Annotated in this window: 32 protein-coding genes (1 of these 32 only partly in view); 8 read left to right on the top strand and 24 right to left on the bottom strand. The window is 65.2% G+C overall.

Going from position 1 to position 41,874, the window contains the following annotated elements; all coding sequences use genetic code 11:
- The coding region (locus DSM100685_RS06760) for an IS3 family transposase (RefSeq protein WP_152350281.1) at positions 1–101 on the top strand (101 nt) is incomplete at its 5' end.
- Between the two features lie 389 nt (positions 102–490).
- Here the strand turns inward: DSM100685_RS06760 and DSM100685_RS06755 are convergent.
- The 12 genes from DSM100685_RS06755 to DSM100685_RS06700 all read right to left on the bottom strand — a co-directional run bounded on the left by DSM100685_RS06755 (position 491) and on the right by DSM100685_RS06700 (position 15,939).
- Positions 491–1,552 (bottom strand): LacI family DNA-binding transcriptional regulator, encoded by a 1,062-nt coding sequence (locus tag DSM100685_RS06755; RefSeq protein WP_239512683.1) that lies wholly within the window; start codon positions 1,550–1,552, stop codon positions 491–493.
- Positions 1,553–1,681: 129 nt separating this feature from the next.
- Positions 1,682–3,190 carry a glycosyl hydrolase family 28 protein gene (locus DSM100685_RS06750; protein ID WP_152350587.1) on the bottom strand — a complete coding sequence of 503 codons (1,509 nt, stop codon included), beginning with the start codon at positions 3,188–3,190 and terminating at the stop codon, positions 1,682–1,684.
- Between the two features lie 139 nt (positions 3,191–3,329).
- Positions 3,330–4,622, bottom strand: a complete 1,293-nt coding sequence (locus DSM100685_RS06745) for an MFS transporter (protein WP_163201007.1) — start codon at positions 4,620–4,622, stop codon at positions 3,330–3,332.
- Positions 4,623–4,960: 338 nt separating this feature from the next.
- The gene (locus DSM100685_RS06740; protein ID WP_152350585.1) at positions 4,961–5,650 is read right to left on the bottom strand and encodes a hypothetical protein; all 690 of its coding nucleotides are present in this window, start codon (positions 5,648–5,650) and stop codon (positions 4,961–4,963) included.
- A 411-nt stretch (positions 5,651–6,061) separates the two neighbouring features.
- Positions 6,062–6,952 (bottom strand): carbohydrate ABC transporter permease, encoded by an 891-nt coding sequence (locus DSM100685_RS06735; protein ID WP_204314316.1) that lies wholly within the window; start codon positions 6,950–6,952, stop codon positions 6,062–6,064.
- Entirely contained in the window at positions 6,949–7,914 is a 966-nt protein-coding gene (locus DSM100685_RS06730) for a carbohydrate ABC transporter permease (RefSeq protein ID WP_204314315.1), read from the bottom strand. The genes DSM100685_RS06735 and DSM100685_RS06730 overlap by 4 nt, the downstream gene beginning before the upstream one ends.
- Positions 7,915–8,017: 103 nt before the next feature.
- Entirely contained in the window at positions 8,018–9,358 is a 1,341-nt protein-coding gene (locus tag DSM100685_RS06725; protein WP_205730734.1) for an ABC transporter substrate-binding protein, read from the bottom strand.
- Positions 9,359–10,019: 661 nt separating this feature from the next.
- Positions 10,020–11,132, bottom strand: a complete 1,113-nt coding sequence (locus tag DSM100685_RS06720; RefSeq protein WP_152350584.1) for a LacI family DNA-binding transcriptional regulator — start codon at positions 11,130–11,132, stop codon at positions 10,020–10,022.
- A gap of 291 nt (positions 11,133–11,423) precedes the next feature.
- Positions 11,424–12,254 (bottom strand): alpha/beta fold hydrolase, encoded by an 831-nt coding sequence (locus DSM100685_RS06715; RefSeq protein WP_163201005.1) that lies wholly within the window; start codon positions 12,252–12,254, stop codon positions 11,424–11,426.
- 290 nt (positions 12,255–12,544) lie between these two features.
- The gene (locus tag DSM100685_RS06710; RefSeq protein ID WP_152350582.1) at positions 12,545–13,429 is read right to left on the bottom strand and encodes a carbohydrate ABC transporter permease; all 885 of its coding nucleotides are present in this window, start codon (positions 13,427–13,429) and stop codon (positions 12,545–12,547) included.
- 1 nt (position 13,430) lies between these two features.
- Complete coding sequence (locus tag DSM100685_RS06705; protein WP_204314314.1) at positions 13,431–14,390, bottom strand: carbohydrate ABC transporter permease; 960 nt, start codon at positions 14,388–14,390, stop codon at positions 13,431–13,433.
- Positions 14,391–14,604: 214 nt separating this feature from the next.
- Positions 14,605–15,939 (bottom strand): ABC transporter substrate-binding protein, encoded by a 1,335-nt coding sequence (locus DSM100685_RS06700; protein ID WP_152350581.1) that lies wholly within the window; start codon positions 15,937–15,939, stop codon positions 14,605–14,607.
- A gap of 401 nt (positions 15,940–16,340) precedes the next feature.
- Here DSM100685_RS06700 and DSM100685_RS06695 point away from each other — a divergent pair, with 401 nt between their 5' ends.
- The gene (locus tag DSM100685_RS06695; RefSeq protein WP_152350580.1) at positions 16,341–17,426 is read left to right on the top strand and encodes a nucleoside hydrolase; all 1,086 of its coding nucleotides are present in this window, start codon (positions 16,341–16,343) and stop codon (positions 17,424–17,426) included.
- 393 nt (positions 17,427–17,819) lie between these two features.
- Here the strand turns inward: DSM100685_RS06695 and DSM100685_RS06690 are convergent, their stop codons facing one another.
- The 5 genes from DSM100685_RS06690 to DSM100685_RS06670 form a co-directional block, all read right to left on the bottom strand.
- Positions 17,820–19,190, bottom strand: coding sequence for a glycoside hydrolase family 28 protein (locus DSM100685_RS06690; protein ID WP_152350579.1), 1,371 nt, complete (start codon positions 19,188–19,190; stop codon positions 17,820–17,822).
- Between the two features lie 5 nt (positions 19,191–19,195).
- Positions 19,196–20,350: a glycoside hydrolase family 88 protein gene (locus DSM100685_RS06685; protein ID WP_152350578.1), complete on the bottom strand. Its 1,155-nt coding sequence runs from the start codon at positions 20,348–20,350 to the stop codon at positions 19,196–19,198.
- Positions 20,351–20,859: 509 nt separating this feature from the next.
- Positions 20,860–22,128 carry an MFS transporter gene (locus tag DSM100685_RS06680; RefSeq protein WP_163201003.1) on the bottom strand — a complete coding sequence of 423 codons (1,269 nt, stop codon included), beginning with the start codon at positions 22,126–22,128 and terminating at the stop codon, positions 20,860–20,862.
- 320 nt (positions 22,129–22,448) lie between these two features.
- Positions 22,449–24,593: a glycoside hydrolase family 36 protein gene (locus DSM100685_RS06675; protein ID WP_152350576.1), complete on the bottom strand. Its 2,145-nt coding sequence runs from the start codon at positions 24,591–24,593 to the stop codon at positions 22,449–22,451.
- Positions 24,594–24,660: 67 nt separating this feature from the next.
- Positions 24,661–26,382, bottom strand: a complete 1,722-nt coding sequence (locus tag DSM100685_RS06670) for a glycoside hydrolase family 43 protein (RefSeq protein ID WP_204314313.1) — start codon at positions 26,380–26,382, stop codon at positions 24,661–24,663.
- 540 nt (positions 26,383–26,922) lie between these two features.
- On the opposite strand from DSM100685_RS06670, the gene DSM100685_RS06665 reads away from it, so the two are divergent.
- Positions 26,923–28,023, top strand: a complete 1,101-nt coding sequence (locus tag DSM100685_RS06665) for a PfkB family carbohydrate kinase (protein ID WP_152350575.1) — start codon at positions 26,923–26,925, stop codon at positions 28,021–28,023.
- Between the two features lie 25 nt (positions 28,024–28,048).
- Here the strand turns inward: DSM100685_RS06665 and DSM100685_RS06660 are convergent, their stop codons facing one another.
- From DSM100685_RS06660 to DSM100685_RS06650, 3 genes are read right to left on the bottom strand one after another with little or no spacing between them, the layout of a single operon-like run.
- A complete protein-coding gene (locus tag DSM100685_RS06660) occupies positions 28,049–29,479 on the bottom strand; it encodes a DEAD/DEAH box helicase (protein ID WP_152350574.1) in 1,431 nt (476 codons plus the stop codon).
- Between the two features lie 8 nt (positions 29,480–29,487).
- A complete protein-coding gene (locus tag DSM100685_RS06655; protein WP_152350573.1) occupies positions 29,488–30,552 on the bottom strand; it encodes a sensor histidine kinase in 1,065 nt (354 codons plus the stop codon).
- Between the two features lie 11 nt (positions 30,553–30,563).
- Positions 30,564–31,232 (bottom strand): response regulator transcription factor, encoded by a 669-nt coding sequence (locus tag DSM100685_RS06650; RefSeq protein WP_152350572.1) that lies wholly within the window; start codon positions 31,230–31,232, stop codon positions 30,564–30,566.
- Between the two features lie 148 nt (positions 31,233–31,380).
- Here DSM100685_RS06650 and DSM100685_RS06645 point away from each other — a divergent pair, with 148 nt between their 5' ends.
- Together DSM100685_RS06645 and DSM100685_RS06640 are read left to right on the top strand one after the other, a co-directional pair.
- Positions 31,381–32,436 carry an amidase domain-containing protein gene (locus DSM100685_RS06645; protein WP_152350571.1) on the top strand — a complete coding sequence of 352 codons (1,056 nt, stop codon included), beginning with the start codon at positions 31,381–31,383 and terminating at the stop codon, positions 32,434–32,436.
- A 70-nt stretch (positions 32,437–32,506) separates the two neighbouring features.
- The gene (locus DSM100685_RS06640; protein ID WP_152350570.1) at positions 32,507–33,184 is read left to right on the top strand and encodes a hypothetical protein; all 678 of its coding nucleotides are present in this window, start codon (positions 32,507–32,509) and stop codon (positions 33,182–33,184) included.
- A 37-nt stretch (positions 33,185–33,221) separates the two neighbouring features.
- On the opposite strand, the gene orn is transcribed toward DSM100685_RS06640, so the two are convergent.
- Positions 33,222–33,872: an oligoribonuclease gene (gene orn / locus DSM100685_RS06635; protein ID WP_152350569.1), complete on the bottom strand. Its 651-nt coding sequence runs from the start codon at positions 33,870–33,872 to the stop codon at positions 33,222–33,224.
- A gap of 211 nt (positions 33,873–34,083) precedes the next feature.
- Here orn and DSM100685_RS06630 point away from each other — a divergent pair, with 211 nt between their 5' ends.
- A complete protein-coding gene (locus DSM100685_RS06630) occupies positions 34,084–35,868 on the top strand; it encodes a glycoside hydrolase family 13 protein (protein WP_152350568.1) in 1,785 nt (594 codons plus the stop codon).
- Between the two features lie 1,300 nt (positions 35,869–37,168).
- On the opposite strand, the gene guaB is transcribed toward DSM100685_RS06630, so the two are convergent.
- From guaB to DSM100685_RS06615, 3 genes are all read right to left on the bottom strand, one after another.
- Complete coding sequence (guaB, locus tag DSM100685_RS06625; protein WP_152350567.1) at positions 37,169–38,716, bottom strand: IMP dehydrogenase; 1,548 nt, start codon at positions 38,714–38,716, stop codon at positions 37,169–37,171.
- A 100-nt stretch (positions 38,717–38,816) separates the two neighbouring features.
- A complete protein-coding gene (locus tag DSM100685_RS06620; RefSeq protein WP_152350566.1) occupies positions 38,817–39,977 on the bottom strand; it encodes an MraY family glycosyltransferase in 1,161 nt (386 codons plus the stop codon).
- Positions 39,974–40,633 (bottom strand): L-threonylcarbamoyladenylate synthase, encoded by a 660-nt coding sequence (locus tag DSM100685_RS06615; RefSeq protein ID WP_152350565.1) that lies wholly within the window; start codon positions 40,631–40,633, stop codon positions 39,974–39,976. Before DSM100685_RS06615 ends, DSM100685_RS06620 begins: the two co-directional genes overlap by 4 nt.
- Positions 40,634–40,927: 294 nt before the next feature.
- Here DSM100685_RS06615 and DSM100685_RS06610 point away from each other — a divergent pair, with 294 nt between their 5' ends.
- Positions 40,928–41,689 carry a hypothetical protein gene (locus tag DSM100685_RS06610; protein WP_152350564.1) on the top strand — a complete coding sequence of 254 codons (762 nt, stop codon included), beginning with the start codon at positions 40,928–40,930 and terminating at the stop codon, positions 41,687–41,689.
- Between the two features lie 73 nt (positions 41,690–41,762).
- A protein-coding gene (locus DSM100685_RS06605; protein WP_152350563.1) for a sugar O-acetyltransferase crosses the window boundary here: on the top strand, positions 41,763–41,874 show its beginning. Its footprint extends 566 nt past the window's final position; 112 of the gene's 678 nt are visible here — the first part of the coding sequence; its start codon is at positions 41,763–41,765; its stop codon lies off the right edge, out of view.

Here is a 41,874-nt window from a genome sequence, read left to right as displayed (position 1 = left end):
TGGCCGCCTACCTGTCCCATTACAATGGGACCCGTATCAAGAAGTCGCTGGGCTGGATGAGCCCGGTGCAATACCGCAGACACCTTGGGCTGGCGGTGTAGCCGTCCAAGAAAAAGTCCGCACCCCCTTTTCCGCGGCTCACGCACTGGATTCGCTCAATCCGCCGCAAACGGTCCATGGAATGAGCGGATTCAGTGCTTCAACGCGCGAACCGGTCCAAACAACCACGTGCGACCGCGTGACCGCGTGACCGTGTGATCACGCACCCATGCGTAATCACATGGCCATACGCCTACGCCCACGTCCAAGCCATGGTTACGAGAACACGGTCACGCGCCCACACGCCCACGCGTGGTCACGCACTCCGCGCGAACGCACGGTTACATGTCCCGCGGCCGCACACCCTACATGCGCCCACGCATCCACACGAGATGCGCTCACACCCGCACACGAGCACACGCCCCGCACGAGCGCCCACACGAACCCACGGCTAAGCGGCGTTCCTCGGCGCGGCGGTGGAGTCGCGCACCATGAGCCTGCCCTCGATCACCCTGCATTCCGGCGCGGGCGCGGGGTTGCCGGCGCGCTTGGCCTCGATCTGCGCGTACAGCATCTCGAAAGCGGCAGCGCCCAAGTCCACGAAGTTCTGGCTGTAGCTCGTCAGCGGCGGATCCCACATGCGGGAGAACAGCTGGTCGTTGTAGCCGGCCACGGACACGTCCTCGGGCACGTGCACGCCCTCGTCGCGCAGACCCTTGATGAGCGAGATGGCGGTTTCATCGTTGCCGGCGAAGATGGCGGTGAGGTTCGGATCGTGCGCGAGCTTGCGGCCGAGCTCCACGGATTCCTCCAGATCGGAGCCCACCTGATACGCCTCGACGGCCTGGATGCCCGCGTCGCGCATAGCGTCGCGCCAGCCGAGCGTTCGCGTGTTGTTGTTCGGGCCTTCGGGACGGTGCACGTGCACCACGTTGCGATGGCCGAGCCCCAGCAGATGTTCGGTGATCACGCGGCCGCCCTCGCGCTCGGACGGCATGACCTGATAGGGCGCGTCGCCGCGCGAGCCGCCGATGAGCACCAGGGGCGTGTCCTTCGGGATCTGGTGGAGCACCTGAATGGCGATCTCGTCGGATTCGCTCACGATCACGCCGGCCGGGTTCGCGGAGAGCACGCGGTTGATGGTGCTTTCGATCTCGTCGTCGGAGATGCCGTCCAGCGAGGTCACGCCGAAGAGGAACCCGCGGTCGCGCGCGGCGTGCTCGGCGCCGCTGTTGATCTCGGTGGTGGCCCAGTACCGGCTCAGCGACGTGAGCAGCGTGACCGAATCCATGACCTTGTTGGCGAGCGCGCGGGCGACGAAGCTGGGCTTGTAGTCGAGCAGCTTGATGGCCTGCGCGATCTTCTCGCGCTTCTCCTGACTGACCTTGGCCGTGCCGTTGAGGTAGCGCGACACCGTGGGCACGGACACGCCCGCGAGCTGCGCCACGTCCTTGATGACCGGCGTACTCCGGTTACCGCTGGGTGGCATTGCGATCACCTTGCCTTGTGCCATGGCACTGCTCCTTCGCGTGTTTCATAGCGTTCGTTCAACTCCTTACATCATAAGGCCTTTTGGCCGTGGTAACGATTTCATGTATCGATTGCTGTCGTGGGGCGCGTCCCTTACCGCCGCCCGTCCCGACTACGCCTCGATCCGCACGCCGTCCGCGTTCGGCCCGACGCGCACGTTCACGGCGGCCGCGTCGCCGCAGGGCACGCCGTCGCGCCTGAACCCGCGGATGGTCACGTCCCGCACGGGATGGCCGGCGTCGTATCCGGCGACGATCGACGTCTCCTCCCCCGAGCCGGACGCCACGTCCACGTCCTCGACGAGCACGCGTTCCACCAGCCGCCCGGGACGCGGGTTGTAGTCCCTGTTCCATTTGGTTTCGATGTCGATCACGCGACCGTGGCGGAAGCGCTCGACGCGGATGCGCCTCCACGTCACGTCGCGCACGGTGTTCGCGTCGCCCGCGTTGATCGCCATGACGCCCAAGTAATTGTCCTGGTACTCGTTGTGCTCGAGCACGTCGATGTTCTCGAAATGCAGCCGCTCGAGCACGTCGCCGTCGTGTTCGTGGTCGCCGTGCGTGCCGATCATCATGGGGTGCGCCACGTCGGACCACAATGCGCAGTCGCGCACGGTCACGTCGGACGATCCGCCGCGGTACTCCCAGCGCGAGCCGTAGACGGCGATGCAGTCGTCGGAGGTCCTCAGGAAGCAGCGTTCGACCGTCACGTCGCGGCAGGCCATCATGTCCACGCCGTCGCTCCACCCCTCGCAGCTGAACGACTTGACGTTGCGGATCGTCACGTCCGAGCTCGCGCCGAGCATGACGGTGTAGTGCGGCGGGTTGACGAACACGGGGCCGTCGACCGTGACGTGTTCGGACTGCGCGATGGTCACGCCGCTCAGGCCGCTGAACCGCTTGAAGTCGGCCTGGTAGAACATCCCACGGCCCCGGATGGCCACGTTGCGCCGCCCCCGGATGCGGAACGCACCGTCGAGCACCGCGCCGCCCTCGAGCACGATTTCCACGTCGTCCGGCAGGTCCATCACGCAGTCCTCGATGCAGTAATGCGCGCGGCGCACCAGCACGCGCACGGGACGGCCGGGCTTCCGCGCGGCCTCGACCCGCCACAGGGCGTCCCGCCCGAAGGTGTTCGGCCCGTTCGGATTGCCCTCGACCGTCACGTCGAAGCCGCGCCCGTTCGCATCGGGCCCCAGCAGCGCGTCCATCTCGGCAAGATCGCCCGCGAACAGATGCAGGTTGCCCATGCGGTTGCGATTGATCTCCACCGAGCAGTTCAGCGGGCGGTCGATGACGAACCGCACGGCCCGCGGCTCCACGGTCGGCTCGATGCCCAGGCTCAGCGGCCGCACCTCCGCCGTGTAGAAGGCGTTCCATCCGGCGGGCGTCACCTCCACCTCGACCGGGCCGGCGGCGAAATCGGCGTCGAAGTACGCCATCGACGCGGCGTGCACGTCGTGCATGTCTACCTTGACGCGGTAGACGGGCAGTTCGCGCCATGCGGATTCCCCATCACCGCCAGCAGCGCCGCCATCCGCAACGGCGACCGGCCTCACGCGCACGCGCCAGTCGCGCTGCAGCACGGCACCCACGGGCGCCGAATAGCATTCAATGCGCATCTCCGCATCCTTTCTCACGCTCGGCACCATCGCTCACCTCACTGGGAACGGGCCGGGACCGTTACGACGTTGTATCGCCTACAGTGTATGAAATCGATTTCACAAATTCAACTTCGACACGTGCGTAAAGTGCAGCCGATCATCGAATGCCCCGGAAGCACAGCACGCACGCCGCCGCCGCGGTCAGCACCGCGAACCCCATGGGAAACAGGCTCGCGTAGCCGAACGCCTTCACCAAAGCCCCGGCAAGCAGCGGCGCGCAGAGGTTGCCGAGCGCCCCGCAGGCATTGAGGAAGGCCAGATCGTGCGCGCGCGTGGTCGGATTCGGCAGCACGTCGACCATGATCGACTGGTCGAGCGCGGTGAAGATGCCGCCGCCGAACGAGGAGAGCACGAAATACACTGCATAGGCCATTGGCGTGGGCACGAAGAACGGCAGCCAGCACGGCAGGCCGACCGAGAAGATCGCGAGCGCCAGCGGGATCCTCACGCTGCTGAACCGATCGGCGATAGGCCCGGACACCGCGCAGAAGCCAATGGCCAGCACGAGCCCCGGAACGGACATGACGCCGATCCACCAGCCGGCCGCCTGATCCGACTGCCCCATGTAATCGGTGAGCGTGTACAGGCGGTACAGGCCGATGCCGCCGGGCAGCATCCACAGGAACAGCAGGACCGCCGCCAGCCAATAGTCGCGTCCGGCGTGCGCGGGAGGCAGGAACATGGCCAAGCGAGACCGCAGTCCCCCGTTCGTCCTCGCGGGACGCGGCGCGTCGCGGTTGGACCGCTCGCCGTTGATGGCCACGGCGGCCAGCGAAAGCACGTCGAACACGCACAGGGCCACGACCACGCCGAGGCTGATGTTCGTGACGAACATGGCCGCGACGATCTGCGCCCCCTGCAGGCCGAACTGCCGGCCCACGCCGTACATGGACGAGACCGTGCCGCGCCAGCGCGGGGCCACCTGGTCGGGCTGCCACGCGCATCCGGCGGACAACATCACGTTGTAGACGGCGCCGTATGCCCACCACACGGCGAGCACGACCGGCAGACTGTCGCAGAACGCGAACGCCGCGAGCAGCGCGGTGCCCAGCATCACGCCGCCGATGAGCCACGGCGAGCGGGAACCGATGCGGGTGCGCGTGCGGTCGGACAGCATGCCCCCGCCCATGCCCGCCAGCAGCGAGATGAGCATGGTGACGGTGGAGACCATGGCCACGATGGAGATTTTGTTGACCGGGTCGATGAGCTGGATCTTGGCCGGCAGCAGCACGGCGTGCAGAGACGTGAACGCCCACATCCAACCGGCGCCGCCCACCATGAGGCTCAGGCCCGACCGCCACGGGAACCGCCCGTCCCGCCCGGGAGCGTTCGGGGCCTCCGCATCCCCCGATGTTCGCACGCGCCCCGCCGTCGCCGATCGCCTATCCACGAATGACTCCTTTGCCCTCGGCATGAACTCGAAACGAAACCGATGTGAAACCGATTTCTCAACATGGTGAATCGTACAGCATGCGCCGTCATCGCACACAAGCCACCGCGCACAAGCCGCAATTTGCGGGCTGAAACGGACGAAATCCGGAATTCCAAGCGCCAAACCCCCGCATTTCCGTCCTTTTCGCGCTTGGAACAGCAGATTTCGTCCGTTTGGGCCCGCAATTCGGAATGGCGGACCGTCACACCCCGCACGGCAACCAGCCGGTCAGGGAGACCAACCTGCAACGGCGCGGCGTCAAGCCTTAAGCCAAGCCGCCAGCCTCCCCGCAGCGGTCACCGACCGAAGCGCCACATGCCGTTGACCAGCGCCACGCCCAGCCCCCACAGCGCGGGAACGAACAGGGCGACGGTGGGACCGAGCAGCGGGATGCGCGTGAGCAGCAGGCAGATTGCCAGCAGGAACAGCCATGTCAGCGGCAGCCAGACGCGCCGCGCCATGGCCGTCAGCGATGCGGTGACCAATTCGACCACGCTCCAACTGGGTTGCGCCAGCACGCCCGCCGCCGCGAGCAGCAACGCCATCAGCACGCCAAGCACGATCGCCGGAACCATGCGAGCCGCGGAGCCGGCGGCCAGGGCCACGTCATACGCGACGAACAGTCCGACCGGGAACGAGATCGCCCACAGCGCCCACAGCGCACGGGGCGCCTTGCGGATGGCGTCGAAGAAGCCGCGCGCCAGATGGCTCGGATACCCCTTCTCCGCAAGGATGGCCGTGGAGGCGGTCAGCAGACCGCGAAGCATGGGGCCGACCGTGATGAGGCTCAGCGTGCCGAGCCACAGGGCCAGATGCGTGGATTGCCAACCGACGAGCAGCTCGAAGGCGAGCTGGGGCAGCAGGAACAGCCAGGCGCACACGGCGGTCACGAACACGCCCCATACGGTGAGCACGGTCTGTGACACCGGCGAATCGTAGGCGACGAAACGGCGGATGGCCTGACCGGCCTTGGCGAAAATGTTCATAACGGCCCCTTTCGCGCATTAATGATAGAACTTCTTCGATGAAAAACTCTGCCTCCTCTGACGGGGAGGCAGAGTGGATGGCCTCTGGCGGGCGCTCAGGCCGAGGCCAGTCGGAAGCCCACTAGGATTCCTTGGCGGCTCGCCTTCGGCCCCGGCAATTACTGACTCGCCCTACGGGCGAGGCTCAATCCGACCTTCGCGCCCGTAGTGGGCGCTCAGGCTGAGGCCAGTCGGAAGCCCACCGGGCTTCCTTGATGGCCTCAGCCCTTCACGGCTCCACCTTCGGCCCTTGCAATTGCGGACTCGCCTACGGCGAGACTCAACGCCGCCCGGACGGCCGTAGTGGCCGTCCGGGTCGGAGCCTGCCGGAAGCCCACCGGGCTTCCGGCCCAGGGCTGGGCTCGCCAGAGCTCAGCCCTTGACGGCTCCGACCGCCATGCCCTTGATGAAGTAGCGCTGGAAGGCGGCGAAGATGATGATGGACGGGATGAGGGAGATGATCGCGCCGGTGTAGATGAGCTCCCACTGGGAGGTGAGCAGGCCCACCATGCGGTTGATGGCCACGTTGATCGTGCCGGCGGACGTGGAGTCGAGCATGACCAGCGGAATGAAGAAGTCGTTCCAGAAGGTCAGCGCGTTGGTGATGATGAACGCCGAGGTCACGGGCAGCAGCATCGGGAACACCACCTGCCAGAAGGTGCGGAGCTTGCCGGCGCCGTCGATGGACGCGGCCTCCTCGACCTCGATCGGCACGCCCTTGATGAACGAGCAGTACAGCAGGATGCCGAAGCCGGCGGCGCCGCCGAGGTGCACCAGGATCACGGCCGCGAGCGTGGAGTACAGGCCCATCATGTCGAACATGCGCACCAGCGGGATCATGCGCACCTGGAACGGGATCATGAGGCCGGCGATGAACAGCAGGTAGAAGAAGCCGGACAGCTTGCCTCCGATGCGCTCGACGCCGTACGCGGCCATGGGCAGGATGACGCACAGGATGGCCAGCGTGACCACGGTGATGATCACGGTGTTCATGGTGGCCGCGAGGAAGTCGGTCTCCTGGAACAGGCGCACGTAGTTGTCGAGGTTGTAGTGGGTGGGCATGCCCATCGGGTCGATGGTGATCTCCGAGTAGCTGCGGAACGACTGCAGGAACGCATAGAACACGGGGTAGGCGACGATGCAGAACAGGATGGCCGTAACGACCATGCAGACGATCTCGCTGACCTTCCAGGGTTCCTTCTGCTTCTTGGCCTTGGCGGGCTTGGAATTGACGGACTTGGCCGCCGCGATTGACGCGCTCATGCCTGGATCTCCCTTCCGCGCATGTACTTGTTGGTGATCACGGTGGTGATCATGACGATGATGAACAGCAGCACCGCCGCCGCGGAGCCGAAGCCGGCGCGGTATTCGCCGAAGCCGAGGCGGTAGATGAAGAACGCCATGGTCTCGGACACGAAGCCCGGACCGCCGCCGGTCAGCACCTGGATCTGGTCGAAGATGACCCAGCCGCCGATGAGCGACAGCGTGAAGTTCACGGTCACGGAACCCGCCAGCATGGGCCAGGTCACATGGCGGAACACCTGCCAGCCGGAGGCGCCGTCCACCTCGGCAGCCTCGACGAGCTCCTGCGGCACGGACTGCAGGTTGGACAGGTAGATCAGCGTGGTGTTGCCTCCCAGCGTGAAGCAGATGAGGAACAGCAGCACCCAGACCACGATGTGCGAGTCGCCGAGCCAGTCGTGCACCCAGCCTTCGAGGCCCGCCTTCTTGAGGATGGAGTTCACGGCGCCGAAGTTGTAGTTGAGCATGTACTTCCAGATGGTGGAGGCGATGAACGCGCTCACCAGCGAGGGCAGGTACACGATGGTGCGGAAGAAGCCGGAGAAGTGGTGGATGCGGTCGAGCAGGAGGGCCATCACCAGCGAGATGACGTTGATGATGAACGCCGAGCCGATGCCGAGGATCAGGGTGTTCTTCACGGCGTTCCAGAAGCGGCCGGAGGTGATGATCTCATGGTAGTTGTCGACGCCCACGTAGTTGTAGGTGGGGGAAATGCCGTCATAGTCGGTGAAGCTCAGCTGGATGGACTGCAGCGACGGGATGATGACGATCGCGAGGAACACGACCAGCATCGGGAGGATGAAGAAGAACATCATCCAGCGGTTGCGGCGCTGGACGGCGCTCATGGTGCTTGACTTGGCCGCGGAATCCGACTTGTGCGAAGTCTTCGACGGCGTCGCGGCGACGGAAAGTGACGTGCTCACGTCCTTGAATCCTTTCTGCTCACGGGGCTTCCATGGCTGCGGGCCCGGCCCGCGGTGGGCGCGGACCCGCAATCATGGTCGGCTCGTTCGGGGATCGTCCCGATCAGCCCTTGATGTCCTTGTCGAACTCGGCCTGCACCTTGGCGATGGTGTCGTCGATCGAGGACTGGTTGTCCTGCATGGCGATGCGGGACTGGCGGAAGAACGTGTTGAACGTGGAGAAGGTCTTCCACGGGGTCTCGTTCACGTACCACTTCAGCTTCGGGCTGTCGAGCAGCGCGTAGTAGTCGGTGGAGCCGGGGATCTCGGTGTTGCGGGTGACCTTGCTGGAGTCCTTGATCTGCGGGGACATGGTGCCGGACTTCTCGATCACGTTGGCGCCGTCAACCGAGTAGTAGTACTTGAGGAAGTCCACGGCGATGTCGTACTGCTTGCCGTTGTCCTTGGCCTGCTTGGAGATGGCGAGGCCCTGGCTGGAGTCGCCCACGGAGTTCTTGAGCACGTTGAAGTTGCCTTCGGAATCCGGGATCAGGAAGTAGCCGGCGTCGAAGTCGGGCTTGACCTTGTTGATGTCGCGCAGACGGCCGAGGCCGGAGGACGTGGTGGCCATGACGGCCTGGTTGTTGACGAGCAGCGTGGTGGTCTGGGCGTCGAGCGTGGACTGCCAGCCCTTGAGCGTGTAGTTGTCGATGATGTCCTTGAGCTTGGTCAGGTCGTCCTTGAGGTCGGCCACCTGGGCCTTGCCGTCCTTGACGTCGGCCCAGAAGCCGCCGTCCTTGGCGGAGTGCTTGGCGAAGGTCTCGGAGGCGATCGGCTTCCACAGCTGGCCGGACGGCCACACCTCGCCGGCGGCGGTGGCGAGCGGGGTCTGCCCCTTGGCCTTGATGGTCTGCATGAGCTTGATGAACTCGTCCCACGTGGTGGGCACGGACAGGTTGTTGTCCTTGAAGTACTGCTTGTTGTAGACGATGCCGAAGCCGAGCTCGCCGTTGTTGGCGGTGGACGGGGTCAGGTACACATTGCCGTCCTTGTAGGCGCTGTAGGCGTCGTCGTCCACCAGGGAGGTGACCTCCTGCGGAATCGGGGCGAGCTTGCCGGCCTCGATGTAGGTGACGGTGTCGCGCATGTCCACGATCGCGGGCCAGTTGCCGGTGGCGTCCATGGTCTTCATGGCGGTGGCGTAGTCGGAGCCGGACGGAATCGGCTCGGCCACCACGGTGCCCACCTTGTTGGGCAGCTTGTTGTAGGCGTCCACGATCGCCTTGACGGTGGCGTTCCAGGTCTCGTCGCCGGTGGCGTACAGGAAGCGGGCGCTGTCCTTGCCTCCGGCGGTCGCGGCGCGGGACGAGCCGCAGGCGGCCAGACCGACGGTGGAGGCCAGCGCGGCCACCACGGCCACACCCTTAGTTAGACGATTGAACGATTTGGTGGACAACATTGTCATTCCTCCCGTTTTCCTTTGCTTACCGCCCCGACAACCAACTGGAGCAATAATCCAAAGATCTTCCTTGAATCTTCTTGCCGGCCCTTCGTTGAACCGGATGACTTAATCATACCGCATGAAAGGGGTTTCAACCAGCTTTCACGCGACGCTCAGGTATTGGCACAGGACAATGCCGGGCACTTTATTCACATTCCAATATCGGCCGTATTTGATTGATAGTTAAAGGATGTAACCAATTACAGCACCCCTACTGTACAACGTTGTTCCAACATCCCGAATGTGATCTATTTTCATGAAATCGATTTCTTGCTTCGGCGTGTCGCATTCATTTGCCATGGAATTTGCGCGGTCGGCCGTTTCGGAACGGCCCCAACGCACCCGGCATCCACAAGCCGCCGCCCCATTATCCGGCACCACAGTTTCCACGCCGCGCATCCCATGATCCGCACCCCAACTTACGGGCCCAAAACGACGAAATCCGGGATTCCAAGCGCGAAAAGGACGCAAACGCGGGGGTTTGACGCTTGGAATTGCAGATTTTGTCGTTTTGAGCCCGTAAGTTGTCCGAACAATCCCGGCGATTCCGCTTCACTCGAGCGCCCATACACCAGTTGCGGCGGCCTCCCCAGCCATAGCAACCCGTCTCACTCCCGGCGGATCCTCACCGCTCAAGCACGGGCCCATCGGAAGGCAGAATCGACCGGCGGATCGCCAGACTGGTCGGCAGCACGCAGTCGTCGGGGCATTCCCCCAGCCCCATGCGCACGGCCGTGCGGCCCACTTCGGCGAACGGCACGTGCACGGTGCTCAGCGGCACGATGAGGTCCTCGGCATACGGCATGTCGTCGAAGCCGCCCACCGAGACCTGTTCCGGCACGGCGAGCCCCAAGGTGCGCAGGCCGTAAATCATGTCCAACGCCACGGCGTCGGTCGAGGCGACCACGGCGGTGAATCGGGCGCCGGCGGCGTATGCGGACACCAGCGCTTCCACGTTCGTCTTCCTGTCGTCGGTGCGCACGATGTCATACCGGGGGTCGTATGCGATTCCGGCCTCCTCAAGCGCGCGGCGGAACCCCTGGTAGCGGGCGTCGAACACGCTGGAGACGTCCGCCTTGCCGGCGAACAGGAAGCACCGGTGCCCCATGGAGACCATGTACGCGGTCAGGTCGTGCATGCCCTGCTCGTTGGCGTAGTCCACCACGCCGATGCCGGGGTTGAGCGTCAGTCGGGGGCGGCCGGCGAGCACGATCTTCGTGCCCACGCGGCCGAGCTGATCGAACGCATCGTTGAGCACTTCGTCCTGCTCGGCGTCGGTCCCGGCATCGGCCAGCATCACGGCCACCTTGGGGCGCTGGGACAGCAGATCGTCCACGACCCGCTGCAGGCCGCCCTCGCGCGTGCCGGTGGAGATGAGGCGAAACGTCATGTTGCGGCTGGAGACCTCGCGCTCCACGCCGGCCATGAGGTCCGAATAGGTGCCTCCGGTGATGGCCCGCACCACCATGGTCACGGAGTTGGGCGGCGTGGTGAGGGCCCGCGCGTGCGCGTTGGGCACGTAGCCGAGCTCGTCCACCACCTTCATCACCTTGGCGCGGGTGGCTTCGGAGATGCTGCCCTTGCCGCGCATCACGCGCGAGACGGTTGCGGTGGAGACGCCGGCGAGGCGCGCGATGTCGGAGATGTTCGACTGCCCGGTCTTGGCGGGGCCGCGTCTGGCGTGCCGCTCCTCGCTTTGCTGCGATTCGGGCGCCGTTGCGGCTTCGACATCGGACATGGGACACCTCGTTGGACCGTTGCGAACCCGCTCGGCACGGGCCGCTTCCCAGTAAAAACTTCCTGAAACTGATTACATCGTGAGCGGGACATCATGCCCGGTTCACGCAATGCGGATCCCGCCGTTCCGTGAACCGGGAACCGCACGGATCCGAACAATATACACCATTCGAAATGGCTTCATCGCCATGTCGAACGTTTGCTTTCGAACAGGGCCTCCGGCGCACGCAACGAAGCACCGTCATTGCGTGCGCCGCCGGTCGGGAGCGAGGCTTCCCGTCCAAGCCAACGCTCAGGCCAGAACGGCCTGACGCGCGGCCGGCACGAACTCCCCCGCCCATGCGACCACGCTGGAAACGAGCCTGTCCGGCTCCTCGAGCTGGAGATAATGCCCGTGCTCGCCGCCCCACGCCTCGGTGCGGCACGGCTGGACGCCCGCATTCAGGCTCTCCTCCATCTCGGCGCGGTCCGGAGTGCGGTAGATGCCCAGCACCGGGCGGCCGCGACGGACCGCGACCAGTTTGGTGGCCGGGTACAGGCCGATCTCATGGTCGGAGAGGTATTCGTCGTAGTAGTAGTCGGCCAGCGACTGCGGGTTCGTGCGGCCGGTGTCGATCAGGATCGCGTCGCGCGCCGCGTCCGGCAGGTACGGGGAGAACGCCCCCTGCAGGAAGCGCTGCATGGTCTCGTACGGGCGCTCGCGCAGCCCGGCCAAATCGGCGCGGTGCTGGGCGACCTCCTCGGGCGTGTCCGGGGCGCCGTACGCGGGGTCGATCACAACTTCGCCGTCGAGCAGTTCGGGATGCTCGGCGTTGAGCAGCAGCGAGAGCTGGCCGCCCATGGAGTGCGCCACCACGATCGTCGGCAGGCTGCGTTCGGCGGAGCCGGCGACCTTCGCGCGGATGAACTCGGCGAGCCCCTCGGTGGCGTGGCGGATGGTGAACGGCCCGTCGTTGCGGCGGGACGCGTGCCCCGGCAGCTCGTAGGCGAACGCATGCCAGCGCTCCGGCCAGCGCACGCCGTCCCAGGCGCGGGCGGATCCGCCCCAGCCGTGCACGAGCACCACGTTGGCCTCGTCGTCCGGCCCGAGCATGCGGCCGGCTGCTTCATTGAGACTGGACATTGTGTATTCCCCTCTTGAGAACAAACGGAATGGAAAGCCCATCGGGAACCTGCGGGCCCGGCGCCTCGCCTCCGCGGCTGCTGCCTCGCCGGGAGGCATCCGCGCCGGACGATCGTCTGGGTTCCGCGATGGGCCGGGAACCGGCGTCCGGCCGCACCGCCGTCAGGCGGAGGGCACGGTCGCCGGTCGTTTTTTGCTTGGCGGTGCAGCGCGGCCCGCTTGGGTCCGTCCGCCCCGAGGGTGAAGCGGGGCGAACGGGCCGCGGCCGAACTGCACCGGCGCGGAATCCCTCAGCCCTTGACGCCGCCGAGGGCCACGCCGGTCCTCCAGAAGCGCTGCATGGCGATCATCACCACGGCCAGAGGGATGATGGAGAGCACCGAGCCGGCGAGCGCGATGGTGGTCGGGTCGAACAGCGTGGACTGCTTGGTCTGCATGAAGCTGTAGAGGCCCAGCGACAGGGTCCACTTGTCGCTTCCGCGCAGCATGGTGATCGGCAAGTAGAAGTTGTTCCACTGCATCACGAACGTCAGGATGAAGATCGTGGCGGCCGGGGTGGGCAGCAGCGGCATGACGATCCTGCTGAAGATGCGCATCTCGCCGGCGCCGTCGATGCGGGCGGCCTCGAGGAGCTCGTCCGGCACCGAGCCGTCGATGTACTCCTTGGCGAGGTACACGTCGAACGCGTTGACGAACGACGGGATGAGCACGGCCCAGACGGTGTCCGTCAGGTGCATGCCGGCGAACAGCAGGTAGAGCGGCAGGGTGAGCAGGGCGGTCGGGATGAGGAAGGAGAACATCACGAGGCCCATTTCCAGTCCGCGGCCGCGGAACTCGAACTTGCTCAGCGCGTAGCCGGCCATGATGGAGATCACCATGCACACCAGCGAGCCGACGCCCGCGTAGAGGATGGAGTTGAGCATCCACTTGAAGAAGATGCCGTTCTCGTAGGTGAACAGCTGCTGGAAGTTCTCGAGGATGTGGTTCTCGGAGCCGAACCAGAGTCCGTTGGTGTTATAGAGTTCCACGCGGTTCTTGGTCACGGAGACCACGAGCCACCACAGCGGGGCGATGGAGTAGAACGTCAGCACCGCCAGGGCGATGAGGATGCCGGGGCGGCTCCACTTGGACTTGCGGGCCGGACGGGTCTTGGGTTGCATGATCGCGGTGCTCATCTCACTTGTCCTTCCTGTTGGAAACGCCGTAGACGATGGCGGAAATGATGCCGATCACGATGGCGAGGACCACCGAAAGCGCGGCCGCGTAGTTGTAGTCGCCGCCCGCGGTGAACGTGTAGTTGTAGATGGCCATGATCGGCGTGAAGTTGGCCGTCACGGTCTCGGGGGAAGCCGAGCGGAAGAGCAGCGGCTGGTCGAAGAGCTGGAGCATGCCGATCATCGACAGCAGGCAGGTCAGCACCAGCGTGCCGCGGATCATCGGGATCTTGATGGACCAGGCGATGCGGAACTCGCCGGCGCCGTCCACCTTGGCGCTCTCGTACAGGGACGGGTCGATGGCCGTGAGGGAGCCGTAGAGGATCAGCATGTTGAAGCCGATGTTGATCCACAGCAGCAGGTTGGCCATGGACACCCACACCATCTGCGGGCTGAAGAAGTTGACCTCAAGGCCGAAGATCTCGAAGAACTTCTTCAGGGGGCCGATGTCCGGCGAGTACATGTACACCCAGATCAGGGTGGCCACGATGGACGGGACCATGTACGGCACGAGGAGCAGGAAGCGGTAGATGCGCTTGGCCTTCTTGCGGGCGGAGTCGAGCAGCAAGGCCTCCACGAGGGCGAAGACCATGATCAGCGGCATGACCACGCAGGTGAAGATGGCCACGCGCAGCATGCCCTGCCAGAAGGACGGGTCGTGGAAGACGCGCACGTACTGGCCGAGGCCGGCGAAGGTGCGCTTGGCGCCGCCGATGCCCAGGCCGCTGGACTTCTTCTGGTAGAGGCTCTCCCACAGCGCGTAGAAGAACGGGATGATGAATGAGAACAGGAACAGCAGGAAGAACGGCAGGCTGAAGGCGAATCCCTTCAGGCCGATGAGCTTCTTCCATTTCGGCGTCTCGTTGGTGCGGACCTCGCCGCCGCGGACGGCCGATGATGCGGAATCGGTGACAGCACTCACGATTCACTCCAATCACTAGCGAATGGATGGTTTGCGGAGCAATTCGGGTATTCAGGCAGAGAAGAGGCCGCGCCCCGCGTGGTGCGCGACGCGGCCCCGGAAAAGGAGAGGAGGAAGGAAAGAATGTGAAGGTCGGGGTTCCGCCGCCGTCCGGCCTCCCCTCATCGGGAGGCTTCGGGCGGCGGAACCGGCTATGCCTTTCGGCTCATGGGGATCAGTTGGCGGACTTGACGTTGATGCCCTTCTGCGTCAGGTCGTTGACGGTCCACTGCTGGACGGTGTCGAGCATCTGCTCGCCGGTGACCTGCTTGTTGAGGAACTTGGCCCACTGGTCCTGCAGCTGCTTGAACATCTGGCTCCAGTTGGCGCCGGTCTTGTACGGGGCGACGGTGTCGGCGGCCTGCTGGACGACCTTGGCGGCCTCGGTGTTGTCGGCGAGGAGCTTGTCGGGCAGGGAGGCGGTCGGGTAGTCGCCGACGTCCTTGAGGGCCGGGAACGCGCCGGAGCCGGTCTGGGCGTTGGCGGCGATCTTCAGGGCCTCGTCGTTGGTGGCGAGCCAGGTCGCGAGCTCGGCGGCCTCCTTCGGGTGCTTGGCGCCGGTCGGGATGGCGTTGCCGGAGGCGTTCAGCGGGGAGACCACGTCGGAGGAAGCGGACTCCTTGGGCCACGCGTAGGCCTTCCAATCGCCGAGGGACTTCTGGAAGTTGGACTGGTAGGCGGACAGCTGCCAGGTGGAGGTGCCGATCAGGGCCAGATCACCGGACTGGAAGAACTGCATCAGGGCGTCCCACTCGATGTAGGTCTTCTGGCTGAACATGTCGTTGTCGACGATCTGCTGCAGGTAGTTCACGGCCTTCTTGGTCTCCGGTCCGTTGATGTCCACCACCCAGGTGTCGCCGTCGACGGAGTACCACTGGGCGCCGAACTGCTGGGCCAGCAGCACCAGCGTGGACGGATCCTCGCCCGGGAAGTTCATGATCTTGATGTCCGGGTTCTTGGCCTTGAGGTCCTTGCCGGCCTGGATGAGCTCGTCCCACGTGGTGGGCACCTTGACGCCGTTGTCGTCGAAGGTCTTCTGGTTGGCGATGATGAACTGCGGGCTGGACTGGGTCGGGATGACGGCCAGCTGGTCGCCGATCTTGAAGGAGTCGACCACGTTCTGGTTGAGCTTGGACAGGTCCGGGTTGTACTGGGCGATGTCCTGGATGGTGCCGTCCACGAGCAGGGACAGGGAGGAGTCCATGTCCGACTCGAAGAGGTCCGGCGCGTTGCCGGCCTTGACGGCGTTGACCACGCCTTCCTCGGTCTTGGCCTTGCTGGCCTGCTTCTTGAACTCGACCTTGATCTTGTTCTGGGACTTGTTGAAGGCGTCGGCCTGCTCCTGCAGGCCCTGGGTGGCGCCCCACCACTCGATGGTGACCGGGCCGTCCGAACTGGTGGACGCGGAGCCGCCGGCGGTGTCGGAGCCGCACGCGGCCATCGGGATGACCATGCCCATGGCGGCGACGGCGGTGATCGCGGTCTTCATCCAACGATTCGAAGCTTTCATAAAACCCTCCTTGGTTTTCTTGTAACTAGTTTCATCGCTGAAACTGATTGAACTATAACACCCTCATGAAATCGGTGTCAAATCAGCGTTGTAACTAATTTCATCAAGTCGCGAAACCGTTGCAATTGTTGACATTGTTTGCCTTGGGAAACGAACATCACGGCGTGTCGCTTTGGTTGGTCATGACGGAAGCGACGACCACCTCCCGGCGCACGGAGCGGATCCCCTCACCCGCATGGCGCGCATCCTTTCATCCGCATTGCGGCACGTCCATCCCCCACGGTCAGCGTGCGGGCCATTGCGGCCAAGGGGCCTATCATTGTCCATGAAAGCGTTTTCAACGGCAGTGTGGCACGCGTTCACCCCACCGGCCGAATCCCCTCGCAAGAAAGGTTCCGCCCATGAGCACAGTCAACCCCAATCCGGATCGCATCCGCCACCCGTGGCTGCCCGACCATCTCATCACTCCCGGGCAGCCGGTGCCGCGCGTCATCATCGACAACGACTTCGCCGGCGACCCCGACGACCTGTTCGCGCTGATCCATCATCTGCTCACTCCCGCAGCGGACATCCGCGCAATCGTCTGCTCCCATCTGCCCGCTGTCAATCAGCACGACCATTCCGGCAAATCCGCGCTGCACGGCATGGACCGCGTACGCACTCTGCTCGACGTCACGGGACTCGCCGACGACTACGCCCCGCTGCTCGTTCCCGGCGCGGAATGCCCCTTGACCGCCGATATGCCCGCATCGCATCCGAGCAAAGCCGTGCGGACGATCATCGAGGAAGCGACACGCAACGATACCGATACGCCACTCATTTACGCCGCCGGCGGCGGACTCACGGATCTCGCCACGGCATGGCTCATCGATCCGGGCATCGCCCGGCGCATGCGCGTGGTTTGGATCGGCGGACGGGAGTACCCGCAATGCTGCGACCCCGCCATGCGCATCGTCGCGCCGGAGTATAACGAGCGCATCGACCCGGTCGCCGCGCGTATCGTGGCGGGCACCGGCTTCGACTTCTGGCAGGTGCCCCGCAACGTCTACCGTCGATGCTGCATTTCGCTGGCCGAGCTGTGGGAGCGGCTATGTCGTCTGGACGACGCCGGCGCTTGGCTCTGGAGACAGCTCAACGGCATGCGCGACCGCGGGGAAACCGCGGGATTGCACGCTTCAGGCGTGTACTGCCTGGGAGACCAGCCTCTGGTGACGCTCAGCGCGCTGCTCACGCCATGGGATCCGGCTCCCGCGGGGTGCTCCTGGACGGATGTGACGTTCACGGACTATGCATCAGCCAATCCCATAGCCGCCGAAGCGGCGGCATGCATTCCGGGTGCTTCAACCAATCGGGGCATTCATGTGCTGACGGGCATCGATGCGGGGCCCACGTTTGCGGATCTCTTCGCCAACTACGCGTTGCTCGCCCGGTGGCGCCATGACACGGGACACAACGCCGGGCGATCATTCGCGACTGACGCAAAGTGACCGCTAATACCGGAATGCATGCGTCGCCATTGGTGCTTCCGAGGGCGGATTTCGGCCTTTGCGAACATCTACTTGCCCTTCCGAGGGCACTTGATCAAGCATGAATTTCCGCGCATCCGGAACCCCAGCCTGGAATTCCGCGGTTTTTCGCCCCTTCCGCCGCCCGTATCGCGACGGGCGCAGCGCATGAGGTGCCCTCGGAAGGCCGAGTGGATGTCCGCGGCATGCAAAATCCGCCCCGGGAAGGCCGAGTGGCACGTCAAAGGACGGGCGTTCACCCGGCACAACGGCAAATGGCCGTCGGGACGCCTTCGCAAGGCATTCCGACGGCCATAACCACGGGCGGCCATCCGCCGCGCCCGCAAGGAAACCCCGCGGGAGGGGGGCGCAACGCTAACCCAGCACGCGGTATTCCGGCTCGTCCACGGTCTCGCAGCCGTCGAGCAGCACGGCGGGCCGCTCGTCGGGGCGCAGCGCCCGCAGCCGCACGCCGGTCATGTCGAGCCGGTGCACGTTGCGCAGGTCCATGAAGGCGGCGCGCGACCAGTCCGGCCAGTAGTTCTCGCTGGACTTCACGTCCGGCTCGGCGAGCTTGTCCACCAGACGCGGGTAGTCCTCGAGCGGCGGGATGTCCGCCAGCTTCACGCCGCCGATGAACGTGTAGCGCACGTCGCGCAAAGTCACATCCTCGATGGGGTGGCCGTCCGCCGCGTCGAAGCGGATGCCGTTGAAGCGCGGCTCGCCCATCACGTCGTCGGTGAAGCGTCGGTGCACGTTGGCCATTTCGTCGTCGTCCGTGGCGATGAGCCCGCTGATGGAAATGCGCGCCAAAGCGCCGATCTCGGGCATGTGGTCGAGCTCCACCGAGGAGCCGAGGTCGTCCGGTTCGAAGCGGTTGTTGAGGATGGCGAACACGGGCCGCGTCACGTCGCGCATCACGATGTTGCTGAACGCGATGTCCGTGATCGAGCCGCCCTCGGTGGATTCGAGCTTGATGCCCTCGCGCCACACGCGGTTGAGCGTGCAGTTCGAGACGGTGACGTTGTAAATGTCGCCGATGGACTTGAGTCCGAAGCGCAGGCCCGCGCACACGCCGGTGAACTCGCAGTTCGTGATGTGCACGTCGTGCACCGGCCAGTCGCGGCTGCTGGCCTGCAGGCAAAGGTTGTCGTCGGTGCCGCGCACGTAGCAGTCGGAGACGAACACGTGCGCGCATCCGTCGAAGTCGAGGCCGTCGCCGTTGTAGCGCTTGTCGTTGATGATGCACACGCCGCGGACCCAGATGTACTCGCTGTCGAGGAACGCGGTGGTCCACGCGGCCGCGTCAAGCAGGCGCAGGTCGGTCACGTGCACGTTGGTGCAGCGCAGCATGCGGATCATCATGGGCCGGTAGATCGAGCCCTCGTTGGGGAACGACTCGGCGGCCCCGACGATGCGCCCGCGCCCGGTCAGGGCCACGTCGCGCGCGTCCTCGGCGTAGATGAGGCACCGGTCGAGCTCGGGCTCGTTGCGGTAGCGGTTGTGGTGCACGTTTTCGGCGTAGTCGGCGATGTCCGGGCTGGCGAGCAGCGTGGCCGAGCCGTCGACGTGCAGCTCCACGCCGGATTTGAGGCGGATCGTGCCGGTGAGGAACGTGCCGCCGGTGAGCGGCACCGTGCCGCCGCCGGCCGCCGAACAGGCGTCGATGGCGGCCTGAACGGCGGCGGTGTCCTTGGTCCTGCCGTCGGCGCGGGCGCCGAAGTCGCGCGGATCGAAACGGGTCATGGAGGTCACCACAGGCGCGCCCCCTTGCCGATGAGGCGCAGGGCGGCTTCGACGAAGTAGTAGTCGGCGTACATCATGGGCACCTCGCGGTCCTCGGACTTCTCGTAGCAGCCGGTGCACATCTGCACCAGACCGTCGCGCGCGGGATCCCAGTCGCACCAGTGCGCCTCCACGGCCCTGAGCAGGCGCACGGCCCACCTGAGGTACAGCGGGCGCTCGAACTCGGGCACCTGCTCGGCGATCTCGAGCAGGCCGCACGCGGTGATCACATCGGCGAGGGCGTCCCAGTACTTCGACTCGGCGGGGGCGCGGAAGTCCACGAGCGACAGGTCGTTCTCCAGCGCCACGTTGGCCACGAAGTAGTGAGCGACCTTCTTGGCCACGTCGAGGTATTCCTTCTTGCCGCTGTGGTGCGCGGCGAGCGCGTAGCCGTAGACGGCCCACGACTGGCCGCGGGTCCATGAGGAGCCGGACTCGTAGCCCTGCCCGCCGGGGTTGTGCAGCAGCTCGCCGGTGGCGAGGTCGAGGTCCACGATGTGGTTGCAGGAGCCGTCCGGACGCACGGCCGTGTGGCTCAGCGTGTCCGCGTGCATGCGGGCGATGTCCGCGAAGCGCGGGTCGCCGGTGACGTCTCTCGCCCAGAACAGGATCTGGATGTTGAGCATGGAGTCGATGATGGCCCAGCCCTCCGATTCGGGCAGGTTCCACGCGCGGATGAACTTCCCCTCCGGGTTGAAGCGGCCGGCGAGCAGTGTCGCGGCGGCGAGGCCGCGGTTCTTGGCCTTCTCGTCGCCGGTGAGGCGGTAGTCGGCCACGGCGGACAGCAGCCACATGAAGCCGACGTCGTGGTGCAGGCCCATGAACTCGGTGTCGATCACGTCCATGAGGGTCTTCTCGACCTCGCGGGCGGGCTTGACGTACGCCTGGTCACCGGTGGCGTTGAACATCTGCCACAGGATGCCGGGCCAGAAGCCGTTGGTCCACCATGCGGGGTCGCTCACGTCCTTGAGGTCCTTGTAGACGCCGTCCTCGGCGATGTACGGGATGTGGGAGCCGACGCGGTCGCGCTCGGCGGCGAACTTGGCCTCGAGCTTGGGCAGCAGGGACTCGGCCCATTGACGGTCCTGCTCGGGCAGCGCCTCGGGAATGGAGAATGCCATGATGTTCTTCCCTTCGTTGGGAGATGGTTCTGTACGGTCTCGGCTTCGTTGTGAAACCGATTTCAACGTCTATTACACCATAGGTGGGCCGACTCTGTCAAAGCATGCAGCTCGGCGTGTTCATTCAGATGAAAATGCTTTCACCATTGCCGACGGTGGGCGGGCGGCCCAACCGACCGCCCGGCCGCGGCGGAGGCTTTGGCGGGGATGTTTCGGCAGGAACGCGGTGCGGTTTTGCGCGGCTGGTGACATTGTGGGCACGCCGTGGGCACATTGTGCCCACGATGTCACCGGCCGGCAAAAGCACCTCCATGCCTTCCCGCACCGCCCGACCGTCCAAGATCAGGCCGCCTGCAAATCCACGGGATCCATTGAACCCGCTCGGGCCCGCCGGAACGCAATGGGGCCGCCGGGACCGACCACCTGCCGGCCCCATTCTGCCAGCCCCATTGCGCGGACGGGAAACCGCCCACGCATATTCAAGCCGCGGGAAAGCGGGATGAAGGCCCTTACTTGATCGACTTGATGCAGAAGACGCACACGGACGCGAGCGTCAGGATGGCGAAGCCCATGGGGAACAGGCCCGCGTAGCCGAACGCGCTCACCACGGCGCCGGCCAACAGCGGGGCGCCGAGGTTGCCCAGCACGCCGCAGGAGTTGAGGAACGCGAGGTCCTTGGCCTGCGTCTTGGGATCGGGCAGCACGGAGGTCATGATCGTCTGGTCCAGGGCGCTGAAGATGCCGCTGCCGATCGAGGACACGCCCACGTACACCGTGTAGGCGACCGGGGTGGGCACGAAGAACGGGAGCCAGCACGGCAGGCCGACGGTGAAGATGGCCACGGCCAGCGGGATCTTGACGCTGTGGACCCTGTCGGAGATCGGGCCGGCGATCGCGCAGAACGACACGGCGGCGATGAGGCCGATCGTGGACATGAGGCTCATCCACTGGCCGGCCTCCTTGGCGGGCTGGCCCATGTAGTCGGTGAGCGTGTAGAGGCGGTAGGTGCCGATGCCGCCGGGCATCATCCACAGGAAGCGGGCCAGCGCGGCCAGCCAGTAGTCGCGGCCGGCGTGGGCCGGGGGCAGGAAGTCCTTGAATCCCTCGAACAGGCTGCCGGCCACCTGATGGCGGGGCACGTCCTTGTTGGACTTCTCCTGATTGACGATCACGGCGGCGAGGGAAAGCACGTCGAAGATGACGAGCGAGATGAGCACGCCCATGGTGATGTTCGTGACGAACTGGGCGGCGATCACCTGCGCGCCCAACAGGGCGGCCTGATGGCCCATGCCGTACATGGACGACGCGGTGCCGCGCCAGCGCGGGGCTACCTGATCGGGCTGCCACGCGCAGCCCGCGGCGAGCATGGCGTTGTAGGTGGCGCTGTAGAGCCACCAGACGATGAGCACGGCGACGAGGTTGCTGAACGTGATGAACAGGACGAGCATCACGGTACCGAAGACCACGCCGCCCACGATCCACGGCGTGCGCGCGCCGAACCGGCTGCGCGTACGGTCGGACAGCGCGCCGCCCACGATGCCCGCCACCAGCGAGATGAGCATGGTGACCGTGGAGACCATGGCCACGATGGACACCTTGTTCACCGGGTCGATCATCTGGATCTTCGCCGGCAGCAGCACGGCGTTGAGGGCCTGGAACCCCCAGAACCATCCGGCGCCGCCCAGCAGCAGGCCCACGCCCGCACGCCAGGGGAATTTCGGCTGCTGTTCGTTCGTCACGCCCACAATGGCGCTGCCCGAAGCTTCATTGCTTGTCATCGTTGCTCCTCGCATTGTCCTTTTCCGTACGTCCGGTCTCTGCCATGATTCCGAACGCATCGGTCAACCACCATATCATGAAACCGATTTCATGCAATATGGGCATGCAGGGCGTGTCACCGGCGCCACGCCGCGCAACGGCATAATTCAGCGGTTTTACCAACATTGACGTCAAACCACATCCCAGCGGAAACTACGATTTTGTGATGTAAATTACATCAGTCGCAACGCCTGAACGACGACGGGGCGGAACGCAAAACGGCTCCCGGCGCACGCACCGGGAGCCGTTCGGGCGATACGGCGAAACGCGCGGTCGGGCGTCAGCCCAGCAGCACCCCCACGCCGTCGAAGTCGCGCAATCCGCAGACGCGCAGAGCCCCGGCCCCCGCGTCGAACGAGACGTCCACGCCCGGGCGGGCCCACACGTCGTCCACGCGGGAGAAGCCCTCCCCCACAGGAATGTCCACGGCCTCGGGGCCGTCATGGAAGGTGTGCAGCACCGCGAGCGCACGGCCCTCCGCCTTCTCCTCGCCCCGGCGCACGATGGCCTGCCAGCCGCGCGGATGCCGGTAGCTCACGACCTTCGGCCCACGCCATTCGCTCACGCCGTGGTCGATCACCGGCGCGGCCTTGGCGTACCACGCCACGGCCTTGGCGATCGTCTCCGCCTGCTCGTCGCGCAGCGATCCGGTGTCGCCGGAGAAGCACAGGCGGCCCAGCAGGCCGGACGCAACCTGATAGTAGAGCTTAGAGAGCGGCTGGTCGTGCTTGACGACGGCCCAGATCTGGCTTTGGCGCGGCAGGATCATGCGGTGCATGTTGGCCGCGATGATCGGGATCTCGTCGCATTCATGCGCGTCGGAGAAGCTCGCCATGGAGCCGATCTCCATGAACGACTGCACGAGCCGGTGGCCGCCGGACGCGCAGATCTCCACGATGAGCCCCGGCACGCGGCGCTTCATCTCGCGGAAGAACGACTGCGTGGCCTGGATCTGCTCATACAGGCCGTCGCCCAGGCTTGCCGGATTGCCCGGCTCGGCGGCGGTTCCGTCCGGTCCGATGGGCGTCTCGCAGCCGATGCCGATGGTGTCGTTGTAGTCCACCTTGATGTAGTCGAAGCCGTTGGCGTTGAGGAAGTCGATGACCTTTTCCGCGAGATACGCGCGCACCTCGGGGTTGCGCATGTCCCACCAGCGTCGGTTGCCGGATGTGAGGGCCACGCCGTCGCGCGAGAGCAGCCACGCGCGCCTGTTGAAGCATGCGGCGTCGTCGCGGCCGGCGATCTCGAACTCGAACCAGATGCCGGCCTTCATGCCCGCCGCATGGATCTTCTCCACCACGGGCTTCAAGCCGTGCGGGAATGCCTGGTCGCTCACCTCCCACGAGCCGAGGCGGCTGGCGGCCTCGAAGGCGTGGTTGTCGAACCAGCCGGCGTCGATCACGAAGTACTTCACGCCCTTGCCGCGCAGGAACTCGATCTGCTCGTCCACGCTCTTTTCGGTGGGCACGCCCCACGTGGTGCAGAATTCGTTGAACACCACGGGCATGTCCGCCTCGGATTCGGGCAGGTCGAGACGGTGGCGCACGTTGCCGGCGAGCGCCTGACTGGCCTCGTCCACACCGCCCTCGACCACGGTCGCCACGGCCATGGGCGCCTCGAAGGCCTCCCCCGGCGCGACGACGCGCGTCCACTGGCCGAACTCGCGGTCGGCGATGCCCCCGGAGACCGAAAGACCGTAGTCGCGGCGGTACAGTTCGATCTGCCAGCTCGAGGCGTGCGTGGTGGCCGCGGCCCAGGTGACGCCGTGTTCGGTGTCCTCCACGCCCACGAACGGCACGTATTCGCGCACGGGGAAGCTGCCGACCGAGCCGAAGCGGACGGAGTTGGCGGAGAACTTCTGCCAACTGGGCTCGAGCTGCTCGTCCTCCGCCGGCTCGCTCACCAGACGCCCCTCGGCGCTCCACGTGCTGCGCAGACGGTGGATGCGCAGCGTCTCCGGGGCGAGCCCGCGCGAGAGCGGCGAGAGCGAGCCGAGCGTGAAGCTGGAGAGCATCTCGAGCGTGACCGGCTCCGCGGAGCGGTTCGCAAAGCCCGTGGTGATCTCCGCGGCCCGGGAGTCCTCGCCTATGCGCAGCGTATGGGTGTACACATAGCCGTGCGGATCCTCGAGCGTGGTGGTGACGACGGTCTCGTTCTCCTTCTCCATGGCGTTCTGCCCGGTGAAGCGCATGGCCCGCACGGTGGCGGAGTTGCGCATGGTGCGGCCCTGCGAGAAGCCGAACGGGTAGTCGTCGCCGACGATCTTGGCCTGCACGAGCGGTTCAGCGGCGCAGTCGTCGCGCACGATCGCGTCGGCCAGGCCTGTCGGCACGAGAACGAGCTCGACCACGTCGGTGTCGTCGTCCTTGCGGTAGACGGCGGTGAGGCCGTTGCGGGAGTATTCGGAGAGTGTGGTGCGGGGCATGGCGGTGTTTCCTTGTGGTGTTCCTTGCGTCTGGTGGGGTGTGATCTTTACGGCCCGGCGGGGCGGCTCAGCGCACCTCGCGGTAGTCGAAGCCGCGGAAGTCGGCGTGGGAGCGGTGGGCGTCCATGTCCTGCGCGCAGACGCCGACCATGGCGCCGGTGAACACGCAGTAGCCGCGGCGCTGCTCCACGTAGTCGTCGCTGATGTGGTCGGCCGGCTGGTCGCCGCCGAGCGAGCGCCAATCCACGGACTCGCCGGCACCGGCCGCACCGGTCGCATCGACCGCGTCGTCCGTCGCGTAGGCCCAGTAGAAGCGGGCGACGGCGTGGCGCACCTCCACCTTGAGCCGCACGGGCGTGGAGGCGTCGAGCACCACCGGATCGCTGCCGTAGGAGCCCTCGTGCTCGTCGAGCGTCACGATCCTGAGGATGCGGCGGTCCAGATCCTCGTCGTCGAACGTCATCATGGCGTAGATCCAGTTGGCGGTGTCGTAGAACAGGATCAGGCCGGCGTCCTGCTGGTAGTTCTCCGGCGTGAAGTCGAGCGTGGTCTCCACGTCGAAGTCGAAGTGCTCCCAGCGGCGGGCGAACAGCGTCTGCTTGTCGAGGCTCGTGAGCGTCTGGCGGCCGTACAGGCGCAGCCAGCCCGGACGGGCGGTCAGGGAGTAGTCCTCCTCCGCGTCGAGGCCGCAGCGCAGGGTCTTGAAGCTCGGCGGCAGCGGACGGTCCGGCGTGAACTCCACGGTCTCGCTGTGGTCGAGGTTCTGGACCACGCCTTGGGAGACCTTGGGCGCGGGCACCACGAGGTCCGGCGTGATGGTGTGGTTCTTCAGGCGCGGCCAGCCGTCCTCGGTCCATTCGATCGGCTGGATGGCGGTTTCGCGGCCGAGCACGCAGTCGCCGCGCTCGGTGAGCGGACGGGCGCAGATCTGCGTCACGTACCATTCGTCGCCGATCTCGAGGAAGCAGCAGTGGCCGGACTTCTGCAGCGGAGCGGTCGGGTTGTCGCGCGTGGTCATGAGCGGGAAGTACGGCGAGTCCTCCCACGGGCCGTCGAGCGAACGGGAGCGGGCCACGGTGGCGGCGTGCATCCAGCCGGTGCCGCCGGCCGCGCACAGCAGGTAGTAGTAGCCGTTGCGCTTCAGAATCTGCGGGCCTTCGCACACGCCGAGCTTCGTGCCCTTGTAGAAGTGCTTGCGCTTGCCGACCAGTTGCATGGAATCGGTGTCGAACTCCTGGATCACCGTGCCGGCGAACTTTTGACGGCCGTAGCGCCAGTCGAACAGCATGTTGAGGAAGTAGCTGCGGCCGTCGTCGTCATGGTAGAGGGCCGGGTCGAAGCCGGAGGCGGTCACGAAGGTGGGCTCGCTCCACGGGCCGGTGATGGACGGCGCGGTGATGATGTAGTTGAGCGTGTCCTTGAACGGCGCCCAGCTCTTCACGTCGGTGAAGACGAGCCAGAATTTGCCCTTGGCGTAGCTCAGGTGCGGGGCCCAGATGGAGCCGGAGTTGTAGTTGCCCCTCAGGTTCACGATGCTCGGACGGTCGAGCGGGGCGGCGATCCACTCCCAGTTGACGAGGTCCTTCGAGTGGTAGATGTCCACGCCGGGCCACCATTCGAAGGTGGACGTGGCGATGTAGTAGTCGTCGCCCACCCTGAGGGCGCTGGAGTCGGGGTGGAAGCCGGGCAGGATCGGATTGACGATCATGCCGGGCTGGGCGGGGGCGGTCGCGGCGGCGGTCGGCGCTGCGGACGGATTCTGTGCGGACTGAGTCTGTGCTGCGGTCATTGCGGTCTCTTTCACTTTCACTGAAGCCTCGTTGCGGTCAGGATTGGTGGGAACACTATAACTTGAAACCGGTTTCACTGGCAAGCGTCGGCGGCGTGTCGGCGGGGAGGGAGGCCGGACCCGTCTTTCGGATTGCCTTCCGACCGTCTTCCATCGGAGGCGGCCATAGGGACGTCGAAAACCCGCATCGGAAAACCCGCCGACAACGGAACGCCGACTTTCCCGATGCGTCCGGCGCCGTTCGGCCAATCCTGCGGGAAAACCGGTCTTCCGTTGCCATCCAACGCCGGTCAGCCGGCAACGAAAGACCGGTTTTCAACGGCAAACACTTGTCATCAAGCCGATCCGCCCTCAAAAAACGGCGTTCCGTTGCCCATGGTCGACGCCCGCTCCCCCGGCCGTCGTTTGCGCGTTTCCGGCATGCGGGATTAGCATCGGATGGTGAGAGACGCAAAGAGGCACGAACTCGCGGGGGGCATGGGTACGCAGCCCCGCACGCCGCCACGGCAGGCGCCGGCGGCACCGACGATGGAGGTCACCATGGCAGAGCCAACCACAATCCAACCCGGCAAGACGCAAACGAATAAGGCGCAACCCGGCACAGCACAACCCGGCAAGGCGTCCGGCGCCCCGCGTCCCCGCGCGGTGATCTCGCTGAGCGAGGTCGTCCCGGACATCATGCTCAAGGTCGACCAAGTTCCGGAGCCGGGCGGCTACGCGGTCGCCGGGGCCCCGCACGTGGCCATCGCGGCCGGATACCGCGTGATGAAGGCCGTGGCGAACATGGGCGCGGTCGCCAAGCACGGCGGCATTCTGGGCAACGGGCCGCTCGCGAGCATGATCCACGTGGCGTTCGACGAGGCGAGCATCGCGCACATCGGGCAGGACCGCTTGGACGAGGATTCAGGCTTCCGCATCATGCTGGGCGACGCGGCCGGCGCGAAAACGCTCATCGCCGCGTACGGCGCGGAGGCGCACGGCTCCGAGGACGCGTTCGACGGCATCGAGCCAGATCCGGGCGACGTGGTGCACATCAGCGGCAACACGCTGACCAATCAGACGGCGGTCGGCCTGTACCGGTTCCTCGCCCGGCCGGGCAACGAGGCCGGTGAGCGCCGGTTCCGCATCGTGCTCAATCCCACGAGCGCGCTGCCGCAGGTGAGCGACCAGCTGCTCGAGGCGCTGGTGCTCGCGCGGCCCGTCTGGTCGTGCAACCGCCAGCAGGCGGACGTGCTGGCCAAACGGCTCGGCATCGCACCGCTCGACCCCAGGAAGATCACGGTGGGCGGCGATTCGGGCGCGGCGATGAGCGATCTGGCCAAACGGCTCGGCGACGTGCTGGGCGCGCCGATCGTGATCCGCTCCGGCGCGAAGGGCGCATGGGTGCGCGACATCGCCCCCGACGGCTCCAAGCGGGACGTGGCGTACGTGCCGGGGTTCCCGACCGAGGCCGTGCACACGCGGTCCGCCGGATCCTGCCACACGGGCGTGATCTGCGCGCGGCTGACGTGCGGCGACTCGCTGGTGGACGCGGTGCGGCTGGCCAATGCGGCGGCGTCGCTGGCGATCCTGCACAATGTGCGCGGCGTGCCGGTCTGCCCAAGCTACGCCGAGGCCGCGGCGCTCATGCGCAAGGCGTAGGCAGCGCCCCTATAAGCGGCACCGGTCAGAACAGCGCGTCCTGCGCGAATTCGTCGTCCGGGTCCGCCGCCCCTCCCGTTTCCCGCTCGGCCGTCACGCGTTTGGCGAGCGCCTCGGCACCCTCGTCGGCAAGGCACTCGGCGGCCGCGTCGGAGGCCTCGCGCAGGTCGGCGTCCAGCATCACCGCGTCCGGCGAGACGAGGAACATGCGCTCGTTGACGCCGGCCAGATAGAGCCCGCCGAGCGATTCCACGCGGGAGAGCGCCACGTAGCCCATGCCGGGCGCGAACGTGCGGCTCAGGTCCATCACGGCCCGGTCGAGCGTCATGCCCTGCGACTTGTGGATGGTGATGGCCCACGCGCATCTGAGCGGCACCTGGTTGACGGACGCGAGCACGGTTTCGCCGTCCGTGAGCTCCCATGCGGCCGGTTTCATGGTCACGATGCTGCCGTTTTCGAACTCCACGATCGGCCAGCCGCCCTTGTTCTCCGCCGCGAAGCCGCGCACGGTGCCGAGCGAACCGTTGACGTACTGGTGGTCCTGATCGTTGCGCAGGGCCATCACGGCCGCCCCGGCCTTCAGGACCAGCCGCTCCGGCGCGAGCATGTTCCTTTTGAGTCTGTCCACCAGATTGGCCGGACCGGCGGTCTCCGCGTAGAAGTCGTGCTCCGGCTCGCCGATTTGCGCAAGCCGCATGTCGTTGAGCGAATCGGCCTGCCGGTTCACCGGGAACAGGTTCACGGCCACCTCCCCCGCTTCGGGCATGACGCCCAGCCGCGTGACCAGCGCGTCGCGGTCGGCCTGCGTCACGGCCCCGTCGCGGATGTCCGTGAGCACGCCGAGCAGCTGGCCGTCGTCCTGACGGTGCTGCTCCGTGAGGTAGCAGACCACCGGGTTGAGCTCGTTCCACACCAGCGACTCGGTGACGAAGCCCTCCGGGTTGAGCCCGGCCTTCGCGTACCGTTCGCGCGCGGCCACGTATTCCGGACTGGGCGCGAGCACGTCCCGGTTGCGGCCGGACACGGAGACGGGCGGCAGCTGGAAGAAGTCGCCGGAGAGCACCACCTGCAGGCCACCGAACGGACGCGGGTCGTGGCGGATCGCGCGGCAGACCTGATCGACCATGTCGAACAGCCACGCGTGCATCATGGAAACCTCGTCGATCACCAGCACGTCCGCCGCCTCGATCTTCCGGCGCCGGCGCGTGCGGATGGTTTTGAGCAGGTTCGCGGTGAGCGCGTTCGCCACGCCCACGCCGCTCCACGAGTGGATGGTCTGCCCGTTGACGTGCGTGGCCGCGATGCCGGTGGACGCGGTGACGGCCACGCTCGCCCCGGCCCTGCGCGCCGTGGTGATGAACTCGTTCAGCACATACGTCTTGCCCGCGCCGGGAGCGCCGGTGAGGAACACGCTGACGCCGGCGTTGAGGATGGCCAGGGCTTCGGATTGCAGCATGGGGCCGATTATACGCAGCAGTCGCGCTGGCGGCCGGCTCCGCGGCGATGCGCCTGAAGCGGGATGCGCGCCCGCAGGTGCCACCATTCCGGCGATTGGTCGATGTCCAACGATCCTCCAAGGTCGGCGCAGACACTTCGGTAATAGGGCAGGCCCGTGCGCTTGCCGCCGGTCCGAAAGGCCGACTCGCCGGCTTCGCTCCCTTCCGTCGTCGGCCGGGCACGGGGGACGTCGCTCAGTTCGATGATCACGTCGCCGCCGCATTCGGCGATGGAGCAATAGTAGCCGCCGTCCGGATCAGCATGCTTGGCGATGTTGCCGAACAGCTCGACGAGCAGCGCGTACACCGTGGCGCGCACCTGCCGCGAGGCCCGGTCCAGACAATGCTCGGGGAACAGGACGACGCCTCGGAACCCCAGAGAGGCCAGCAGCCGCTCCCGTTCGGCGACCATGCCGCGCAGCCGCGTTTCCGTGACCGTCCATGGGTTCCATGCGGCCGGCGACGGAGGGGCATCCAGCACCGTGCCGTCGGTGTCCTCATCAAGGCACTGCATGATGCGCCGGACCGTTCCCAGAGTCTCGTCCAAGACGCGGCGGCTCTCAGCGATCTCGTTCCGGTCAAGCAGCATCATCGCGCAGGACATGGCATTGCACACCTGATCATGAAGTTGGACGACGGTGGACTGCCGTACGGCACGCTCGCGCAGCGCACGTCGCAGCATCGCGTTGCCGACCATCGCCCGACACAGCGCGCCCGCCATCCATGCGAGGCCGTACGCCGCGACCACCGGACCGAACGACGGCAGCATGCTGAGGGACAATCCGCCGCCGTACAACGCGATCATCAAGCAATGGGCGGTGGCGGCCACCGCCGCGGCCATCAGCGATTCCACCACGGAGCTCATCGCCATGACGACAAGCACCAGCATGGACAGCAGTTGAAGGCCATATGGCGTGGAAGAAGCGATCACTGTCACGCATGCGTCGATCATGATCACGCTCCAGCCGGCAACCGACACGGCCAGTTTGGCGCCCGACGACGCTACCGCCGGATGCGAATGCGGCCCGCTCATGTTCCCACCTCTCATATCAGATGATCGCGGAGGCAGATCCGTACGGCCTCCACGCGGGTATGGACGCCCAATTTGGCCATGACGTGATGCGCATGGACCAGAACGGTTGAAGGAACGATATGATGCTGCCGCGCTATTTCGCGCGTCGAAAAACCCTCATGATACGCGCGCATCACAGCCAGTTCCATGGATGACAACGCCGTCATTTCCATGCCTGCATCATCCGCATCGGCCCGCTCGGCAACAAGAAGATCATGAGCTTCGATAGCGGAACGAAAGGGACAGGAAGCCTTTCCATGCGCGACCGCGCGTATCGTATCTGCAATCTCCACAATAGTTCTGTCTTTTGAGATTATGGCCTGCGCTCCACTGTAGACCGCACGATCGGCGAAAGACCCCACCGCATATGCCGTGATACAGACCACTCCGATAGTTTGATTGTTCCGGCGAATCTCACGGCATACATCAAGCCCGCTGATTCCCTCTAGCATGATGTCTATCAACACCACATCAGGCTGTTTGCCGTCACTTTGAAAACAACATCGTAATCCTTCGACAGCGGTGGTCGCCGCCCATAACACCCGGAAGTCTCCACAGCGCCTCAGCATGTAGCGAAGCACCGAAACGGTCATACGGTCATTCTCGATAATTCCCAGATCTATCATCACCACCTCCACCATAATATCCCTCGAATCCGAGGTCTACCCACAAAATAAGTATAACTTATATAACAATCTATATAAATGAAATATGTAGATAGATTGCATAAACATCGACACACACTACAATCACAATTGAGACCAAAGAAGTTCACAAGAAAGAGGAATTATGTTCACCAAAGCAAAAGCGGCATTGACTGCATTAACAGTGATGTTGTATTGCGTTCTCATTACTCCAACAACCAGTTATGCAGACTCCCTGCCAGATAATACTCTCTGCACATCAACAACCTTACATCATTTGAACAATATAACAACAACCAACACAATCAGAATATACGGTAAAGAAAACCCTTTGTACTGCACTTTTGAAAATCAGGATCAAGCATTTAATAATGCATATAAAAAATGGCGTAATGAATTTAATACAATTCAGCAATACGCATCACTACAACCAGCATCAGTTACAAATTGGAAAGAATATCAGACGATAGTTTATTCATACTCAGGCAACAATATTGACAGCACAATTATTGCAGAAATGAGGGCATTCTTTGATATTTTCGAAAACAAATACATCAATGAAGAAATAACGACATCCATCGGGAAACTCAGTTACAACACAACAAAACATGTACCCGATTTGACGCACATCATTGAGATGATGCCATACGATGCACCATTAGCTATGGCAATGACATCCACATATAATACAACATCATTACCCAACACTTCTGCGGCAATTAGTTACGCGAAGCAATATGCTTGGAAAGGCAATCCAGCATATTGGAATTTTGGGAATAACGATTGCACCAATTTCGCTTCTCAAATTCTAGAGGCCAGCGGCGTCCGACAAGAAGTCTACGATAGCGAACAACAGGGATGGTGGCACAAAAAGAACTGGCTAGGATTCCATACTCATTCCGTCTCATGGGTCAACGCACACACATTTTCCCGCTATATGGGGATTGGATACTGGGCGCGTGACCATGCAGCTTTTACGACTAACATCGCTGCGGGAGACTTCATAGGAGCTGATTTTGGCAATGACAACTCTGTAGACCACATCGGGTTTGTCACTGCTACAGGAGGATGGACCAATGGATATATTGACTACCTCGTAGCTCAGCATTCACATAATTACGAGCTATGGGCCAGTCACTCGGGGAACGATTGGGATAACATCTCCAATAACGGAGGCAGTCTGGCTCGGATTCGCCGTTAATTAACGCGCAGAATGTGGGTGTGCATCATCATATCGATGATGCACACCCACGCATGACAGAAGGAGCGACATGCGCCAACATCTTCTGACTATCAGAAAAGGCGTCATAGCAACGTTCATCCTGCTCTTCGCATTCGGCGCCGACATGGCGTTGGCGGTCGGAAGGGGCACCCCCATTCTCGCATGGCGCAGCACGACCGTCACGGCGGAGGGGCTGACCGTATCCAAGGCGACCAGCCTGCTGTACTCGACCATCACGGTCGAGGACGGCGACACAAACTCGCTGCGGGACGTCTCGTATTTGTTCGAGCCGCGCACCGGCGAGGACGATGCGGTCGCCATGTTCCGCAGCGCTCTGGCCGGCGCCCAGCGACTGGCGTGGGGGAATGTGGAAAGCGACCCGTATTACAACGTCACCTATCCGAATTCCCACGAGGAGGCGCGCATCATCGTCGCCGACTGCACGCGCGCGACGTCCGGGCACCCGGCGTATGCATACGGATTCCTCAATGAGGCGTCCGTGGACGCGGAGGGCTTCATCGGGGGCGGGTCCAACAGCGAAACCCGGTGGTCCTTCGCCGAGGACCTGCGATCCGCCTCAATCGAGACGCCGCGGGACGGGGCTACGTATCACGACGACTATCATCGCCTGTTCGACGCGTACCACGACTTCCTGCTGCGCACCTACGCCGAGTCGCGCAACGACGCCCAATGGAACGACATCGGGCGGCCGCGGCCGGCCTCGTGACGATCACCGGTCTCGGGACCGGCCGGCGGATGGCTGCTCACTTGCTGAGCAGGCTGGTGGCCTTGATCTCCTTGGCGATGGCCTTGGATTCGGCCGCGTCCGGGCCGGGTTCGGGGGCCATGAACGCCTTGCGATAGTAGCGCAGCTCGTCGAGGGACTCGATGATGTCCGCGAGCGCGCGGTGGCCACCGTGCTTGGGCGGGCGGTTGAGGTACACGTCCGGGTACCAGCGGCGGGCGAGCTCCTTGAGGGTGCTCACGTCGATGGTGCGGTAGTGCAGGTTGGCCATGAGATCGGGCATGTAGTGGTCGAGGAACTTCTTGTCCGAGCCGATGGTGTTGCCGGCGAGCAGGGGCTTGACGCCGTCCGGGGTGAAGCGCTTGACGTACTCGACCACCTTGGCCTGCGCCTGATCGAGCGTGAGCCCGTGCTCCCACTCCTTGATGAGGCCGGAACGGGTGTGCATGGCGCGCACGAAGTCGTTCATGTGAGCCACGGCCGCGTCGGACGGCTTGATGACGTAGTCCACGCCCTCGTCGAGCACGTTGAGCTCGAAGTCGGTGGGCACGACGGACACCTCGACGAGCTCGTCGCCGCCGAAGATGTCGAGTCCGGTCATCTCGCAGTCGATCCAGATGAGGCGCGATTCCTTCGCGCCGTAGGTTTCCGCGTCGTGGCTGTCAACCATCGCAAGCCGCCTTTCCGTATGCGTTTTCCTTGGGGAACGTTACAGGCTATATCCGACCGCCGACCTGCGCCCGTCGCATGGCAAAAGTTGCATATCCGCGCGTGTAAGGGGCTGAATCGGGGCCGTATGCGCCCGAATATGCAACTTCTGCCACGAACTTGCGCGCGAAGGACGGATAATCGAAGGTACGGCACGACTTCAGGAGGCCCATATGACGAACGATGCGAACAACGGCGAGCACAACGCGGCGAGCGATCCGGCGCTGTGGTGGCGGCAGGCGGTGGTCTATCAGGTGTATCCGCGCAGCTTCAAGGACACCACCGGATCCGGGATCGGCGACCTCAACGGCGTGACCGAGCAGATCCCGTACCTGAAGAGGCTCGGCGTGGACGCGATCTGGCTGTCCCCGTTCTACCCGAGCGAGCTGGCGGACGGTGGCTACGACGTGGCCGACTACCGCGACGTGGACCCGAAGCTCGGCACCATGGGCGACTTCAGCCGGCTCACGGACACCGCGCACGCCGCCGGCATCAAGGTGGTGGTGGACATCGTGCCCAACCACAGCTCGCACCTGCACCCGTGGTTCCAGGCGGCGCTCAAGGCCGGCCCGGGCTCGCCGGAACGCGCGCGCTACATCTTCCGCGACGGCAAGGGCCCGAACGGCGACGAGCCGCCCACCAAGTGGGTGAACCACTTCGGCGGACCGGCGTGGACGCGCGTGCCGGACGGCCAGTGGTACCTGCACATGTTCACCAAGGAGCAGCCCGACTTCAACTGGGACAACCGCGAGGTGCGCGACGACTTTCTCAGGACTCTGCGCTTCTGGTGCGACCACGGCGTGGACGGCTTCCGCATCGACGTGGCGCAGGCCCTCGCCAAGGACCTCGACCGCGATGATCTGGACGATTACGGCGTGATGAGCACCAACGACATGCCCGCCGACGGCTCGCACCCGGTGCTCGACCGCAACGAGGTGCACGAGATCTACCACGAGTGGCGACGCGAGGTGTTCAACAAGTACGATCCGCCGCGCTTCGCCGTGGCCGAGGCGTGGGTGCGCCCGGAGCGCCAGTACCTGTACGCCTCGCCGGACGATCTGGGGCAGATCTTCAACTTCGAGTTCGCCAAGGCCGACTGGACGTTCGACGCCATGCACGCGGCGATCGCGGAGGGTCTGGCCTGCGCCGAGCGCTCCGGGTCCACATCCACGTGGGTGATGAGCAACCACGACGTGCACCGCCACGCGAGCCGCTACGCGCTGCCGCAGGTGCCGACCGCCGAGTACCACCAGATCTCCGCCGACTGGGCGCTGAGGATGGGCCGCACGTACTTCGAGAACCGCCCGCTCGGCACCAAGCGCGCCAAGGCTGCCCTCATGCTCGAAATGGCGCTGCCCGGCTCGGCGTACGTGTATCAGGGCGAGGAACTGGGCCTGTTCGAGGTGCCGGACATCCCGTGGGACCGTCTCGAGGACCCGTGGCCGCTGAGGAGCGACCATGAGGAGTCCACCAAGGGGCGCGACGGATGCCGCGTGCCACTGCCGTGGATCGGCTCGGACGCGCCCACGCTGGAGAAGCCCACCGACCAGTTCGGCACGCGCGGATCGTTCGGGTTCTCCCCCTCCGGCGCCACGACCGAACCGCATCTGCCGCAGCCCAAGTGGTTCAAGGACTTCGCCGTGGACGTGGAGGACCGCGACGCCGACTCGATGCTCAACTTCTACCGTCGTGTGCTGGCTCTGCGCCACGAACTGCAGACCGTGGACACGAGCTGCGCGTGGCTCGCCGAGGACGCACCAAGCGGCGCACGCGACGGCGCCGACGGCCAGCCGGGCGGCGTGATCGCCTATCGGCGCGCGAACGGCTGGGCGAACCTCACGAACTTCGGCGCCACGCCGGCCGCCCTTCCCGCTGGCGAGGTGCTGCTCGCATCCGGCCCACTCACCGACGACGGCAAGCTGCCTCAGGACACTTCCGTGTGGCTGCGTCTGGCGTAGGGCCCGTAAATGACCCGTGAATCCGGACTTGCGGCACAGTCCGGCTCGCCGGCTTGCCCGACCGCGCTCCGACCGCCCGATCTGCGGTGCCGACCAGTTTGCGGGACGATCGAAGCGCCAACCGGCTCGCGGGACCGGCCAAACTCCGGTACCGACCGAAGCGGCAACCGGTTTTGCAAGACTGGCGATTTTGCAAGACTGGACGGTTTCGCGAGGCTGCTGGTTTTACGAGGCTAGTCGATCTGTGATGGCGATCAGCCCACAATAGCGATCAGTCTGTGAGGCTGGCCGTCCTTCAGGACTGACTGGCCTTCAGGACTGGCAGGGCTGAGAAACCGACCGGAACGGAACCAACTTAATTACTGAAGCGCCAAATCATCGGAAGCGGCCGAACCGGCGGAAGCCTTCGGACGGCCGAATCCCGCGCAGGACCATGGACGTTGCAAAGTGGCTGGTGACAGCGTGGGTCCAATGTGCCCACGCTGTCACCAGCCACTGCAAACATCATCGGCTTCCCACGGCCCGAGCCCGGCCGGATTCCCCTTCCATCCGGCTCTTTCCGCCCATGCGCATCGCATCCCCGTCCGGCACCTTCCTGCCCGGCGCTTTTCACTCCGTCCGGCATCTTCCCGTCTGTCACCTTACCTATCCGGGCGCATCACATCCCCGTCTCGCACTCTCCTCCCGTCCGGCGTCTCCCCGTCCGGCGTCTCCCCGTCCGGCATCTTCACGTCCGGCACTCAATCCGCTCAATTTGCAGGAGCCAACGCAAGGATTGAGTAATTCCAGTCCGCTGAGGACTCATTGACGCCGCTGGCGCACTGGATGCGCTCAATCCACGGCGCGAGAGACGCAAAGTGAGCGAATCCAGTCCGCTGGAGCCTCGTTCCCGCCTCGCACGCACTGGGTTTGCTCAATCCGTCGCGTATGGGGCGCAAAATGAGCGGATTCAGTGCCGGAGATCATCAGGTGCAAGAGACCATGGGCGCCCAAAACCTATCGGCAAACATATCGGCTATCGGCAAACGTACAGGCAAACATGAAGGTGACGGCAAACATATCGGTGCCGAAAGCCTGTGCGCGCCGGCATCAGTGCAAAAGGAGCATCGGCGCAGAGGAACATGGGGACATTGGAGTCGGAAACGCGCCGAGGAAGCAAAATGCCGGGAGCCAAGCAGGCCGGATGGCCGGATGGATCGGGATACGGCAAGGGCCCCTCCGCACTCGGCGAAAGGGCCCTGGCGCCATGCGGCATGCGGCCAGCTCGATTCATGGTTCAGATCAAGCCGGCCGACGCCGATCAGTTGTTGTGGAAGCCGGAGTAGTTCGGGGCTTCGGCGGTCATCACGATGTCGTGCGGGTGGGACTCGCGCAGGCCGGCGTCCGTGATGCGGATGAAGCGGCCCTTCTCGGACATCTCGGCGATGTTGTGTGCACCGATGTAGAACATCGACTGGTGCAGGCCGCCGAGCATCTGGTAGAGCACGGCGTTGAGCGGGCCGCGGTACGGCACCTCGCCCTCGACGCCCTCCGGCACGACCTTGTCGTTGGAGGTGACGTCGGCCTGGAAGTAGCGGTCCTTGGAGTAGGACTTCTTGCCGCGCGGGGCCATGGCGCCCAGGGAGCCCATGCCGCGGTACAGCTTGTACTGCTTGCCGTGCAGGAGCACCTTCTCGCCCGGGGCCTCCTCGCAGCCGGCGAGCGTGCCGCCGAGCATGACCGAGGACGCGCCGGCCACGAGGGCCTTGGCGATGTCGCCGGAGTAGTGGATGCCACCGTCGGCGATGCACGGCACGCCGGCGGCCTTGCAGGCCTGGGCGGCGTCGTACACGGCGGTGAGCTGCGGGACGCCGACGCCGGCGACCACGCGGGTGGTGCAGATGGAGCCGGGGCCGATGCCGACCTTCACGGCGTCCGCGCCCGCGTCGATCATGGCCTGGGCGCCGGAGCGGGTGCCCACGTTGCCGCCGATGATCTGCACGCCGTCGAACGCGGAGTCGTGCTTGAGACGGGAGATCATGTCGAGCGCCAGACGGGCCTCGCCGTTCGCGGTATCGACCACGAGCACGTCCACGCCGGCCTCCATGAGGGCGGAGGCGCGCTGCCAGGCGTCGCCGAGGAAACCGACGCCGGCGGCCACGCGCAGGCGGCCCTGCTCGTCCTTGGTGGCGTCCGGGTACTGCTCGGTCTTGACGAAGTCCTTCACGGTGATCAGGCCGGTCAGGTGGCCCTCGGCGTCCACCAGCGGCAGCTTCTCGACCTTGTGCTGGGCGAGCAGGCGGTGGGCGTCGTCCTTGGAAATGTTGGACGGGCCGGTGATGAGGTTGTCCTTGGTCATCACGTCCTTGACCTTGAGGTGGTCGTAGTCCTCGGACGCGATGAAGCGCATGTCGCGGTTGGTGATGATGCCGACGAGCTTGTTGTCGTTGTCCACGACCGGCAGACCGGAGATGTGGAAGCGGCCGCACAGCTTGTCGAGCTCGGCGAGGGTGACCTCGGGGTGCACGGTCAGCGGGTCCGTGATCATGCCGGACTCGGAGCGCTTGACCACGTCCACCTGGGAGGCCTGATCGTCGATGGACAGGTTGCGGTGGAGCACGCCGATGCCGCCGTTGCGGGCCATGGCGATGGCCATCTCCGCCTCGGTCACCGTGTCCATGGCCGCGGACAGGACCGGGGCCTTCATGGTGATCTTGCGGGTCAGATGGGTGGTGGTGTCCACCTCGGAGGGAATGACGTCCGTTTCGTTCGGAAGCAGCAGCACATCGTCGTACGCGAGGCCGAGCTTGGCGAAAATCGGGGGAAGCGGGTTGAATGCGGACTGTTCTTCTGAATTGAAAGTAGCCATGGGTTCACTATATGCGCGGTGTCTGACGTTTCGCCCGGCGCTGCGATACCATCCGCGTTTCCTTACGGAGAGACCCGTGACGAGACCCGCGGCCCGCCCGTCAGCGCCTGCCGTGGCGGGTGTGCTCGGCTCCGCGCCGGGCCTCGCGGTACTCGCGGTTCTCCTCGCGGATCTCCGGCAGGCGGTGCTTCATGTACGGGTACATGGTGGCCACGGTGAGCACCACGGTGGCCACGGCCATGCCGATCGCCACGTGGAACGGCTGGAAGAACAGCACGCTGAGCGATCCGAACGCGATCAGCGCCGCCCAGCCCCACAGGATCGAGACGGCACCGCGCACGCCGTGCCCGATGCCGAGCATGCGGTGGTGCAGGTGCATGCGGTCCGGGTGCATGGGCGACTGGCCGTGGCTCAGGCGGCGCACGATCGCCAGGCACATGTCCAGCACCGGCAGGAACAGCACGAGCACCGGCAGCAGGATCGGCATGAACACGGGCAGGTACACGCTGGTGTGCACGCTCATCGGGTCGAGGCGGCCGGTCATCACGATCGACGCGCAGGTGATGAGGTAGCCGAGCAGCATGGACCCGGAGTCGCCCATGAACAGCTTGGCCGGGTGCCAGTTGTGCAGGATGAAGCCCACGCAGATGCCCACGAGCGCCACGTCGATGAGTGTGGCCATGGACGCGTAGGACGGCGACGTGCGCGCGAGGATGTACGAGTAGATCGCGAACGCCACGCCGCCGATCGCCACGATGCCCGAGGCCAGCCCGTCCAGGCCGTCCACGAAGTTCACCGCGTTGATGGACGCCACGATGAGGATGGCGGTGATGGCCATCGACAGGCTCGGCGAGGCGGCCACGAGGGAGCCGAGCGGCAGCGAGATGATCTGCACGCCGCCCCACGAGACGAACACGGAGATGAGCAGCTGGCCGGCGAGCTTGAGCATCCAGTCGAGGTCCCACACGTCGTCCGCCACGCCGAGCAGGGAGACGAGCGCGGCGCCGATCATGATCACCCACGCCGTGGTGTCCTCGCGGAACAGGCCGGAGATGAACGGGATGCGGCTGGCGAACAGCATGGCCACGACGAAGCCGATGAGCATGGCCACGCCGCCCATGCGCGGGGTGGGGATCTTGTGCACGTCGCGCGCGCGGACCTCGCCCACGGCGCCGATCTCGATGGCCATGTGCCGCACGATGGGGGTGACGAGCCAGGTGACGCCGCCCGCGATCGCGGCGATGAGCAGGTAGACCCTCATGCGCCCAGACCTCCCCCGTTGACGGTCAGGGCCCGGCGGATCGCCGTCTGCGGGATCACGCCCTCGCGCAGGATGGCGACGCCGTCGCGTCCGTGCGGGTCGGCGGCCACCACCGTGCTGGAGACGTGCCCCGGAGTGGAGCCGCCGTCCAAGTACAGCGCAACCTCGTCGCCGAATGCGGCCACGGCCTCCTCGACGCTCTGCGCGGACTCCTCGCCGGAGCGGTTCGCGCTCGACGCGGCGATCGGGCCTGTGGCGCGCAGGATCTCCAGGCACAGCGCCGAATTCGGCACGCGGACGCCCTGCGTGCGCCCGCCCTGGGCCGTCTCGCGCACGGTCTTCAGCGCGCAGTCCTCACGCGCGACGGCGATCGGCGAGAACGCGCCCGGCAGGAACGCGGCGGCCAGACGGTTGAGCGGCGCGGGCAGCTCGAGCCCGAGCGCGTCCAGATCGTCCACGGAGGCCATGAGCACCTGCAGCGCCTTGAAGCGCGGGCGGCGCTTGAGCGCGTAGATGCGGTCGATCGCCGCGGCGTTGCGCGGGTCGCACGTCACGCCGTACACGGTGTCCGTGGGGATGACGACCAGTTTGCCCCGCCGCAGCAGCTCGGCCGCAAGGGCGCATGACTCCTCGTTCACTTGCCGCACGTCGCTCATCGTTTCCTCGACTCTCCATCCCCGCCGACCTTCGGCGCAACGCAACAACGTCAATACTGTAGACACTGTACCTTGTACCCATTGTGCCTCACACCCGGGCGCGTGGAACGTGCGGAGCGCATATTTTCGGGTTACGGGTGGATTTTCCGCCGATCGGCGGGCGTCGTCCGATCCGCACTCGGGCGCCCGCAACCCGAAAAATACGCCCGGCCACGGCGGTGCTCGCGACGGATCCGGACGCGCACGGACTACACTGGGCCGCGAAGTCGTTGAACGTTGACGCGAAAAGAGGCAATGATGGGGTTCCTCGACGGGTTGAAGTCGCTGTTCGCAGGCCATGGTTCGGCCGGCGCGGTGAAGATCGGCGGGCCGCTCACGGTGGCGGACGCCAAGAAGGCGCTGTCCCGCGTGGTGGTGCAGCAGCCGCTGCTGTCCATGCGCCCGGTTGCGGAGGCGATGAAGGATCTGCAGGAGCGGACGCCGGCGTTCGTGACCTACGCGATGGACCACTACTTCAACTCCCCCAAGCTCGTGCGCTTCCAGAATTCCGGCGGCCGCCAGCTCGACGTGGACGCGATCGCCTCGCTGCACGCCCAGCCCGGACCGCTGGCCGACGAGGTGGCCATTCAGCATCTGCTCGACGACATCGACGACCGGCGCGGGCATGCGAGCGCCGACGCGGAGATCGGGCACATCGACGTGACGCCCGTGGCGCGCAAGACCGCCGAGGTGCTGAACGCGGCCGCGGACTCCCCGGAGGCACGGCACTGGCTGTACGCGCTGCTCGACCAGATCGCCACGATCGACGAGGTGACCGGCGGCGATCTCGCGCCTCTGGCCGATGCGCTCTCCCCCGCGCTCGGCACGGCCATCGAGGCGTCCACGGCCGGCATCCGCGCCGCGCTGGTGGATGCGCTGGGCATCGGAAGCGGCAACGACGACGGCCTGCGCGCGGCCCTGCTGGACCCCGCGGCCACGACCGACGCCTACATGAAGGCCGTGAAGATTCTGGAAAGCCACGGCATCGAGGTGCCCGGGAGCGTGGAGCTGGCGTAACCGGCGGATTTTCGGTTCACACGATTCGGCCCGGTTCATCCCGTGAACCGGAAAGCGGATAGAATGGCCGACTATGACCGAAAACACCACTTCCGGCAACGCCCTGCCACCCGTCGAGCTGCGTTTCCCGCGCAAATCCGAACGCGAGGAGATGCTCGCCGGCAAACTGTACGACGTGTCCGACC

This window comes from Bifidobacterium avesanii, from assembly GCF_009299475.1.
Classification (GTDB): Bacteria; Actinomycetota; Actinomycetes; order Actinomycetales; family Bifidobacteriaceae; genus Bifidobacterium; species Bifidobacterium avesanii.
This window is presented reverse-complemented; position numbering and strand designations above follow the sequence as displayed.

What these genes read in the sequence shown, in the direction of transcription:
- DSM100685_RS06755 (WP_239512683.1), bottom strand. Translation starts at nt 1,552, where the DNA reads ATGGCACAAGGCAAGGTGATCGCAATGCCACCCAGCGGTAACCGGAGT.
- DSM100685_RS06750 (WP_152350587.1), bottom strand. Translation starts at nt 3,190, where the DNA reads ATGCGCATTGAATGCTATTCGGCGCCCGTGGGTGCCGTGCTGCAGCGC.
- DSM100685_RS06740 (WP_152350585.1), bottom strand. Translation starts at nt 5,650, where the DNA reads ATGAACATTTTCGCCAAGGCCGGTCAGGCCATCCGCCGTTTCGTCGCC.
- DSM100685_RS06735 (WP_204314316.1), bottom strand. Translation starts at nt 6,952, where the DNA reads ATGAGCGCGTCAATCGCGGCGGCCAAGTCCGTCAATTCCAAGCCCGCC.
- DSM100685_RS06725 (WP_205730734.1), bottom strand. Translation starts at nt 9,358, where the DNA reads ATGACAATGTTGTCCACCAAATCGTTCAATCGTCTAACTAAGGGTGTG.
- DSM100685_RS06720 (WP_152350584.1), bottom strand. Translation starts at nt 11,132, where the DNA reads ATGTCCGATGTCGAAGCCGCAACGGCGCCCGAATCGCAGCAAAGCGAG.
- DSM100685_RS06715 (WP_163201005.1), bottom strand. Translation starts at nt 12,254, where the DNA reads ATGTCCAGTCTCAATGAAGCAGCCGGCCGCATGCTCGGGCCGGACGAC.
- DSM100685_RS06710 (WP_152350582.1), bottom strand. Translation starts at nt 13,429, where the DNA reads ATGAGCACCGCGATCATGCAACCCAAGACCCGTCCGGCCCGCAAGTCC.
- DSM100685_RS06700 (WP_152350581.1), bottom strand. Translation starts at nt 15,939, where the DNA reads ATGAAAGCTTCGAATCGTTGGATGAAGACCGCGATCACCGCCGTCGCC.
- DSM100685_RS06695 (WP_152350580.1), top strand. Translation starts at nt 16,341, where the DNA reads ATGAGCACAGTCAACCCCAATCCGGATCGCATCCGCCACCCGTGGCTG.
- DSM100685_RS06690 (WP_152350579.1), bottom strand. Translation starts at nt 19,190, where the DNA reads ATGACCCGTTTCGATCCGCGCGACTTCGGCGCCCGCGCCGACGGCAGG.
- DSM100685_RS06685 (WP_152350578.1), bottom strand. Translation starts at nt 20,350, where the DNA reads ATGGCATTCTCCATTCCCGAGGCGCTGCCCGAGCAGGACCGTCAATGG.
- DSM100685_RS06680 (WP_163201003.1), bottom strand. Translation starts at nt 22,128, where the DNA reads ATGACAAGCAATGAAGCTTCGGGCAGCGCCATTGTGGGCGTGACGAAC.
- DSM100685_RS06675 (WP_152350576.1), bottom strand. Translation starts at nt 24,593, where the DNA reads ATGCCCCGCACCACACTCTCCGAATACTCCCGCAACGGCCTCACCGCC.
- DSM100685_RS06670 (WP_204314313.1), bottom strand. Translation starts at nt 26,382, where the DNA reads ATGACCGCAGCACAGACTCAGTCCGCACAGAATCCGTCCGCAGCGCCG.
- DSM100685_RS06665 (WP_152350575.1), top strand. Translation starts at nt 26,923, where the DNA reads ATGGCAGAGCCAACCACAATCCAACCCGGCAAGACGCAAACGAATAAG.
- DSM100685_RS06660 (WP_152350574.1), bottom strand. Translation starts at nt 29,479, where the DNA reads ATGCTGCAATCCGAAGCCCTGGCCATCCTCAACGCCGGCGTCAGCGTG.
- DSM100685_RS06655 (WP_152350573.1), bottom strand. Translation starts at nt 30,552, where the DNA reads ATGAGCGGGCCGCATTCGCATCCGGCGGTAGCGTCGTCGGGCGCCAAA.
- DSM100685_RS06650 (WP_152350572.1), bottom strand. Translation starts at nt 31,232, where the DNA reads ATGGTGGAGGTGGTGATGATAGATCTGGGAATTATCGAGAATGACCGT.
- DSM100685_RS06645 (WP_152350571.1), top strand. Translation starts at nt 31,381, where the DNA reads ATGTTCACCAAAGCAAAAGCGGCATTGACTGCATTAACAGTGATGTTG.
- DSM100685_RS06640 (WP_152350570.1), top strand. Translation starts at nt 32,507, where the DNA reads ATGCGCCAACATCTTCTGACTATCAGAAAAGGCGTCATAGCAACGTTC.
- orn (WP_152350569.1), bottom strand. Translation starts at nt 33,872, where the DNA reads ATGGTTGACAGCCACGACGCGGAAACCTACGGCGCGAAGGAATCGCGC.
- DSM100685_RS06630 (WP_152350568.1), top strand. Translation starts at nt 34,084, where the DNA reads ATGACGAACGATGCGAACAACGGCGAGCACAACGCGGCGAGCGATCCG.
- guaB (WP_152350567.1), bottom strand. Translation starts at nt 38,716, where the DNA reads ATGGCTACTTTCAATTCAGAAGAACAGTCCGCATTCAACCCGCTTCCC.
- DSM100685_RS06620 (WP_152350566.1), bottom strand. Translation starts at nt 39,977, where the DNA reads ATGAGGGTCTACCTGCTCATCGCCGCGATCGCGGGCGGCGTCACCTGG.
- DSM100685_RS06615 (WP_152350565.1), bottom strand. Translation starts at nt 40,633, where the DNA reads ATGAGCGACGTGCGGCAAGTGAACGAGGAGTCATGCGCCCTTGCGGCC.
- DSM100685_RS06610 (WP_152350564.1), top strand. Translation starts at nt 40,928, where the DNA reads ATGATGGGGTTCCTCGACGGGTTGAAGTCGCTGTTCGCAGGCCATGGT.